Annotated in this window: 52 protein-coding genes, 1 tRNA gene, 6 pseudogenes and 1 riboswitch (1 of these 60 cut by a window edge); of the genes and pseudogenes, 30 read left to right on the forward strand and 29 right to left on the reverse strand. The window is 70.6% G+C overall.

Annotated elements, in window-relative coordinates:
- On the forward strand, nt 1–609 hold the 3' portion of the coding sequence (locus QA802_RS19255; RefSeq protein ID WP_334524227.1) for a Uma2 family endonuclease. The gene continues 63 nt to the left of window position 1, outside the view; 609 of the gene's 672 nt are visible here — the last part of the coding sequence; the start codon falls outside the window, past its left edge; it ends in the stop codon at nt 607–609.
- Between the two features lie 81 nt (nt 610–690).
- Here QA802_RS19255 and groL read toward each other — a convergent pair whose 3' ends face one another.
- The 4 genes from groL to thrC all read right to left on the reverse strand — a co-directional run bounded on the left by groL (nt 691) and on the right by thrC (nt 5,014).
- Nucleotides 691–2,313 carry a chaperonin GroEL gene (gene groL, locus QA802_RS19260; RefSeq protein ID WP_107443349.1) on the reverse strand — a complete coding sequence of 541 codons (1,623 nt, stop codon included), beginning with the start codon at nt 2,311–2,313 and terminating at the stop codon, nt 691–693.
- A gap of 469 nt (nt 2,314–2,782) precedes the next feature.
- Nucleotides 2,783–2,989 (reverse strand): cold-shock protein, encoded by a 207-nt coding sequence (locus tag QA802_RS19265; RefSeq protein ID WP_007493268.1) that lies wholly within the window; start codon nt 2,987–2,989, stop codon nt 2,783–2,785.
- A 451-nt stretch (nt 2,990–3,440) separates the two neighbouring features.
- On the reverse strand, nt 3,441–3,716 hold the full coding sequence (locus QA802_RS19270) for a MoaD/ThiS family protein (RefSeq protein WP_334524230.1): 276 nt from the start codon (nt 3,714–3,716) through the stop codon (nt 3,441–3,443).
- Entirely contained in the window at nt 3,713–5,014 is a 1,302-nt protein-coding gene (thrC, locus tag QA802_RS19275; protein ID WP_334524233.1) for a threonine synthase, read from the reverse strand. The genes QA802_RS19270 and thrC overlap by 4 nt, the downstream gene beginning before the upstream one ends.
- An 18-nt stretch (nt 5,015–5,032) precedes the next feature.
- Nucleotides 5,033–5,195, reverse strand: a riboswitch (SAM riboswitch).
- A 203-nt stretch (nt 5,196–5,398) separates the two neighbouring features.
- Between thrC and QA802_RS19280 the strand changes: the two genes are divergently transcribed.
- Both QA802_RS19280 and QA802_RS19285 read left to right on the forward strand, forming a co-directional pair.
- A complete protein-coding gene (locus tag QA802_RS19280; RefSeq protein ID WP_334524236.1) occupies nt 5,399–6,343 on the forward strand; it encodes a glucosyl-3-phosphoglycerate synthase in 945 nt (314 codons plus the stop codon).
- A gap of 261 nt (nt 6,344–6,604) precedes the next feature.
- Nucleotides 6,605–8,020: an alpha,alpha-trehalose-phosphate synthase (UDP-forming) gene (locus QA802_RS19285; protein WP_334524239.1), complete on the forward strand. Its 1,416-nt coding sequence runs from the start codon at nt 6,605–6,607 to the stop codon at nt 8,018–8,020.
- Nucleotides 8,021–8,364: 344 nt separating this feature from the next.
- On the opposite strand, the gene otsB is transcribed toward QA802_RS19285, so the two are convergent.
- The 3 genes from otsB to QA802_RS19300 are packed head-to-tail and all read right to left on the reverse strand — an operon-like array spanning nt 8,365 to nt 10,913.
- Nucleotides 8,365–9,231 (reverse strand): trehalose-phosphatase, encoded by an 867-nt coding sequence (gene otsB / locus QA802_RS19290; protein WP_334524242.1) that lies wholly within the window; start codon nt 9,229–9,231, stop codon nt 8,365–8,367.
- Nucleotides 9,232–9,276: 45 nt separating this feature from the next.
- Entirely contained in the window at nt 9,277–9,561 is a 285-nt protein-coding gene (locus QA802_RS19295; RefSeq protein WP_334524245.1) for a DUF3263 domain-containing protein, read from the reverse strand.
- A gap of 50 nt (nt 9,562–9,611) precedes the next feature.
- Nucleotides 9,612–10,913, reverse strand: a complete 1,302-nt coding sequence (locus QA802_RS19300; RefSeq protein WP_443042144.1) for an extracellular solute-binding protein — start codon at nt 10,911–10,913, stop codon at nt 9,612–9,614.
- A 164-nt stretch (nt 10,914–11,077) separates the two neighbouring features.
- On the opposite strand from QA802_RS19300, the gene QA802_RS19305 reads away from it, so the two are divergent.
- Nucleotides 11,078–12,037, forward strand: a complete 960-nt coding sequence (locus QA802_RS19305; RefSeq protein WP_334524248.1) for an ROK family protein — start codon at nt 11,078–11,080, stop codon at nt 12,035–12,037.
- The gene (gene nagA, locus QA802_RS19310) at nt 12,037–13,275 is read left to right on the forward strand and encodes an N-acetylglucosamine-6-phosphate deacetylase (RefSeq protein WP_334524251.1); all 1,239 of its coding nucleotides are present in this window, start codon (nt 12,037–12,039) and stop codon (nt 13,273–13,275) included. The genes QA802_RS19305 and nagA overlap by 1 nt, the downstream gene beginning before the upstream one ends.
- A 153-nt stretch (nt 13,276–13,428) precedes the next feature.
- On the opposite strand, the gene QA802_RS19315 is transcribed toward nagA, so the two are convergent.
- Nucleotides 13,429–14,409, reverse strand: a complete 981-nt coding sequence (locus tag QA802_RS19315; RefSeq protein ID WP_334524254.1) for a CBM35 domain-containing protein — start codon at nt 14,407–14,409, stop codon at nt 13,429–13,431.
- Nucleotides 14,410–14,556: 147 nt separating this feature from the next.
- Complete coding sequence (gene cdgB / locus QA802_RS19320; protein WP_334524257.1) at nt 14,557–16,224, reverse strand: diguanylate cyclase CdgB; 1,668 nt, start codon at nt 16,222–16,224, stop codon at nt 14,557–14,559.
- A gap of 381 nt (nt 16,225–16,605) precedes the next feature.
- Between cdgB and QA802_RS19325 the strand changes: the two genes are divergently transcribed.
- Both QA802_RS19325 and QA802_RS19330 read left to right on the forward strand, forming a co-directional pair.
- Entirely contained in the window at nt 16,606–17,157 is a 552-nt protein-coding gene (locus QA802_RS19325; RefSeq protein ID WP_334534749.1) for a flavin reductase family protein, read from the forward strand.
- 119 nt (nt 17,158–17,276) lie between these two features.
- Complete coding sequence (locus QA802_RS19330; protein ID WP_334524260.1) at nt 17,277–17,861, forward strand: GNAT family N-acetyltransferase; 585 nt, start codon at nt 17,277–17,279, stop codon at nt 17,859–17,861.
- Between the two features lie 19 nt (nt 17,862–17,880).
- Here the strand turns inward: QA802_RS19330 and arfB are convergent, their stop codons facing one another.
- Nucleotides 17,881–18,318, reverse strand: coding sequence for an alternative ribosome rescue aminoacyl-tRNA hydrolase ArfB (gene arfB / locus QA802_RS19335; protein ID WP_319170464.1), 438 nt, complete (start codon nt 18,316–18,318; stop codon nt 17,881–17,883).
- A 176-nt stretch (nt 18,319–18,494) separates the two neighbouring features.
- Between arfB and QA802_RS19340 the strand changes: the two genes are divergently transcribed.
- Both QA802_RS19340 and QA802_RS19345 read left to right on the forward strand, forming a co-directional pair.
- A complete protein-coding gene (locus QA802_RS19340; RefSeq protein WP_334524265.1) occupies nt 18,495–19,070 on the forward strand; it encodes a TerD family protein in 576 nt (191 codons plus the stop codon).
- Between the two features lie 353 nt (nt 19,071–19,423).
- Complete coding sequence (locus QA802_RS19345; RefSeq protein ID WP_334524268.1) at nt 19,424–20,383, forward strand: bifunctional GNAT family N-acetyltransferase/NUDIX hydrolase; 960 nt, start codon at nt 19,424–19,426, stop codon at nt 20,381–20,383.
- A gap of 8 nt (nt 20,384–20,391) precedes the next feature.
- On the opposite strand, the gene QA802_RS19350 is transcribed toward QA802_RS19345, so the two are convergent.
- Nucleotides 20,392–21,816, reverse strand: a complete 1,425-nt coding sequence (locus QA802_RS19350; protein ID WP_334524271.1) for a M1 family metallopeptidase — start codon at nt 21,814–21,816, stop codon at nt 20,392–20,394.
- Between the two features lie 58 nt (nt 21,817–21,874).
- Between QA802_RS19350 and QA802_RS19355 the strand changes: the two genes are divergently transcribed.
- Nucleotides 21,875–22,375: a hypothetical protein gene (locus QA802_RS19355; protein ID WP_334534751.1), complete on the forward strand. Its 501-nt coding sequence runs from the start codon at nt 21,875–21,877 to the stop codon at nt 22,373–22,375.
- 6 nt (nt 22,376–22,381) lie between these two features.
- Here the strand turns inward: QA802_RS19355 and QA802_RS19360 are convergent, their stop codons facing one another.
- The gene (locus tag QA802_RS19360) at nt 22,382–23,092 is read right to left on the reverse strand and encodes a pentapeptide repeat-containing protein (RefSeq protein WP_334534753.1); all 711 of its coding nucleotides are present in this window, start codon (nt 23,090–23,092) and stop codon (nt 22,382–22,384) included.
- A gap of 155 nt (nt 23,093–23,247) precedes the next feature.
- Between QA802_RS19360 and QA802_RS19365 the strand changes: the two genes are divergently transcribed.
- Nucleotides 23,248–24,219 carry a zinc-binding dehydrogenase gene (locus tag QA802_RS19365; protein WP_334524274.1) on the forward strand — a complete coding sequence of 324 codons (972 nt, stop codon included), beginning with the start codon at nt 23,248–23,250 and terminating at the stop codon, nt 24,217–24,219.
- Between the two features lie 31 nt (nt 24,220–24,250).
- Here the strand turns inward: QA802_RS19365 and QA802_RS19370 are convergent.
- Nucleotides 24,251–24,829: pseudogene (locus QA802_RS19370) on the reverse strand (rhomboid-like protein); the annotation flags it as partial.
- Nucleotides 24,830–24,905: 76 nt separating this feature from the next.
- Between QA802_RS19370 and QA802_RS19375 the strand changes: the two are divergent.
- Nucleotides 24,906–25,556 (forward strand): annotated as a pseudogene (locus QA802_RS19375) (aminoglycoside phosphotransferase family protein); the annotation flags it as partial.
- A gap of 58 nt (nt 25,557–25,614) precedes the next feature.
- Here the strand turns inward: QA802_RS19375 and tnpB are convergent.
- Complete coding sequence (gene tnpB / locus QA802_RS19380) at nt 25,615–27,072, reverse strand: IS607 family element RNA-guided endonuclease TnpB (RefSeq protein ID WP_334524277.1); 1,458 nt, start codon at nt 27,070–27,072, stop codon at nt 25,615–25,617.
- Nucleotides 27,069–27,644 (reverse strand): IS607 family transposase, encoded by a 576-nt coding sequence (locus tag QA802_RS19385; RefSeq protein WP_334523457.1) that lies wholly within the window; start codon nt 27,642–27,644, stop codon nt 27,069–27,071. The genes tnpB and QA802_RS19385 overlap by 4 nt, the downstream gene beginning before the upstream one ends.
- 59 nt (nt 27,645–27,703) lie before the next feature.
- On the opposite strand from QA802_RS19385, the pseudogene QA802_RS19390 reads away from it, so the two are divergent.
- Together QA802_RS19390 and QA802_RS19395 are read left to right on the forward strand one after the other, a co-directional pair.
- A pseudogene (locus tag QA802_RS19390) lies at nt 27,704–27,970 on the forward strand (hypothetical protein); the annotation flags it as partial.
- A 179-nt stretch (nt 27,971–28,149) separates the two neighbouring features.
- Complete coding sequence (locus QA802_RS19395) at nt 28,150–29,367, forward strand: IS110 family RNA-guided transposase (protein ID WP_334523172.1); 1,218 nt, start codon at nt 28,150–28,152, stop codon at nt 29,365–29,367.
- 182 nt (nt 29,368–29,549) lie between these two features.
- Here the strand turns inward: QA802_RS19395 and QA802_RS19400 are convergent.
- Nucleotides 29,550–29,625, reverse strand: a tRNA-Thr gene (locus QA802_RS19400).
- Nucleotides 29,626–29,980: 355 nt separating this feature from the next.
- Here QA802_RS19400 and QA802_RS19405 point away from each other — a divergent pair.
- The 4 genes and pseudogenes from QA802_RS19405 to QA802_RS19420 form a co-directional block, all read left to right on the forward strand.
- A pseudogene (locus tag QA802_RS19405) lies at nt 29,981–30,481 on the forward strand (RNA-guided endonuclease TnpB family protein); the annotation flags it as partial.
- Nucleotides 30,482–30,802: 321 nt separating this feature from the next.
- A complete protein-coding gene (locus QA802_RS19410) occupies nt 30,803–31,888 on the forward strand; it encodes an ABC transporter ATP-binding protein (RefSeq protein ID WP_334524280.1) in 1,086 nt (361 codons plus the stop codon).
- 234 nt (nt 31,889–32,122) lie between these two features.
- Entirely contained in the window at nt 32,123–32,593 is a 471-nt protein-coding gene (locus QA802_RS19415; protein WP_334524282.1) for a hypothetical protein, read from the forward strand.
- Nucleotides 32,594–32,691: 98 nt separating this feature from the next.
- Nucleotides 32,692–33,447, forward strand: coding sequence for a nucleotidyltransferase family protein (locus tag QA802_RS19420; protein ID WP_334524284.1), 756 nt, complete (start codon nt 32,692–32,694; stop codon nt 33,445–33,447).
- A 150-nt stretch (nt 33,448–33,597) separates the two neighbouring features.
- On the opposite strand, the gene QA802_RS19425 is transcribed toward QA802_RS19420, so the two are convergent.
- The 6 genes from QA802_RS19425 to QA802_RS19450 all read right to left on the reverse strand — a co-directional run bounded on the left by QA802_RS19425 (nt 33,598) and on the right by QA802_RS19450 (nt 40,402).
- Nucleotides 33,598–35,301 (reverse strand): DoxX family membrane protein, encoded by a 1,704-nt coding sequence (locus QA802_RS19425; protein ID WP_334524287.1) that lies wholly within the window; start codon nt 35,299–35,301, stop codon nt 33,598–33,600.
- Nucleotides 35,302–35,517: 216 nt separating this feature from the next.
- Entirely contained in the window at nt 35,518–36,459 is a 942-nt protein-coding gene (gene rlmB, locus QA802_RS19430) for a 23S rRNA (guanosine(2251)-2'-O)-methyltransferase RlmB (RefSeq protein ID WP_334524290.1), read from the reverse strand.
- Between the two features lie 203 nt (nt 36,460–36,662).
- Nucleotides 36,663–38,063: a cysteine--tRNA ligase gene (gene cysS / locus QA802_RS19435; protein WP_334524293.1), complete on the reverse strand. Its 1,401-nt coding sequence runs from the start codon at nt 38,061–38,063 to the stop codon at nt 36,663–36,665.
- 172 nt (nt 38,064–38,235) lie between these two features.
- Nucleotides 38,236–38,778 (reverse strand): 2-C-methyl-D-erythritol 2,4-cyclodiphosphate synthase, encoded by a 543-nt coding sequence (gene ispF / locus QA802_RS19440; protein WP_334524295.1) that lies wholly within the window; start codon nt 38,776–38,778, stop codon nt 38,236–38,238.
- Nucleotides 38,768–39,520: a 2-C-methyl-D-erythritol 4-phosphate cytidylyltransferase gene (gene ispD, locus QA802_RS19445; protein ID WP_319170479.1), complete on the reverse strand. Its 753-nt coding sequence runs from the start codon at nt 39,518–39,520 to the stop codon at nt 38,768–38,770. Before ispD ends, ispF begins: the two co-directional genes overlap by 11 nt.
- Before the next feature lie 399 nt (nt 39,521–39,919).
- Entirely contained in the window at nt 39,920–40,402 is a 483-nt protein-coding gene (locus tag QA802_RS19450) for a CarD family transcriptional regulator (RefSeq protein WP_003953493.1), read from the reverse strand.
- A 629-nt stretch (nt 40,403–41,031) separates the two neighbouring features.
- Between QA802_RS19450 and QA802_RS19455 the strand changes: the two genes are divergently transcribed.
- Complete coding sequence (locus QA802_RS19455) at nt 41,032–41,688, forward strand: copper chaperone PCu(A)C domain-containing protein (protein ID WP_334524300.1); 657 nt, start codon at nt 41,032–41,034, stop codon at nt 41,686–41,688.
- A 146-nt stretch (nt 41,689–41,834) separates the two neighbouring features.
- On the opposite strand, the gene phoP is transcribed toward QA802_RS19455, so the two are convergent.
- Together phoP and QA802_RS19465 are read right to left on the reverse strand one after the other, a co-directional pair.
- Complete coding sequence (phoP, locus tag QA802_RS19460) at nt 41,835–42,506, reverse strand: two-component system response regulator PhoP (protein ID WP_503461619.1); 672 nt, start codon at nt 42,504–42,506, stop codon at nt 41,835–41,837.
- A 77-nt stretch (nt 42,507–42,583) separates the two neighbouring features.
- Nucleotides 42,584–43,918 carry a sensor histidine kinase gene (locus QA802_RS19465; protein ID WP_334524303.1) on the reverse strand — a complete coding sequence of 445 codons (1,335 nt, stop codon included), beginning with the start codon at nt 43,916–43,918 and terminating at the stop codon, nt 42,584–42,586.
- 319 nt (nt 43,919–44,237) lie between these two features.
- Between QA802_RS19465 and phoU the strand changes: the two genes are divergently transcribed.
- The 3 genes from phoU to QA802_RS19480 all read left to right on the forward strand — a co-directional run bounded on the left by phoU (nt 44,238) and on the right by QA802_RS19480 (nt 45,767).
- Nucleotides 44,238–44,978: a phosphate signaling complex protein PhoU gene (gene phoU, locus QA802_RS19470; RefSeq protein WP_319170483.1), complete on the forward strand. Its 741-nt coding sequence runs from the start codon at nt 44,238–44,240 to the stop codon at nt 44,976–44,978.
- A gap of 182 nt (nt 44,979–45,160) precedes the next feature.
- Nucleotides 45,161–45,319, forward strand: a complete 159-nt coding sequence (locus tag QA802_RS19475; protein ID WP_334524306.1) for a hypothetical protein — start codon at nt 45,161–45,163, stop codon at nt 45,317–45,319.
- A 199-nt stretch (nt 45,320–45,518) separates the two neighbouring features.
- On the forward strand, nt 45,519–45,767 hold the full coding sequence (locus QA802_RS19480) for an SCO4226 family nickel-binding protein (RefSeq protein ID WP_334524309.1): 249 nt from the start codon (nt 45,519–45,521) through the stop codon (nt 45,765–45,767).
- Nucleotides 45,768–45,786: 19 nt separating this feature from the next.
- Here QA802_RS19480 and QA802_RS19485 read toward each other — a convergent pair whose 3' ends face one another.
- The gene (locus tag QA802_RS19485; protein WP_334524312.1) at nt 45,787–46,497 is read right to left on the reverse strand and encodes a DUF4232 domain-containing protein; all 711 of its coding nucleotides are present in this window, start codon (nt 46,495–46,497) and stop codon (nt 45,787–45,789) included.
- A 322-nt stretch (nt 46,498–46,819) separates the two neighbouring features.
- Here QA802_RS19485 and QA802_RS19490 point away from each other — a divergent pair.
- The 6 genes and pseudogenes from QA802_RS19490 to QA802_RS19515 all read left to right on the forward strand — a co-directional run.
- Nucleotides 46,820–47,032 (forward strand): annotated as a pseudogene (locus QA802_RS19490) (FAD-dependent monooxygenase); the annotation flags it as partial.
- Between the two features lie 62 nt (nt 47,033–47,094).
- Entirely contained in the window at nt 47,095–47,217 is a 123-nt protein-coding gene (locus QA802_RS19495; protein ID WP_334524315.1) for a hypothetical protein, read from the forward strand.
- Between the two features lie 233 nt (nt 47,218–47,450).
- Nucleotides 47,451–48,056, forward strand: a complete 606-nt coding sequence (locus QA802_RS19500) for a dihydrofolate reductase family protein (protein ID WP_334524318.1) — start codon at nt 47,451–47,453, stop codon at nt 48,054–48,056.
- Nucleotides 48,057–48,188: 132 nt separating this feature from the next.
- Nucleotides 48,189–48,383, forward strand: a pseudogene (locus QA802_RS19505) (transposase family protein); the annotation flags it as partial.
- 37 nt (nt 48,384–48,420) lie between these two features.
- Nucleotides 48,421–48,708, forward strand: a complete 288-nt coding sequence (locus QA802_RS19510; protein WP_334524321.1) for a ribosomal protein L7/L12 — start codon at nt 48,421–48,423, stop codon at nt 48,706–48,708.
- A 157-nt stretch (nt 48,709–48,865) separates the two neighbouring features.
- A complete protein-coding gene (locus tag QA802_RS19515) occupies nt 48,866–49,435 on the forward strand; it encodes a RodZ family helix-turn-helix domain-containing protein (RefSeq protein WP_334524324.1) in 570 nt (189 codons plus the stop codon).
- A gap of 238 nt (nt 49,436–49,673) precedes the next feature.
- On the opposite strand, the gene QA802_RS19520 is transcribed toward QA802_RS19515, so the two are convergent.
- Complete coding sequence (locus QA802_RS19520; protein ID WP_334524327.1) at nt 49,674–50,435, reverse strand: phosphoglyceromutase; 762 nt, start codon at nt 50,433–50,435, stop codon at nt 49,674–49,676.
- 183 nt (nt 50,436–50,618) lie between these two features.
- Here QA802_RS19520 and QA802_RS19525 point away from each other — a divergent pair, with 183 nt between their 5' ends.
- Complete coding sequence (locus QA802_RS19525; RefSeq protein ID WP_334524329.1) at nt 50,619–51,986, forward strand: MDR family MFS transporter; 1,368 nt, start codon at nt 50,619–50,621, stop codon at nt 51,984–51,986.
- Between the two features lie 28 nt (nt 51,987–52,014).
- Here QA802_RS19525 and QA802_RS19530 read toward each other — a convergent pair whose 3' ends face one another.
- Nucleotides 52,015–52,440 (reverse strand): DUF2000 family protein, encoded by a 426-nt coding sequence (locus QA802_RS19530; RefSeq protein ID WP_334524332.1) that lies wholly within the window; start codon nt 52,438–52,440, stop codon nt 52,015–52,017.
- Nucleotides 52,441–52,489: 49 nt separating this feature from the next.
- On the opposite strand from QA802_RS19530, the gene QA802_RS19535 reads away from it, so the two are divergent.
- Complete coding sequence (locus QA802_RS19535; RefSeq protein ID WP_334524335.1) at nt 52,490–53,329, forward strand: AraC family transcriptional regulator; 840 nt, start codon at nt 52,490–52,492, stop codon at nt 53,327–53,329.
- Nucleotides 53,330–53,417: 88 nt separating this feature from the next.
- Here the strand turns inward: QA802_RS19535 and QA802_RS19540 are convergent, their stop codons facing one another.
- Together QA802_RS19540 and mshA are read right to left on the reverse strand one after the other, a co-directional pair.
- Nucleotides 53,418–53,942, reverse strand: coding sequence for a type III secretion system chaperone family protein (locus QA802_RS19540; protein ID WP_334524338.1), 525 nt, complete (start codon nt 53,940–53,942; stop codon nt 53,418–53,420).
- A complete protein-coding gene (gene mshA / locus QA802_RS19545) occupies nt 53,935–55,269 on the reverse strand; it encodes a D-inositol-3-phosphate glycosyltransferase (RefSeq protein WP_319170495.1) in 1,335 nt (444 codons plus the stop codon). Before mshA ends, QA802_RS19540 begins: the two co-directional genes overlap by 8 nt.
- Nucleotides 55,270–55,450: the final 181 nt, after the last annotated feature.

The raw sequence follows: 55,450 nt of genomic DNA on the forward strand, positions 1-55,450 counted from the left end.
GTGGCTCCCGAGCATGTGCGGCTCGAATACGTCGATGGACGGGTCCGCACCAAGGACCCGCTCAGCGTCGAGGACTTCGAGGAACTGGCAAGCCGGGCACCGGAGACGGTCCGGCTGGAGTACATCAACGGAAAACTCGAGGTCAAGGCCATGCCGGACGGCAACCACGTAGAAAACTTCATGTGGCTGCTACGTCAGTGCATGCAGCAACGCCCCGAGCTGAACCTCGTGCCCGAGCGGGGCGTCAAGGCCGAGGCATACCGTAAGGGTCGCGCGATCACGGACGGCTTCCTCGCGCCCAAGGGCCATTTCAAGGGACACGGCAACTGGTCCAGGGCAGACGGCGCCCTCATGGCCGTGGAGATCACCTCCCACGACAGGGACACCGACCAGCGCGACCGTATCGACAAGCCTGTCGGCTACGCCGGGGCCGACATCCCCGTCTGCCTCCTCATCGACCGCGACGACAACACGATCGTCGTGTTCAGCGAGCCCAAGGACGGCCGCTACCAGCAGTCCGACCCCTACCCCTGGGGTGCCGTCGTGCCGCTTCCCGCTCCGGTGAGCGTCACCCTCGACACCGAAGAACTGAAGGAGTACGCCGACTGAAAAGCCCGAGGGCGGCACCCCAGCCGTAGCCGGGGTACCGCCCTCGGGCCGAAGGACAGTCGATCAACCGGAACCGGTCGATCAGAAGTCCATGTCACCGCCCGGCATGCCGCCGCCGGCGGGCGCAGCGGCCTTCTCCGGCTTGTCGGCGATGACGGCCTCGGTGGTGAGGAACAGCGCGGCGATGGAGGCCGCGTTCTGCAGGGCGGAGCGCGTCACCTTCGCCGGGTCGATGATGCCCTCGGCGATCATGTCGACGTACTCGCCGGTCGCGGCGTTCAGGCCGTGGCCGACCTGGAGGTTGCGAACCTTCTCCACGACGACGCCACCCTCGAGACCACCGTTGACGGCGATCTGCTTGAGCGGGGCCTCGAGCGCGATGCGCACGGCGTTGGCGCCGGTCGCCTCGTCACCCTCGAGCTCCAGCTTCTCGAAGACGGCGGACGCCTGGATGAGCGCCACGCCACCACCGGCGACGATGCCCTCCTCGACGGCGGCCTTCGCGTTGCGGACGGCGTCCTCGATGCGGTGCTTGCGCTCCTTGAGCTCCACCTCGGTGGCGGCGCCGGCCTTGATGACCGCGACACCGCCGGCGAGCTTCGCCAGGCGCTCCTGCAGCTTCTCGCGGTCGTAGTCCGAGTCGCTGTTCTCGATCTCGGCGCGGATCTGGTTGACCCGGCCCGCGACCTGGTCCGAGTCGCCGGCACCGTCGACGATGGTCGTCTCGTCCTTGGTGATGACGACCTTGCGGGCCTTGCCGAGCAGGTCGAGGGTCGTGTTCTCGAGCTTGAGACCGACCTCCTCGGAGATGACCTCGCCGCCGGTGAGGATGGCGATGTCGTTCAGCATCGCCTTGCGGCGGTCGCCGAAGCCCGGGGCCTTGACCGCGACGGACTTGAAGGTGCCGCGGATCTTGTTGACCACCAGGGTCGACAGGGCCTCGCCCTCGACGTCCTCGGCGATGATCAGCAGCGGCTTGCCGCCCTGCATGACCTTCTCGAGGAGCGGCAGCAGGTCCTTGACGTTGGCGATCTTGGAGTTCGCGATCAGGATGTACGGGTCGTCGAGGACGGCCTCCATACGCTCCATGTCGGTGGCGAAGTACGCCGAGATGTAGCCCTTGTCGAAGCGCATGCCCTCGGTGAGCTCGAGCTCCAGACCGAAGGTCTGCGACTCCTCGACGGTGATGACGCCTTCCTTGCCGACCTTGTCCATCGCCTCGGCGATGAGCTCGCCGATCTGGGTGTCGGCGGCGGAGATGGAGGCCGTGGAGGCGATCTGCTCCTTGGTCTCGACATCCTTCGCCTGCTCGAGCAGGGCGCCGGAGACGGCCTCGACGGCCTTCTCGATGCCGCGCTTGAGGGCCATCGGGTTGGCGCCGGCGGCTACGTTGCGCAGGCCTTCCTTGACGAGGGCCTGGGCGAGGACGGTCGCGGTGGTCGTACCGTCACCGGCGACGTCGTCCGTCTTCTTGGCGACTTCCTTGACCAGCTCGGCGCCGATCTTCTCGTACGGGTCCTCGAGCTCGATCTCCTTGGCGATGGAGACACCATCGTTGGTGATCGTGGGGGCGCCCCACTTCTTCTCGAGGACGACGTTGCGGCCCTTGGGGCCGAGCGTCACCTTGACGGCGTCCGCGAGCTGGTTCATGCCGCGCTCGAGGCCGCGCCGCGCCTCCTCGTCGAACGCGATGATCTTGGCCATGTGAAGTGGTCCCTCCAGGACTGGGGGTGATTCCTTCGGACCGCGCCCGCGCCCGCGACGGACGGCTCGCCGGCCGGGTGGTTCCTTGCCCCACCTGGCCTGCGGGCCTCACCGACCCGGTCCTTCGTTGTCACTCTCACCTTCAGAGTGCTAACGCCAATGATTAGCACTCGCCCATGCCGAGTGCAAGCGCCTCGGGACGATCCGCAGGTGAACAGGGTGCGTCCGGGCCCGCCGCGCGCCCGGCGATGGCGGGGGCGGGGGCGACGGCGGGGGGGGGAGGGGCGGGGCGGGCGGGGAGCGGGGACGTCGCCCCCGGGATCCCGTCCAGCCGCCGGGCATGCCGAAGGGCCCGTGCCCCGGGAGGCGCGAGCCCTTCGAACATGAAACAGCAGGTGAAACAGCAGGTAGAACTACAGATGAAACTGCGGGTGAAACAGAAGAACGACGCTGTCAGTCGGCGCGTGCTTCAGCCGGTCGCGAGACGGACCATGTCCGCCTGCGGCCCCTTCTGGCCCTGCGAGATCTCGAAATCGACCCGCTGACCCTCTTCCAGGGTGCGGTAGCCGTCCATCTGAATCGCGCTGTAGTGGACGAAAACATCCGCACCACCGTCGACCGCGATGAAGCCGTACCCCTTCTCCGCGTTGAACCACTTGACGGTGCCCTGAGCCATGCCTAACTCCCCTATTACTGGCCCTTGCACAGACCCACACTTCATGGATCCGGGTCAGACCTCACCCCCCAGTTGGTTGGGGGCGTGCGCCGGAACGCGTCGACCGCGGCTGAATGTATCTGCCCAACTGCCGTCTGCAACAGGTCAGTCGGACGAGAATTCTGGACGTACGGGATCCGGAATGTGGCGCAAATTCGCCAGAATTCAGGGCAAGTCGGGCCCTGTAAATGCCACAAAAGCCACAAAAGCAGCGCGCACTTTGGCTGCTTCTTGTCGGGCGCGGGCGGAAATAAAAGGCCCCGGGACCCGTGATCAGGACCGGGTTCCCCAACTGTACCGCGCTCAACCACACTGAATTGCCCCCTCCGCTTCTATCGCGGAGAGGGCAATTGCGTGAACTCTCGGTAATCGCTGTTACCTACGGTTACTACCGGCGGGTACTGACCGTCGGTCAGCCACCGGCGACGGCCGGAATGATCGATACGCCGGCGCCGTCCGGAGTCGCCGTCTCGAGGCCCTGCTCGAAGCGGACGTCGTCGTCGTTCACGTACACGTTGACGAACCGGCGCAGCTTGCCCTGGTCGTCGAGGACGCGCGCGGCGATGCCGGTGTGGTTCTTCTCCAGGTCGGAGATGACCTCGCCGAGGGTCACGCCCTCGGCCGGGACCTCGGCCTGACCGCCGGTGTAGGTGCGCAGGATGGTCGGGATGCGAACAGTGACGCTCATGATGCGAGGCCAGCCTCTCGGAAAGAGTCCAGGTTGGGGCGGATGGTCGCGGTGAGTCCGGTGCCGGCCACCGCGTCCAGGGTCTTCAGGCCGTCGCCCGTGTTCAGGACGACGGTGGTCTTCGTCGGGTCCAGCAGACCGTTCCCGATCAGCTTCCTCGTCACGCCCACGGTCACACCGCCGGCCGTCTCCGCGAAGATGCCCTCGGTCCGCGCCAGCACCTTGATCGCGTCGACGATCTGCTCGTCGTTCACGTCCTCCACCGCGCCGCCGGTGCGCCGGGCGATGTCGAGGACGTACGGGCCGTCCGCCGGGTTGCCGATGGCCAGCGACTTGGCGATGGTGTTCGGCTTCTGGGGGCGGACCACGTCGTGCCCGGCCTTGTAGGCCACGGACACCGGGGAGCAGCCCTCCGCCTGAGCGCCGAAGATCTTGTACGGCCGGTCCTCGACCAGCCCGAGCTTGATCAGCTCCTGCAGACCCTTGTCGATCTTCGTGAGCTGGGAGCCGGACGCGATGGGCACCACCAGCTGCTCGGGCAGCCGCCAGCCGAGCTGCTCGCAGATCTCGTACGCCAGCGTCTTCGAGCCCTCGGCGTAGTACGGCCGCAGGTTGACGTTGACGAAGCCCCAGCCCTCGCCCGCCGGGTCGCCGATGAGCTCGGAGCAGAAGCGGTTGACGTCGTCGTAGTTGCCCTCGATGCCGACGAGCTCGCCGCCGTAGATCGCGGCCATGACGACCTTGCCCTGCTCCAGGTCGTGCGGGATGAACACGCAGGAGCGGAAGCCGGCGCGGGCGGCGGCGGCGCCCACGGCGCCGGCCAGGTTGCCGGTGGAGGAGCAGGAGAGCGTGGTGAAGCCGAACGCGCGGGCGGCCTCGATGGCCTGGGCGACGACCCGGTCCTTGAAGGAGTGCGTCGGGTTGCCTGAGTCGTCCTTGATGAAGAGCTTCCCGGCGTCGACGCCCAGCTCGCGGGCCAGGTTGTCGGCCTGCACGAGCTTGGTCCAGCCGGGGTTGATGTTCGGCTTGTCGGCCACGTCCGCCGGGACGGGCAGCAGCGGCGCGTAGCGCCAGATGTTCGCGGGCCCCGCCTCGATGCGCTTACGCAGCTCCTCCGTGTCGTAGGAGGAGAAGTCGTACGCGATCTCGAGCGGGCCGAAACACTCCTCGCACGCGAAGACCGGACCGAGGGGGACGCGGTGGCCGCACTCGCGGCAGCTCAACGCGGTGGCCGGACCGAGGTCGACAGCGGAGGACGTCGTAGAGTCGGTGGTGCTTGCAACAGTCTGCGCAGCCATGTGAGGCGAGGCCCTTTCTCCTCATCTTCCTCACGACGCACTTCGCCGTGAGACGGATTTGGCACCTTCCCGAGCCGGGAGCCTCGCTGAACGATCAACACTGATCGCTGATCTACGAGAACCGACTGGAGGGTTGCCGGGGCTTCATCGGGCCGTGTCCCTCTGCCCCTCTGGATGAGCGGTATTCGGTTGTTGATCTGTGCGCGCCGATCACCCTGACATGCGATGGTCACCGGCGTTGTCCAAGACTGTAACCGAAGGCCAGGACAGTTGAGATAGTCGTCCGAACCGCGAGACGGATCACGCAGGACCGTACGCGCCGAGAGAATGCCGCGAGACGCGAGACGCCGAGAGACGCCGAGAGAACACAGAGGAGCCGCCGACGTGCTGGAAGAAGTCGAGCGCTGGCTGAGCACCCGCACCTGGTCCCTGACGGACCGCCCGCTGCACCGCGTTCTCGCCGCGAAGCAGCGCACGGGCCAGTCGGTGAGCGTCGTGCTGCCCGCGCTCAACGAGGAGGCGACGGTCGGCGACATCGTCGCCGTGATCCGTCACGACCTCATGCGGCAGGTCCCGCTCGTCGACGAGATCGTCGTCGTCGACTCCGGATCGACGGACCGCACCTCCGAGGTGGCCGCGGCGGCGGGCGCGCGTGTCGTACACCGCGACGAGATACTCCCCCGCATACCGGCCGTGCCCGGCAAGGGCGAGGTGCTGTGGCGTTCGCTGCTGGTCACGCGCGGGGACGTGGTCTGCTTCATCGACGCCGACCTGCGGGAGTTCTCCTCCGACTTCGTCTCGGGGATCGTCGGCCCGCTGCTCACCGACCCGGACGTGGACCTGGTCAAGGCCATGTACGACCGCCCGCTGGGCGGCGCGGCCGGTCAGGGCGGGCGGGTCACCGAGCTGATGGCCCGCCCCCTGCTCAACATGCACTGGCCGCAGCTCGCCGGGTTCGTGCAGCCGCTCGGCGGCGAGTACGCGGCCCGCCGGAGCCTGCTGGAACAGCTGCCCTTCCCCGTCGGGTACGGCGTGGAGCTGGGCATGCTGGTCGACGCCCTGCACCTGGTGGGCCTCGACGCCCTCGCCCAGGTCGACGTCGGCGTGCGCAAGCACCGCCACCAGGACGGCCAGGCCCTCGGCCGGATGGCGGCGGCGATCTACCGCACCGCCCAGCTGCGGCTCGCGCGCGGCCACCTCGGCCGCCCCGCCCTCACCCAGTTCGAACGCGGCCCCGACGGCTTCGAGCCGCACACCCACTCCGTGGACACGGAGGAACGCCCGCCCATGACGGACATCGCGGAGTACGCCCACCGCAGGGCGGCCTGAGCACGTTCGCCGCGCGGCGACAACTTCTGCCGCGCGGCGTCAACGTGTGCGCCACGCCGCACGGGCCCGTGACGCCGGAGCACCTCGTATACCGTCGCCTCGTACGTTTGAGCACATCAACGACGGGCTAGGTTGAGGCTTGTGACTCCGCTCCCTGCCCGAAGGAAGGGGCTTCCAATCCGAGGATTGCGGTCCAGCCCGAACCAATCCCTTATGGGACAAAGGGAGAAATAGCACGGGCAAGGGAAGCAAGTGAGGCATATGGCTACCACGCACGACACTGTCGCTCGGAGTGCTGCTCAGGTCCTGGTCGCGTCCAACCGCGGTCCGGTCTCCTACGAGATGCGCGAGGACGGCTCGCTGCACGCCAAACGCGGCGGCGGCGGACTGGTCTCCGGCCTGTCGGCCATCGGCCCCGACGCGGGCGCGCTCTGGGTGTGCTCGGCGCTCTCCGACGGCGACCGCGAGGCGGTCCGGCGCGGGGTCGGCAAGGAGGGCGTGCGCATGCTGCCCGTCCCGGCCGACGTGCACGCCGACGCGTACAACGGCATCGCCAACTCGGTGCTCTGGTTCGTCCACCACATGCTGTACCAGACCCCGCTGGAGCCGGTCTTCGACGCGGAGTTCCGCCGCCAGTGGGCCGCGTACGAGACGTACAACCGGGCCTTCGCCGAGGCGCTCGCCGAGGAGGCGGCCGACGGCGCGGCGGTCCTGGTCCAGGACTACCACCTGTGCCTGGTGCCGGGGATGCTGCGCGAGCTGCGTCCGGACCTGCGCATCGGCCACTTCTCGCACACGCCGTGGGCGCCCCCGGACTACTTCGCGCTGCTGCCGCTGGACATCCGTGAGCAGCTGCTGCGGGGCATGCTCGGCGCGGACCGGCTGGGCTTCCTCACCCGGCGCTGGGCGGACGCCTTCACCGCGTGCTGCGAGCAGTCCGCCGGCGGTCCGGGCGGCACCGAGATCGGGGTGCACGGGCTCGGCGCGGACGCCGACTTCCTGCGCGAGCGCTCGCACCGCCCGGACGTCGAGGAGCGCATCGTGGCGCTGCGCGAGGAGATCGGCGCGGGGCGCAAGGCGATCGTCCGCGTCGACCGCACCGAGCTGTCCAAGAACATCGTGCGCGGCCTCCTGGCCTACCGGCAGCTGCTCGACGACCACCCGGAGTGGCGCGAACGGGTCGTCCACGTGGCCTTCGCCTACCCCTCCCGCCAGGACCTCGCCGTCTACCGGGACTACATGGCCGAGGTGCGGCACCTGACCGACGAGATCAACGCCGGTTACGGCACGCCCGGCTGGACGCCGGTGGTGCTGAACCTCAAGGACGACTTCGCCCGTTCGCTGGCCGCCTACCGCCTCGCGGACGTCGCGCTGGTCAACCCGATCCGCGACGGCATGAACCTGGTCGCCAAGGAGGTTCCGGTCGTCTCCGACGAGGGCTGCGCGCTGGTGCTGTCCCGGGAGGCGGGCGCGTACTGGGAGCTGCGCGAGGACGCGATCACGGTGAACCCGTACGACGTCCTGGAGACCGCCCGCGCCCTGCACGAGGCGCTGTCCATGGCGCCGGAGGAGCGGGCCGAGCGCACGAAGCGGCTGTCCGCCGCGGCGACCGCGCTGCCCCCGGCCCGCTGGTTCCTCGACCAGCTGACCGCCCTGCGCGCGGTCCAGCCGGGCTGAGCAACCGGGCCGAGCTGACCGGCAACCCGACTGACCGGCGGCCGGCTGACGGCCGAGCCGAGCGGCGGCCGGACCCAGCGGCTGCCGGGTCGTACGGCAGCCCGGCCACCGGGCCGAGCGGCGGCCCAGCTGAGCGCCCGAGCGACAGCCGGGCCGGGCAGCCCGAGCGACGGCCGGACCCAGCGGCTGCCGGGTCGTACGGCAGCCCGGCCACCGGGCCGAGCGGCGGCCCAGCTGAGCGCCCGAGCGACAGCCGAGCCGAGCAGCCGAGTGGCGGCCGGGCCGGGCGGCCGAGCGGCGGCCGGGCCGGGCAGCCGAGCGGCGGCCGGGCTGTCGGGCGTGGCTCAGGTGAGCCGGGTCGCCAGTTGGCGCAGCAGGCGTACGACGCCGGCGGGACCGTCGACGACGAGGTCCGCGCGCTCGGCCAGTTCGCCGACCTCCGCGCTGCCGCTGCACACCAGCAGGCCGGGGACGCCGTCGGCGCGCAGTTTCTCGACGGCGGCGAAGGCGGGGAGGTCGCCGAGGTCGTCGCCGGCGTAGAGCACGGACCGGGCGCCCGTCTCACGGACGTGGTCCAGCAGGGCCACGCCCTTGTCCATGCCCGGCGGCCGCAGCTCCAGGACCATGCGGCCGGGTTCGACGATCAGGCCGTGCCGTGTCGCGAGGTCGGTGAGGGGGCCGCGCAGGTCGTCGAAGGCGGCCTGGGGGTCGTCGGCGCGGCGGGTGTGCACGGCGACGGCCCGGCCGCCCTTCTCCTCGATCCAGATGCCGGGCCGGTCCCCGGCGGCCGCGAGGACCTGCGGGAGCCCTGCCCGAACGGCGGCCACACCGGGGTGCGGTTCGGGGGCGCTGAGGGCGCCGGTGCCGGCGTCCCAGCGCTCGGCGCCGTAGTGGCCGAGCACGGTGAGCCGGCCCAGCCCCTCGACCCCGGCGAATCCGCCGTGGCGTACGGCGACCTCGGCGGGCCGCCCGGTGACGACGGCCACGCCGGCGACCTTCGAGGCGAGCGCGGCGAGCGCGGGGACGGCGTCGGGGTGCGCCCGGGCGTCCTCGGGGTTCTCGACGATCGGGGCGAGGGTGCCGTCGAAGTCGAGGGCGACGAGGGCGGCCGACGGGCGGCCGACGATCGCGTCGAGCGCCGCGCGGCCCGCCGGGGTGACCGGAACGGGAAGGGGGCCGGGTGCCGTGGAGTGCGTCTCAGGGGTGCCCATACAGGGACGATATCCAGCGAGCGCCACCGCTGACGTCCCGCCCGGTCAGCGTTCGGTCCGTCTCGCTTCTCGTACCCTGCGCAGTCTGTTCACCGTGACCGGGTCGTGGGCGAGCGCGCGGGCGTCGTCGAGGAGGGCGTTGAGGAGCTGGTAGTAGCGCACCGGCGACAGGTCCAGCTTCTCGCGTATCGCCCGCTCCTTCGCGCCGGGGCCGGGGAACCCGCGCCGTTCGAGGGCGAGGATGCCGAGCTCCCGCGCCCCCAGCCCGTCGCTTCCGTCTCCGCCGCGAGGCCCGCCGCCATGCCCGCTTCCGTGCCTGTCCGCCTCCATGGCTGTCCACCTCCCTGCCCGCACGGTAGCGCCCGCCGCTGACATCCGGCTCATTCGCCGGCGGCGCTCTCCAGCGTCGTCGCGGTCGTCTGCAGGCCGCCGAGCACGTCGGCGGGGCTGCCGTTCGCGGTCACGGCCTGGCCGATCCGCTTCTTGATCTGCGCGCTGACCTTGGCCCACGAGGTCCGCCCGACGGGGTAGCTCTCGGACAGCGGGAGCTGCGCGAGGAACGGCTTGAGGTCGGCGTCCTCCTTGGTCGCGTCCATGACCAGGGACGCTGAGGTGGTGACCGGCAGCAGGTCGTACTCGTGGGAGAAGTCCAGCACGTTCTCCTTGCTGTAGACGAAGTCGAGGAAGTCGCCGACCTCGTCGCCGTGCCCGCCCCTCTTGAAGGCGGTCATCCAGTCGGCGACGCCCAGGGAGGTCTTGCTGGGGCCGTCCAGGCCGGGCATCGGCACCATGCCGAACTCGACGCCCTTGGCGGCGGCCGTCTTCATCAGCGAGGGATGTCCGTTGAGCATGCCCACGTCGCCGGCGGCGAAGGCCGCGAACGCGGCGGCCCGGTTCAGCTTGCCCGGCGCGACCGGCCCGGTCAGGCCCTTGCCGACCAGGTCGGTCTTCAGCCAGTCGAGGGTCTCGACGTTCTCGGCGGAGTCGAAGCTGTAGCTGCTGACCGTCTGGTTGTAGCCGCCCCGGCCGCTGAGCAGCCACTGCAGGGTCTCGGCCTGCGCCTCCTCGGGGCCCAGCGGCAGCGCGTAGGGGTACTTCACGCCGTCCTTCTTGAGCGCCCGCGCGTCCTTCGCGAGCTCGGCCCAGGTGGTGGGCGCGCTGATGCCGGCCTCGGCGAAGAGGGTCTTGTTGTAGAACAGCAGCCGGGTGGAGGAGGCGAACGGCATGCCGTACTGCACGCCGCGCACCTGGCCCGCCCGCGCCAGCTGGGGCACGAAGTCGGCCTCGACGGGGATGGAGAGCACGTCGCTCGCCTTGTACAGCAGGTCGTCGGCCGCGTAGTCGGCGTAGGCGCCGATCTGGGCCATGTCGGGGGCGTCGCCCGCGTCGACCATGGCCTTGACCTTCGCGTCGACGTCGTTCCAGGAGTACACGCTGACGTCGACGGTGACGCCCGGGTGGTCCTTCTCGTACGCGGCGACGAGCCCGTCCCAGTACTTCTTCGAGCTGTTGGCGCCGCTGTCGCCGTAGTCGGCGGCGACGAGTCTGAGGGTGACGTCGCCGGAACCCGAGGTCAGTCCGCAGCCGGTGAGGACCGCGGCCAGGCCGAGGGCGGACACCCCCGCCGCCACCGCCGTCGCCGTCGCCGTGATCGTTGCTGACTTCCGTGCCCGCCGCTGCACCGCACTGCTCCCAACTGATTGCTCATACCAATGGACCGATATCCGGATCAAGGTCTACACCACCCGCTCTGGCCTAGACCTCTCCGGGGCTCCGGTCCGGCACGCTACCCCCACAAACCAGAGTGGACTAGACCTCTCGCGGGTACGCGGTCCACACTGTCCCCGTGAGACATGTCATCGCCCTCGACGTGGGCGGCACCGTGATGAAGGCCGCCCTGATCGGCGCTGGGGGTCCCCCCTCTGGGGGAGGCGCACTGCTGCACCGGGCGCGCCGCGCCACCGGCCGCGAGCGCGGCCCCGACGCCGTGGTCGCCGGCATCCTCGGGTTCGCCGCCGACCTGCGCGCGCACGGCGCCCGGCAGTTCGGCGAGCCCGCCGCCGCGGCCGGCGTCGCCGTGCCCGGCATCGTCGACGAGGCCGCCGGCGTCGCCGTCTACGCGGCCAACCTGGGCTGGCGGGACGTCCCGCTGCGCGCCCTGCTCGCCGAACGCCTCGGCGTCCCGGTCGCCCTCGGCCACGACGTGCGCACCGGCGGTCTCGCCGAGGGCCGGATCGGCGCCGGCCGGGGCGCGGACCGCTTCCTGTTCGTGGCGCTGGGCACCGGCATCGCGGGCGCGATCGGCGTCGACGGCCGGGTGGAGGCGGGCGCGCACGGCTTCGCGGGCGAGATCGGTCACATCGTCGTCCGGCCCGGCGGCGCGCCCTGTCCGTGCGGGCAGCACGGCTGCCTGGAACGGTTCGCGTCCGCGGCGGCGGTCGGCGAGGCGTGGGCGGCGGCCGTCGGGGACCCGGAGGCGGACGCCGCGGACTGCGCCAAGGCCTTCGCGTCCGGCGACCCGGAAGCCGTCCGCGTCTGGCTGCGCGCCGTGGACGCCCTCGCCGACGGCCTGGTCACCGCCCTCACCCTGCTGGACCCGCACACGCTCGTCATCGGTGGCGGCCTCGCCGAGGCGGGGGAAGCCTTGTTCACACCGCTGCGGGACGCCGTCCGACAGCGGGTGACCTTCCAGAAGCTGCCGGAGATCGTTCCGGCGGCCCTGGGCGACAGCGCCGGATGCCTCGGCGCGGGCCTGCTGGCCCGGGAGCTCCTCGACACGACCGACGGCATGGAGGTAACACCCTGATGGCCATCCCCCCAGGGGCGCGGGGAACTGCGCGATCGACCACATCGCACCGCCCGCAGGTGCTGACCGGCGCCAAGGCGGTCCTGCCGACGGGGACGGTCCCCGACGGCCGCATCACCGTCACCGGCACGAAGCTCACGGCCGTGGTCCCGCACGGGACCCCGCGACACGCCCCCGACGTGTCCGGCGTGTCCGAGGCATCCGGCGCGGTCGACGTGCTCGACGTGTCCGGTCACTGGCTGGTCCCCGGCTTCGTCGACCTGCACAACCACGGCGGCGGCGGAGCCTCCTTCGCCGGCTCGGCACAGGACGTGCTGACAGCCGTCCGCACCCACCGCGCGCACGGCACCACCACGCTCGTCGCCTCCGCCGTCACCGACGACATGGACGTCCTCGTCCGCCAGGCCGGCCTGCTGAGCGAACTGGCCGAACAGGGCGACCTGGCCGGCATCCACTTCGAGGGCCCGTTCATCTCACCCTGCCGCAAGGGCGCGCACTCCGAGGCGCTGCTGCGCGACCCCGACCCGGCCGAGGTGCGCAAGCTGGTCGACGCGGCGCGCGGCCACGCCGCGATGGTCACCCTGGCGACCGAACTTCCGGGCGGCCTGGACTCCGTACGGCTGCTGGTCGAGCACGGCGTGATCGCGGCCGTCGGCCACACCGACGCCACCTACGAGCAGACCGTTCAGGCCGTCGAGGCCGGAGCCACCGTCGCCACCCACCTCTTCAACGCGATGCCGCCCCTCGGGCACCGTGCCCCCGGCCCGATCGCCGCCCTCCTTCAGGACGAGCGGGTGACGGTCGAGCTGATCAACGACGGCACACATCTGCACCCGGCCGCACTCGCGCTGGCGTTCCGTCAGGCGGGGCCGGACCGGGTCGCGTTCATCACGGACGCGATGGACGCCGCCGGCATCGGTGACGGCCGGTATCTGCTCGGCCCGCTGGAGGTCGACGTCATCGAGGGCGTGGCCCGTCTCGTGGAGGGCGGCTCCATCGCCGGCTCCACCCTCACCCAGGACCGCGCCTTCCAGCGGGCGGTGACGATCGACCGCCTCCCCGTCGAGGACGTCGTCGCCGCCCTGTCCGCCAACCCGGCCCGCCTGCTGGGCCTGGACGACCGGATCGGCTCCCTGGAGCCCGGCAAGGACGCCGACCTCGTCCTGCTGGACGACGCCTTCGAGGTCAAGGGCGTGATGCGCAAGGGGACCTGGGTGGTGGCTCCCGACCTGGCGTGAAACTCAGCCACATTCCACGTACGCCCGCACGACGACGGTGGCCGACCCGTTCCTCGGGTCGGCCACCGTCTCTTGGGCCTTCGCTCATCGGGCCTACACCCGCCACTGGCCGGGCCTGGCCGGGGCGGGCCAGGGCGACCGCCCGTCCTGCCGCTAGCTCCGCCAGCCCGCCTCGAGCGACAGCTGGTCGAAGTTGACGTCGCAGGAATTGCCCTGCTCACAGGAGATCTTGATGGTGTTGGTGCCCTTGTTGAGGGTGATGTTCGCCCAGGTGTTGGTCCACCCCTTCGCGTAGTCACCCTCCGCGGCGTGGGCGAAGTTCCCCAGGTTGAGCGGACGGGTCTGCACCGTGCCGTTGACGGTGAGGGTGGCCTTGGCGTCCTTGCCGGGCACGCCGTAGTTCACGTCCAGCGTGTACTTGCCGTCCTTCGGGATGCTGCTGACGTTCCAGGTGATCGCGGCGCCGACGGTGTTGAAGCCGGTGACGTAGATCCCGCCGTCCGCCTTCGCGCCCTTCACGTCGGACGCCGTGGTCGTGCCCGTCAGGCTGACCGCCTTCGCGTCGACCGCCGGCAGCTCGGCCTCGTTCGCGTCGCCGGTGCTCGACGTGCTGGGCGACGGGCTCGCCGGCGCGGAGGCCGGAGCGGAGGCCCCGCCGCCCGCCTTGTCGTCGTCCGTGCCCTTGTCGCCGTTGGCCATGGCCACCGCGATGCCGATCACGACCGCCGCGACCACGGCGACCGCGCCGATCAGCAGACCCTTGGTGTTGGGACCGCCACCGCGGCCACCGCCGCCCTGCACGGGCTGCCTGCCGGTCGAGGGGCCGCCGCCGGCGAAGTTCTCGGGCGCGGCGTAGTGCGCGTTCGGCTGACCGTACGGGCCCTGCTGCGGAACCGCGGACGGCTGACCGTACTGGCCGGACGGCTGTCCGTACTGCGCGGTCTGCTGCTGCCGCTGCGGCTGCTGCTGTCCGTACTGGCGCTCGCCGACCGCACGCACTCTGTTGACCGAGTTCGGGTAGCCGTAGCCACCGCCGGAGGGCGGCTGCGCGCCGTTGGCCTGGCCGTCGGCGTAGAGGTAGCCGAACGGGTCGTCGTCCTCGGGCGTGCTCGCGCCGTTATTGCCGGGCGTCATCCCTTCGTACTCCTCAACAGTGCGGGGCCGATGCGACACGCGTACGCGTATCCATACGTGTGAGAACTGCGAGCCTACCCGGTCCCCACCGCCCGAACGGGTGACTCGGATCGCATCAGAGCGGCGGCAGGACCGCCGACCTGGCGTTCATCCCGCACGTCTGTGCTGTTTGGGACGAGATCGTTTCTCTACGTACATACGCTCGTCCGCGGACTTCAGCACTTCGTCCGCGGTCATCCCGCAATGCGCCCAGCCGATGCCGAAGCTGGCGCCCACCCGCACGGCCCGACCCTCGGCGCGGATCGGCTGGATGATCTCGTTGCGCAGGCGTACGGCGAGGTCGGCGGCGTCGGCGCGGCCGAGGCCGTCGGCGAGGATCACGAACTCGTCGCCGCCGAGCCGGGCGACCGTGTCGCCGTCGCGGACCTGGCGGGAGAGCCGGCGGGCGACCTCGATGAGGACCGCGTCGCCCGCGTTGTGCCCGAACCGGTCGTTGATCGACTTGAAGCCGTCGAGGTCGCAGAAGAGGACCGCGAGACCCTTGGCACCGTCGTCGCGTCCGTCCTCGGGGGCGGCGGTGTGCACATGGTGGTCGTAACCGTCGAAGGTCCCGGCGCCGCCGGGCCGGTAGTCGAAGCCGTGGCCGTTGGCGTCGAAGGCGGCGTGGCCGTAGGCCGTGTCCATGGCGTCGACGGCGGCGGGCTGGGTCGACAGGGGCCGCTGACAGAGCCGGGCGGACAGCCGTGAGCGCAGCTCGGCCGAGTTCGGCAGGCCGGTGAGGGAGTCGTGGGAGGCGCGATGGGCGAGCTGCAGCTCGCGGCGCTTGCGCTCCTCTATGTCCTCGACGTGGGTGAGGAGGAAGCGGGGGCCGTCGGCGGCGTCGGCGACGACGGAGTTGCGCAGGCTCACCCAGAGGTAGGTGCCGTCCCGGCGGCCCAGGCGCAGCTCCGCGCGGCCGCCCTCCGCGGAGGTGCGGAGCAGGGTGCCTATGTCCTCGGGGTGGACGAGGTCGGAGAAGGAGTAGCGGCGCATCGCGGAGGCGGGCCGGCCCAGCAGGCGGCACAGCGCGTCGTTGGTGCGGAGTATGCGCCCGTGCTGGTCGCCGCCCATCTCGGCTATCGCCATGCCGGAGGGGGCGTACTCGAAGGCCTGCCGGAAGGATTCCTCACTGGCGCGCAGGGCCTGCTGCTCGCGTTCGAGCCGGACCAGCGCCCGCTGCATGTTCGCACGTAGACGCGCGTTGCTGATGGCGATGGCGGCCTGGAAGGCGTACATCTGGAGCGCTTCGCGCCCCCACGCGCCGGGACGCCGTCCGTTGCGCGGCCGGTCCACGGACAGGACGCCGATCAGCTCGCCGCAGGCGTCTCCGCTGCCGGCGGCGGCGGGCGTGTACATGGGGGCGAAGAGCCGGTCCGAGGGGTGCCACTCGTCCTCGAAGCGGGGCGCGGGCCCGTCGGTGTACCACTGCGGGACGTCGTCGTCGTCGAGGACCCAGCCCTCGGTGTGCGGTATGAAGATCAGGTCGCCCCAGGTCTCGCCCATGCCGAGGCGGCGCTCCCAGGACTCGCGCGAGCCGACCCGGCCCGTGATGAGGGCCTCGGCGGCCGGGTTGCCGGAGAAGGCGGCGACCACGAGGTCACCGTCCGCGCGCACGAGGTTGACGCACGCCAGCTCGTACCCGAGTGCCGTGACCACGCCGTCGGCGACGGTCTGCAGTGTGTCGGCCAGGCTGCGGGCCGTGTTCATGTCGGCCATGACCTGGTGCAGCTGTCGCAGGGACGCAAGACGGACGTATGGCTCCGACTCGGTCTCCATGTGTTTCGCCCTCCCCCCGAGACTTCGCAGCGAATCAAGGGTTGTCTTCGGCGCAACGTCGTTTCTGGTGCTTCGTTGTCGGTGTGTGTCTGGTTGTGACGCCTCCGCCACTGAATCACAGCGCGCTGCTCACTCGGTACACAGGGTCAACAATTAGTCCCCCTTGTGACTCAAGTCACAGATGAACGTGAACATTTGAGTGGAGTTTCCGCGGTTTTCCTGTGCGTTTCCTGAATACGGACAGCAGCCGCAGGCGCACGGAACGCGGTCATGGGTCCACGGTCCTACGACCCTACTCGGGCGGAGGTCCGATGCGGCGCGCATCGCACGGACACTAGCGTTCCGAGCGTGCCCACCGACGTGATCGACACCGTGCCGAAGATGCCGAAGACCCCCTCCGGGCATGCTGAGGGGGTGAGCAACGACGAGTTCCGCGCCGCCATGTCCCGGCTCGCCGACGGCGTGGTCCTGGTGACCGCCCGGGAGCCGTCCCTGGACCCGGACGACCCCCGGGCGCCGGACGGCGAGGACGTCGGCATGACCGCCACCGCCTTCGTGTCCGTCTCCCTCGACCCGCCCCTGGTCATGGTCAGCCTGCGCAACGGCTCCCGGATGGACGACCTCCTCGACGAACAGCCCCGCTGGGCGGTGTCGGTGCTCTCCGAGAGCCAGCGGCACATCGCCGGCCGCTTCGCCATGAAGGGCCGCATCAGCGACCGCCTGCTCTTCGAGGACATCCCGTACACGCGCGGCGAGGCCACCGGCGCCCCCCTGGTCGGCGGCGCGCTGGCCACCCTGGAATGCCGCACCGAGCAACGCGTCCCGGCGGGCGACCACACCCTGGTGATCGGCCGCGTCCTGACCGCCGCGACCCCGAGCGCGGACGGCGGCCCACTCGTCTACTTCCGAGGCCGCTACCGCCAGCTGGACTGACGCCGACGAACGAGCACCGGAGCCACCCCGAAACACCGTGGCCGCCCCGCGACCGACCCCGCCGACGCCCCGCGGAAACGCCGTGGCCGCCCTGTGTCCGGTGTGCCTAGGGTGCTCGCATGACCCACGCGACAGCCCGGACAGACGGAACGGCCAGGACCGAGGACACGGCCAGGACAGAGGACACGGGCAGGGCCGACAAAACCGGCAGGGCCGACGCAACGGCATCCGGACCGCGCCTTGCTGAGATCACACCGGACAACTTCGAGGCCGCGACCGGCATCCGCGTCCGCCCCGACCAGGAGTTCGCGGTCTCCCCGGTCATGAAGTCCCTCGCCGAGGCCTACGTCCATCCACCGGGCACCGCCTGGCCCCGCCTGATCATCGACGGCGACCGCCCCGTCGGCTTCCTGATGGCCTTCCTCGACATCGACTGGACCGGCGGGACCGGCGACGCCCCACTGCTCCGCTCCGGCCTGTGGCGGCTGAACATCGCCGCCGGCGAACAGGGCCGCGGCTACGGCCGGTTCGCCGTCGAGTCGGTCGCCGCGGAACTGCGCCGCCGCGGCGCCCAGGAGATGTACGTGACCTGGCACGAGGGCGAGAACGGGCCGGAGGACTTCTATCTGCGGCTGGGCTTTTGCAAGAACGGCGAGAAGAGCGACGGCGAGACGGTCGGCGTCCTGCCCCTGGGGCGGGCCTGAAGCGCCGCCCGGTTCCGCGTCAGGACCAGTCGCGGCCGGTCCTGCCCCGCTTCGTGTCGGACCGCTGCTTCTTCTCCCGCAGCCGGCGCTCGTTGATACCGCGCGGGATCCGCGTCGGCCGGCGCGGCTTGGGCGGCGGGGCGGTGGCCTCGGCGAGCAGAGCGGCGAGACGTACGGCGGCGGTCTCACGGTTGCGCCACTGTGAACGGTGCTCGGAGGCGCGAACGGTGACGACGCCGTCGACGAGCCGCCCCGCCAGCCGCTCGAGCGCCCGTGCCTTCCACACCTCGGGGAACGCCTCGGTGCGGCCGATGTCGAAGCGGAGCTCCACCTGTGAGTCACTGGTGTTGACGTGCTGCCCGCCCGGCCCCGAAGACCGCGAGAAACGCCACATGAGCTCGGCCTCGGGAAGGGAGACCGAGCCGCGGACGACATAGGGACCAGACATGCCCACCATGTTCCCGCTCCGGACCGGCCCGAGTCACGCGAATATCCCCAGGTAAAGAAAGCAAAGAAACGCGGAGTGGCGGGGAACCTTGAGCACCCTTCGCTGCGTTCATAGGGATAGCTGTAGCTTCGTGCCCGTACGAAGCCCGTACGACGCCGTACGCAACGAGGGAAGGACTCCCAACCATGGCTGTAAGCCTGTCCAAGGGTGGCAACGTCTCGCTCACCAAGGAGGCTCCGGGCCTGACCGCCGTCACCGTGGGCCTCGGCTGGGACGTCCGCACCACCACCGGCACGGACTTCGACCTCGACGCCTCCGCGATCGCGGTCAACCTCCAGGGCAAGGTCTACTCCGACGGCCACTTCGTCTTCTTCAACAACAAGCAGACGCCGGACCAGACCATCGTCCACACCGGCGACAACCGCACCGGCGAGGGCGCGGGCGACGACGAGGCGATCAACGTCAACCTGGCCGGCCTCCCCGCCGACATCGACAAGATCGTCTTCCCGGTCTCGATCTACGACGCGGAGAACCGCTCGCAGAACTTCGGCCAGGTCCGCAACGCCTACATCCGCATCATCAACCAGGCCGGCGGCGCCGAGATCGCCCGCTACGACCTCTCGGAAGACGCCGCCACCGAGACGGCCATGGTCTTCGGCGAGCTCTACCGCAACGGCGCGGAGTGGAAGTTCCGCGCGGTCGGCCAGGGCTACGCGTCGGGCCTCGTGGGCATCGCCCAGGACTTCGGCGTCAGCGTCTGACCCACCCGAACGTCACAAAGCGTTCGAACAACCGGGGCGCCCAGGCAGCCTCACCGGACCGCCCGCCCTCCTGTCAGGAGGGCGGGCGGTCTGCGTCCGACCGGCGACTCCACCGGTCGCCGGACCCCACGGGCACGTTCGGAGCGGTGACCGTAGCCGCCCCCGGAGCCTGACCGGCCGGAGCCGACCCGGCGAGAGCCGACCGGCCGGAGCCGACCCCGTCGAGAGCCGACCAGCCGGAGCCGACCCGTCGAGAGCCGGACCGGCAGGCCCCGACCCGCCAGAGTTCGACCAGCCGACAGGCCCCCGACCCGCCCGGGTTCGACCAGCCGGCAGGCCCTACCCTGCCGCCCATGATCCTGACTGCCCTCCCCCTCGCCGCCGACCACGACATCCCCGGCCCCCTCCTCACCGAACTGACCGCCCTCTACGCCTCCAACCGCGAATTCCACGCCCTCAGCGGCGACTTCCCGGACCCGCACGACATCCGGCCGGAGCAGTTGGCGGCGGCGCTCGCGGAACAGGCGGCGACCGAAGGGGTCGAGGTACTGCTGGCCCGCAGCGAAGGAAAGCTGATCGGCGTCGTCATCACCCTGGCCCGGCACCCCGACCCCGCCGACCCGGACCCCTGGATCGGACTGCTGATGGTCGACGCGGCCGAGCACGGGCAGGGCCACGGCCGCCGCATCGCCGAGCAGATCGAGGAGCGGTTCCGGGCGGACGGCCGCACCGGCCTCCGGCTCGCCGTGCTCGACGTCAACCCCGACGGCCTCGCCTTCTGGACCGCCCTCGGCTACGAGACCATCGGCCACCGCCCGGACCTGCAACACGGACGCCCCTGCGCAGTACTGCGCAAACCGCTGCCCCGATCGCGCCGCGCCGCCCGCGTCGCCGTCGTCGACCCCGACGGCTCCGTCCTCCTCTTCCGGTACGACAACCCCGACGTCGGCACCCACTGGGCACTGCCCGGCGGCGGACTCGAGGAAGGCGAGTCACCCCGCGAGGCCGCCCTGCGCGAACTGCGCGAGGAGACCGGCTGGAACGACCTGCAACCCGGACCCCTCCTGTGCACCTGGGAACACGACTTCACCCGCTTCGACATCGTCATCCGCCAGCGCGAGCACATCTACGTCACCCAGGGCCCGCACCGCGAACCCGCCGGCCCCGACCTCGCCGCCGCCCACGCCACCGACGGCATCCTCAGCTGGCGCTGGTGGACCCGACCGGAACTGCACACACCCGCCGAGCCGGTATGGCCGTCCGACCTCGCCCGACTGCTCGACGAACACGAAGCGTCGCACCCCCGCGCCTGACGAGCAGCTCACGGGAGCTCCGGCTTGCCCTCCCCGTACAGCCAGTCCGACCAGATCCCGTCGAAGTCCGCGTCCGGCGCCGCCTCCTCGACATACGCCGTGAAAGCCTCTGTGTCCGCGTTCCCGTGCCGGTGGGCCGCCGCCCACCCCTGCACGATGTCGTAGAAGGCGTCATCGCCCACGGTCTGCCGGATCCGGTGCACCACCATCGCGCCGCGCAGATAGACCGGCTTGTCGGAGACATGGGCGGCGCTCGTCGGCTTCGCGGGCGGAAAGTCCCACAGATCCGCGTACTCCTCGACGCCGTGCTCGTAAAGCCCGGTGAACGTCTGCTCCGCCGTGGCACCCCCCTCGTCCTCCGCCCACAACCACTCCGCATAGGTCGCGAACCCCTCGTTGAGCCACATGTCCCGCCAGCTCTTCGGCGTCACCGAGTCGCCGAACCACTGGTGCGCCGTCTCATGCACCAGGGTCGGCAGGTCGGGAGCACCCGGATACACCGGACGATTCTGGGTCTCCAGGGCGTACCCGGCGTCCCCAGGCCGGTCGACGATCGCCCCCGCCGACGAGAACGGATACGGGCCGAAGTTGTCCTGCGCCCACTCCATGACCTCGGGCAGCCGGGCCAGCACCGCACGGCTCGCCACCACCTGCGTCGGATCGACCGCGACATACACCGGCAGACCGTCCCTGGTCGTGGAACCGGTCACCGTGAACTCGCCGACGGCGACCGTCGCCAGATAGCTCGCCATCGGCTCGGCGGTCCGCCAGAAAAACGTCGTACGACCGCCCCCCGCCGCCTTCCGGCTCCGCAACTCCCCGTTGGAGACGGCCGTCAGCCCCTCCGGGACGGTCACGGCGACATCGTAGGACGCCTTGTCCGACGGGTGATGATTGCCCGGGAACCAGGCCATCGAGCCGACCGGCTCACCCAGGGCGAGAGCCCCGTCCCCGGTACGCAGCCAGCCCTCCTTCGAGCCGTCCGGATCGGTGACCGTACGCGGACTGCCCGAATAGCGGACCGCCACCTCGAAGGTCTCACCCTCGGCCAGCGAATCCGACGGCCGCACGGTCAGCTCCTGGCCGTCCCGCCGGAACTCGGCCGCCGAACCCTCGACGGTCACCCCCGCCACCTCCATGCCCACGAAATCCAGCCGGAAAGCGGAAAGATCCGCAGTCGCACGGGCCGTGACAACAGCAGAACCCGTCAGACGCCCACCATCCGGGTCATAGGACAGCGTGAGACCGTAATGCGAGACGTCATAACCACCGTTGCCCGCCTCCGGGAAATACGGATCACCCACACCCGAAGCACCACCGGAAGCACCACCCGAGCCGCCCCCCGACCCCGCACCGCCGTCGCAAGCCGCCAAGGCGAGGACACAGGCCGATAACGCGGCCACCACCGGGACACAACGCGCGGAACTGGACATGCCAGCGATCCTAAACGGACCACCGGCACGAACACCGGGTCATGACACCATCGCCTACGTGCTCGACATCGGCTACGCCCTCTCCAACCGCTTCCCGGACCCGCCGCAGACGGACTACCGACGCGCGGACGTCCACGCCCTGCGCCACGACCTGTTCTGCGGGGACGTCTACCTCGCCGACACCAAAGCGGACCGCGAACTGTCCACAGCCTGGGGATGGGTACCGGTACTGGACTTCGCATGGGCACTGTGCGACATCGTCGAACAGATCGACCAGGACCCCGCGGGCTCCCGCGCCTCCCGCCCGCAGTACGCCGAGCTGGACTTCACCGAATCCACCGACCGCATGCTCTTCGAACGCCGCTTCGGCTGGGTGGACGTCGAGGCCGACTGGATGCCGGCCGAGGAACCCCCCCTCACCTTCTCGCACGCCGAACTCCGCCGCGAAGCCCGCGACTTCCTCCACGACCTGCTCGCCGACCTGACCGACCTGCACGACGACCTCGGCGAGAACCCGGCGATCTGGACACTCCAGGCACGCTTCCCGCGCCTGAAATGACCCGGCTCAGCCCTCCACCCTGATCCCCAGCTCCACCGCCAGCACCGGAGCCAGATCCAACAACTGAGCCGCACTGATCACCGCACCCGACAACCGCCCCACACCCCCCGCGATACCCAGCTCCACCGCACCCCGCAGATCCACATCGGACAACGTCACCCCCGTGAAATCGACGGACTTCACCGCACAGTCGACGAACTCGACACGCTCCAGACGCGCACCCCCGAAGTCCGGCTCGACCAGAACACACCCCTCGAAAACGACATCCCGCAACCGCGCCTGCCGCAGATTCAGATAATCGATCTTGCCGCCGCGCACCACCACCCGCTCCCACACCGCGCCGTACATCTGCGCACCCCCCAGACGCGCGTCCACCACCTCGACATCACGCAGCGTCGCCTCCGCCAGATCCGTGCCGACACCCCGCAGACCGGTGAGCACGCAGTCAAGGACCCGAGCCTTGCGCAGCCGCGTCCCGTCCACCCCACAGCCCGTCACCGCACAGTCCATGAACCGTGCGCCCCCGCCGTCCTGCCCCGCCAGATCCAGCTCACGGAACTCCACACCGTCATAGTCCCCGTCCGGCTCCAGCTCCCCCTCCGCGAACAACTCGAGCCCCGACAACCGCACCTCCGGCCGCCGCGCCCCCTTCACCCCCGAACGCGCACCCCCGCCCCGACCCGCACCCGTACCCGTACCTGCGCCTGTCCTCGCCATCCCCCCATGCTGCACCCCACCACTGACAGCCACCCCCATCCCCATCCCCCTCATCCCCTCACCCACCCTCACCCCTTGACCTCAACCGAACTTGAGGTTGAAGGCTGGAGCCGCCCCACGCAGCCCGCCCCCTCACCCCACCGAAAGGACCCCGCATGCACGCCATCCGCCTCCACGCCTTCGGCCCCGCCGACAACCTCCACTACGAGGAAGTGGACGACCCCGTACCCGGCCCCGGCCAGGTCCGCATCGCCGTCCAGGCCGCCGGCGTCCACCTCCTCGACACCGCCCTGCGCGAGGGCTACCCCGGGCCCGCCCCACTCCCCGCCACCCTGCCCACCATCCCCGGCCGCGAAGTCGCCGGCATCGTCGACGCCCTCGGCGAGGAAACCCCCGACACCTGGCTCGGCAGACGCGTCGTCGCCCACCTCGGCTTCGCCCCCGGCGGCTACGCCGAACTCGCCGTCACCGACACCGAACGCCTGCACGAAATCCCCGCCGGCCTGAACGCCGCACAAGCCGTCGCCATGATCGGCACCGGCCGCACCGCTCTGGGAATCGCCCAGTTCGCCGACCTCGGCCCCCACTCCGTCGCCCTGGTCACCGCAGCCGCCGGCGGCATCGGCACCCTCCTCGTCCAACACGCCCGCAACACCGGCGCAACCGTCATCGGCCTCGCCGGCGGACCACACAAAACAGCACTCGTCGAAGCCGCCGGCGCCGACCTCGCCATCGACTACACCGACACCACCTGGCCCGCCAAGATCCGCACCCGCCTCGGCGCCCACCCCGTCACCGTCGTCTTCGACGGAGTGGCCGGAGACGCCGCCCGCGAAGCCGTGGCACTCCTCGCCCCCGACGGACAACACCTCGTCTTCGGCTGGTCCGCCGAAGGCATCCGCGACGGCAAAGGCCACTTCGTCGACGGCGTCTCCCACTCGGTCCTCGGACCCGCCATGCTCGAAAAAGCCGGCGGCCTCCGCGCCCTCGAACAACGCGCCCTCACCGAAGCCGCCACAGGCCGCCTCACCCCCGCCGTCCAGACCTTCCCCCTCGCCCAGGCCGCCACAGCCCACCACGCCCTCGAAACCCGCAGAACCACCGGAAAAGTCGTCCTGACCCCATAACCGACAACACCCCACCCCCCACCACCCCCTCCCGCCCCCTGACCAACGGAAAACACCCCAACCCGATCAACACAGACACAAAATGCCCGAAATCCGTGAACGTCGACCCCTCCACCAGCGGAACACCATAGAAAACGAGAACACCCACGAGATACCCATACCGCCAAGGCGAACGAATCCCATAGAAAAGCACCGCCACCACACCCGACAACGCATAACTCACCCCCACATCCAGCGTCTCCACCGACGACCGCGGAGCAAGCCCGTCCCGGATCGCCACCGCCAACGCACCCTCACTCACCAACGTCGCCAGCACATGCGCCGCCACACACACCGCCAACCACCGCGCCGTCCCCAACCAGCGCTCCACCCGGGCATGAAACACCGTGTACAGCACCGCGTACGGCACCCAGTACCCACCGTCGATCCACATCGCACTCGCCACCAGCACCCGCACCGGATGCCGCGACAACTCATGAATGTTCGTCGACCGCTGCCGCAGAAACTCCTGCTCGAACTCCGGAGACATACGGTGCAGCGCCACCGTGGTCACGAACAGAACCGCCAGCCACACATACGTACCGGGCGCACCGCGGACATACGCCCACACCGCCTGCCCGCCCGACCCCGGAAAACCGTTGCTGCGCCCCCTGAGCCGTCTCACCCGGCCCAGTATCGTCCCCCACGTGATCGACATTCCGGCCGCACTCGCCGCAGAACAGGTCAAGTACAACGGCCCGGCCGGCCACGCCTTCATCACCGCCCTCCCGGACCTCGCCCAGAGCTTCCTCGACCACTGGGAACTACAGGTCGACGGCCCCTCCATGCACGGCGTCAGCGCCCTCGTCCTGCCCGTCACCACCGCCGACGACACCAGAGCCGTCCTCAAACTCCAGCTCCTCGACGACGAGAGCGCCGGCGAACCCGTCGCCCTGCGCCTCTGGAACGGCGACCACGCCGTGCGCCTCCTCCGGCACGACGACCCCACGGGCACCATGCTCCTCGAGCGTCTCGACCCGACCCGCATGCTGTCCCACCTGGACGACGTCCACGAAGCCGTCCACGTCATCGCCGCCCTGCTCACCCACCTGACAGCCCTCCCCGCACCGAAGGACATGCGCCGCCTGGACGACATCGCCCACGCCATGCTGGACCGGACCCCCCGCGCCCTGGCACACGTCCTCCCGACCGACCGCCGCCTGATCGCCGACTGCGCGGCCGCCCTGCGCGAGGTCATCACCGCACCCGGCGACCGGCTCCTGCACTGGGACCTGCACTACGAGAACGTCCTCGCCGCCGACCGCGCCCCCTGGCTCGCCATCGACCCCAAACCGTTGCTCAGAGCCTCAGCGGCTCTCAGCATTCCGGGCATTCCGGCCCGGAAGGTCCGTCTCATCACCAGAGCGTGAGGGCTTCGGCTTGAGTACGGTCTCTCGCTTCCGTCTGCCGCTGGTGCGGCAGGGTTGCGCCACCTGCCCGCCCCGCGCTCGCCTTGCGGCGGGGGCGGGTGGCGCGGGTCTTGTGGTCGGCTCCACGAGGCTTCGACACCGCCGGGGCGGTGTCCTGGTCTCCGGCCACTCCGGTACCAGTCACGCAGGCTGCCGCGAGAGCGGCGAGGTTGAGTGCGGCGTTGTCGTCCCGGTCGAGAACCAGGCCGCAGGCGTCGCATTCGTACGTCCGGACGTGCAGCGGCAGCTTGGCTTTCACCGCGCCGCACCCGGAACAGGTCTTCGAGGACGGGTACCAGCGGTCCGCGACCACCATGCGGGTGGCGTGGCGCTGGAGGGTCTTGTAGTCGAGCTGGCGGCGAATCTCCCCGAACCCGGCGTCGGCGATACGGCGGGCCAGGCGCCGGTTGCGGAGCATCCCGGCGACGTTGAGGTCCTCGACGACGACAGTGCCGTACTCGGCCGCGACACTCGTGGTGAGCTTGTGCAGGGCGTCTTCGCGGAGGTTCGCGACGCGGTGGTGGACCTTGTTCCGCTGGGCGTTGGCCTTCTCCCACCGCTTCGAGGGCTTCTGGCCGGTCCTGCGGTCGGGGCCCTGGCGGCGGGAGACGACACGGGACGCGCGGCGCAACTGTTTGCGCGCCTGGTCGTAGTGTCCGGGGTTCGCGACGGTGCGGATCTCGCCCGTGCTGTCGGCCGTCACCGCGAGGGTCTTCACCCCGAGATCGATGCCGACCGTCACGTCCGGGCGCGTGACGCGCTCGAGGTCGTGCTTCACCTCTGCCTGGAAGGACACGAACCAGCGTCCGCGTTCATGCCGGACCGTCGCGGACAGGATCCGGGCCGTCCCGCCCTGGACACGGTTGAGGAGCTTGTGCGTCGGCTCGTGGACGCGGACCGTGCCCAGCCGGGGCAGCGTCACGTGCCGGCCGTCGGTGTCGACACGGATCGTGCCGGTGGTGAACCGGCAGGACGGACGAGCCTTCCGCTTCGACTTGAACCGGGGCGCGCCCACCCGCTTGCCGCGACGCTTGCCGTTCTTCGACTTCGCGTAGTTGTCGAACGCGGCCGACGCGCCTGCCAGGCCGGTGCTGTACGCCTCCTTGGAGTTCTCCTGCCACCAGGACGCGAAACGCGGGTCGGTGTACTTGGCGGTGTTGAACGCCTTCCGCAGGGCGGGCAGCGACCACGGCCGCCACTCGGTCAGGTCCTCCTCGGGGACGCCGTAGGTCTCCTCGGCCTTCCGCTGCCACCACGAGGCGGTCACCCAGCCGACAGCCCAGTTGTACGCGGCCCGCGCGGCACCGCAGTGCGAGCGCGACGCGGCCTCCTGGGCGGCGTTCGGGTCCAGGGCGAAGCGGAACGCCTGGACCACGAACCCGGGCTGCGGCTGGAACTTCTTCACTCGGCGGCCTCGCCGGTCGCTACGGCCACCGCGCGGGCGGCCCGGTTCTTCGCAGCCCGCCGCCCGTACAAGCGCGCACACATCGACGTCAGTACCTCGGTGATGTCCCGCACCAGGTCATCGGCGGTCTCGGCGGGGTCGAGGACGACCAGCCGCCGCCCGGACGCCGATAGCACGGCCTCCAGGTGCTCGACGCCGAACCGGGCCAGCCGGTCGCGGTGCTCCACCACGATCACCGCCGCTTGCGGGTCGGACAGCAGCCGGTGCAGCTTGCGGCGCCGCCCGTTCAGCCCCGAGCCGACCTCGGTCACGACCTGCGCAACCGGCAGGCCGAGCCCGGTAGCTCCTTGGACCACGCGGGCGACCTGCCGGTCAAGGTCCGGCTTCTGGTCCGCCGATGAGACCCGGCAGTACGCCACGACCCGGCCGGATGCCTCCGAGGCGGGCTCGTCGACCAGCCACGTCCCGGATGGCGTCTGGCGCACAGGGACCGGCATACGGCCCTCTTTCGCCCACGCCCACGCGGTCTGGTAGTGCACGCCGTTGCGTGCCGCCCACTCGGAAAGCTTCACACGATCAAGATAGCAGATGAGAAACACTGAGGTTTACTGATGAACCACGCAGCAGTTGTCAGCCCCTCGCCGGCGACCCCGGTTTCGAACTCCTGCCGGCCATCGCCAACCACTACGACCCGGCGGACGTGCACTGGCGCTTCGACGCACTGACCGCCACCCTCGGCCTCGACCGCGAACGAGCCCGCGCCTGGACCCTCGCCCGCGTCCTCCAGCACTGCCTCTGGGAGATCGAGGACGGCCGCCCGTTATGTTCTTCGCGGTCCTGCAAGAGGGCCGCTGGCCTCCGGGCCCGGCATGACTGTGTCCCCCTGTCGAAGGCATGACCTGGGGGGTGGTGTCACCGGGCTCGGGAGGTGCCGTCGGAGACGCTGATGAGAGGTCCGGCCACCGCCCGGTCCGGCGCAACGCCGGACAGTCGCGGGCGGCAGGTCTGCATAACGTGGATGCGCGCGTACGACACCACCGCCGAGGCCGGCACGTACAACTCCCCTGGAAGGGCGCGATGTTCGACACCGAAGACGTTGGCGTGTTCCTCGGCCTGGACGTCGGCAAGAGCTCACATCACGGCCACGGGCTGACTCCGGCCGGCAAGAAGGTCTTCGACAAGCAGCTGCCCAACAGCGAGCCGAAACTGCGGGCGGTGTTCGACAAACTGGCCGCGAAGTTCGGCACCGTCCTGGTGATCGTGGACCAGCCCGCATCCATCGGAGCCCTCCCGCTCACGGTCGCCCGGGACACGGGCTGCCAGGTCGCCTACCTGCCCGGACTCGCGATGCGGCGGATCGCCGACCTGTATCCGGGCGAGGCCAAGACCGACGCGAAGGACGCCACGGTCATCGCGGATGCGGCCCGCACCATGCCGCACACCCTGCGCTCGCTGGAACTCACCGACGAGATCACCGCCGAACTGACCGTGCTCGTCGGCTTCGACCAGGACCTCGCGGCCGAGGCCACCCGCACGTCCAACCGGATACGCGGCCTGCTCACCCAGTTCCACCCGTCGCTGGAGCGCGTTCTGGGCCCCCGCCTCGACCACCAGGCCGTCACCTGGCTGCTGGAGCGCTACGGCTCCCCCGCCGCACTGCGAAAGGCCGGCCGCCGCAGGCTCGTCGAGCTCATCCGGCCCAAAGCCCCGCGCATGGCCCAGCGGCTGATCGACGATGTCTTCGAGGCGTTGGACGAGCAGACCGTCGTGGTCCCGGGGACCGGCACCCTCGACATCGTCGTGCCCTCCCTGGCCCGCTCGCTCGCCGCTGTCCACGAACAGCGCCGGGCCCTGGAAGCCCAGATCAACGCCCTGCTGGAGGCCCACCCTCTTTCCCCGGTCCTGACGTCGATGCCCGGCGTCGGCGTCAGGACCGCCGCCGTCCTGCTGGTCACCGTCGGCGACGGCACCAGCTTCCCCACCGCCGCCCACCTGGCCTCCTACGCCGGACTCGCCCCGACCACAAAGTCCTCGGGGACCTCGATCCACGGCGAACACGCACCCCGAGGCGGCAACCGCCAGCTCAAACGCGCCATGTTCCTCTCCGCCTTCGCCTGCATGAACGCCGATCCCGCCTCCCGCGCCTACTACGACAAGCAACGAACCCGCGGCAAAACCCACACCCAAGCCCTCCTCCGCCTCGCCCGCCAACGCATCAGCGTCCTGTTCGCCATGCTCCGAGACGGCACCTTCTACGAAGCCCGCACACCCGCGGACGTCGAGCTCGCCGCATGACCCCAGCAAGACCGAATCACCCCAAACCCGACAAGGGTGCTTTGACGAAGAACATAGAGGCACCCCCCGGAGCCGAGCAGGCTGGAAACCGCCCGCCTCCTGCGCGGCTGACAGCAACGCCGGACAGGCGAGAGACGCAAAAAAGCCCAGGCCAGAGACATCCTGACCTGGGCTTTCCCTTGAGCCCCCTGTCGGATTCGAACCGACGACCTGCTCATTACAAGTGAGCCGCTCTGGGCCGGACTGAGCTAAGGAGGCACTGCGCGTGACGACACCGCACGCGAAGGCGGCTCCACTGTACACAGCCCCCGTTTCTGAAGGCCACGAACTTCTCCCCTCCAACCCGCTGAGAACTGTGCGTAACCATCCGTGCACCCGTTCGTTGATCGGTCTGACGTGCTGTTCCGAAGATCGGATCGCCAAGGAGGGATCCATGGGGAGGACCGCGAAGAGGCGGAGATGACGCGGATGGCGGAGAAGCCGACGCCGGAAGCGGTGAAGGGGGACGAGGCCGAGCGCATCAAGCGCGAGATGCTCGGCGTCGGCGACCGCCGCAAGCACCACACGCGCAAGGCGACGCGTCTGCAGCCCCACACCGGGGCCCCCGACACCCGTCACCGCGTCTACCGGTTCCGCTTCTACCCGGCCGAGGAGCAGGCCGAAGAACCGGGCGAAGGTCCGGCAGAGGATCGCGCGCCTGTATGCGCTGATCTCGGATGTGCGCAGGGACATGCTGGATCAGCTGACCACCCGCCTCGTGCGCGAGAACCAAGTGCTCGTGGTGGAGGACCTGTCCGTCGCGTCCCTGTCGCGGCTGCGGGGCGGCAAGGGTCGGCGGCGGAAGTCGAGGCTGAACGAGGCGATCCTCGACGCGAGTTGGGGTGAGTTGTTGCGGCAGCTGCGGTACAAGTGCGAGTGGTACGGGCGGGAGCTGGTGGTGGTGGACCGCTTCTTCCCGTCGACCCGTCGCTGCTCGGCCTGTCATGCCGTGGGCGAGCGGCTGGACGTCTCGGTGCGGCGGTGGACGTGTTCCGGGTGCGGGGCGGTCCACGACCGGGATGTGAACGCGGCGGTGAACCTTCGGGACGAGGGGCTGCGGTTGCTGGCCGCGTAGGCGCGGCCGGAGCCCCCGATGCGGTACGGACCGACGGGCCGTCGGCCGGAAAGCCTGTGGAGCCCGTGTAAGACCGGTCAGGCGCAGCTCACAGGGCTGTGTGTGGCCGGCGGCGGGCGGTGAAGCAGGAATCAAGGTCAAAAGTGCGGTGCTCTGCCTCGGTCGAGAATTTCCGCGAAGTTCACATGCCTTCGGGTACTGACAGATCCGGCGAACGCGGGGTAGCGTCCTGACCCAGTTCGCTCATGTGGACTACACCAACCACCTTCCTACAACGGATCGTCCGGCACGTTCCTGCCGGTAGAAGGGGGCCTCAGAGCCATGGCCACTGTTACGTTCGACAAGGCGACCCGGATTTACCCGGGCTCCACGAAGCCCGCCGTCGACGCGCTCGAGATCGACATCGCGGACGGCGAGTTCCTCGTCCTGGTCGGCCCGTCCGGCTGCGGTAAGTCCACCTCGCTCCGCATGCTCGCGGGGCTCGAGGACGTCAACGGCGGTGCGATCCGCATCGGTGACCGTGACGTGACTCACCTGCCGCCGAAGGACCGGGACATCGCGATGGTGTTCCAGAACTACGCGCTGTACCCGCACATGTCGGTCGCCGACAACATGGGCTTCGCGCTGAAGATCGCCGGCGTGAACAAGGCGGAGATCCGGCAGAAGGTCGAGGAGGCGGCGAAGATCCTCGACCTGACCGACTACCTGGACCGCAAGCCGAAGGCGCTTTCCGGTGGTCAGCGTCAGCGTGTGGCGATGGGCCGTGCCATCGTGCGTGAGCCGCAGGTGTTCCTCATGGACGAGCCGCTGTCGAACCTGGACGCCAAGCTCCGTGTGTCGACGCGTACGCAGATCGCGTCGCTGCAGCGTCGTCTCGGCATCACCACCGTGTACGTCACCCACGACCAGGTCGAGGCGCTGACGATGGGTGACCGGGTGGCGGTGCTGAAGGACGGTCTGCTGCAGCAGGTCGACACCCCGCGCAACATGTACGACAGGCCCGCGAACCTGTTCGTGGCCGGCTTCATCGGTTCGCCGGCGATGAACCTCGTCGAGGTGCCGATCACCGACGGTGGTGTGAAGTTCGGCAACTCGGTGGTGCCGGTGCAGCGTGACGCGCTCGCTGCCGCCACCGACAAGACGGTCACGGTGGGTGTCCGTCCCGAGCACTTCGACGTGGCCACCGGTGTGGAGAAGGGTCTCGCGGTCACGGTGAACGTGGTCGAGGAGCTCGGCTCGGACGCCTTCGTCTACGGCAGCGCCAAGGTCGGCGACGAGACGAAGGACCTCGTGGTGCGTGTCGGTGGCCGTGACGTCCCGGAGAAGGGCAGCACGCTGCACGTCGTGCCGCGTGCGGGCGAGACCCACGTGTTCTCGACGTCGACGGGTGCCCGCCTGTCGGACTGACCGGAGCGACGACGGTGGATGTGCGCCTGATTAAACTCGGGTGATTCACCCTGGTTGGTGAAAAAGGCCTCGCAGCCTGCTGCGGGGCCTTTTTTCGGTGTGTGCGGAATCCCCGGCACAGCGGACATTTCGGCGTGCGATCGTCAACGCCTTACCCGAAAAGGAGCACAGCTCCATCCCCCGTTCGGGTGACGCATTGTCGCTGGCTCATTACTGCACGCTACCCTCTCACGCGTGAAGCACTCCGCGAACCACTCCACCACCCAGCGCTCGCGCAGCGGCCGGGGCGGCCCAGCCCGCCGGATCGGCCGCTCGCTCGCGCTCGTCCTGCCCGTCGTCATGGTGCTCTCCGGGACCCTTGCGGTCACCCGGGTCAACTGGTCGGGGAGCCCCTCGGATTCGGTGCTCACCGCCTCCGACGTCTCCGCCGCGCACCAGTCCTCGCGGAAGGCCGCCCAGGCCCCGCAGGACGTGTTGCGCGACCAGTTGCTGTCCGAGCTCCAGGAGAAGGATCCGGGCGTCGCCCTGACCCATCTCCAGGCTGCTGTGAACGGCAAGCCGTCGTTGGCGCGGCACTGTTCGTCCATCGCTCGCGCGCTGGGCCGCGCGGCGGTCCGTATGTACGGTCCGTCGCGGGCGCAGTCGTACTCCCGCCCGGTATGTGACACGGCGTTCGCGTCGGGCGTCCTGGCGGCGCGCGGCTGAGGGCCACGGGCCCGGTGCCCGTTTTGGACCGTGCGGCTCCCCTCCCGCCGGGGGAGCCGCACGCCTGCCTGCGCACGGGCGGCACGTACAGTGCGGTCATGACCGATCCGCACGCCGCGTCCCGTCCCACGCAAGCCGTCATCCTGGCCGGTGGCCAGGGGTCACGGCTGCGTCCTTACACCGATGACCGGCCCAAGCCGATGGTCGAGATCCCCGGCACGGGGACGCCGATCATCGGCCATCAGCTTGTCTGGCTCGCCGAGGAGGGTGTGACGGACGTCGTCGTCTCCTGCGGACATCTCGCCGAGGTGCTGCAGGACTGGCTGAAGACGGCCGATCTGCCCGTCGATGTCACCACGGTCGTGGAGACCGAGCCGCTGGGCCGTGGCGGTGGCCTGAAGTACGCGGCCGCTCGGCTGCCCCGTCCCGACCGGCCCTGGTACGCCACGAACGGTGACATCTGGACCCGTTTCTCGCTGCGTGAGATGGCCGACTTCCACACCGAGCGGGACGCGATAGCGACTCTGGCGTTGGCGCGCCCGCGCATTCCGTGGGGTGCGGTGCAGACGGACGGCTTCGGTCACATCACGGACTTCATCGAGGCGCCGCCGACGACGTACGAGATCAATGCGGGTGTGTATGTGTTCTCGCCGGCGTTCGCGGGGCTGTTGCCGGAGCGTGGCGACCACGAGCGCACGACGTTCCCGCATCTGGCGCGTGAGCGGCGGCTGGCGGGTTTCCCGATCCCGCAGGGGGCGTACTGGCGGGCCATCGACACCGCGAAGGATCTGACGGAGGCGGCGAAGGAGCTCGCGGCGCAGGGCCGCCGAGGGCCGACTGAGGGTCAAGGCTGAGGGCGACTGAGCTTCGCTGAGGGTCAAGGCTGAGGGCGACTGAGCTTCGCTGAGCGTCGCTGAAAGGCCGCTGAGCTTCGCTGAACCAAGGGAGAAGGGTGCCGTGCGCTGTAAGCGCGCGGCACCCTTCGTGCTCGCCTTCGGGTCGGTCTAGCCGAGGAGGCCGCCGACCAGGCCGGGCTGGCCGGAGGAGGTGGAGCCGCCGCCGCTGTTCGAGCCGCCGTCCGAGCCGCCGGAGCTGCTGGTGGCGCCGCCCGAGCTGGGGCCGGAGCTGGTGCTGGGGGCCTGCTCCTGCGGGGCGGAGCGCTCGGGCGGGGCCTGGCCGGCGGTGCCCTGGGTCTGGCTGGGCGCTCCGCCGCCGGTGCCGGTGTCGCGGGACTCGGGGGGTTCGCTGTCGGCGCCTGCCGTCGGGGCGGCCGAGGTGGCGCCCTGGGTGGGTGAGGTGGAGGCGGCGGGCTTGCGGGAGGCCTTGTGCGTGCCGGACTTCTCGGGCAGCGGCGAGCCGGGCAGTTCGTTGCGAGGGGGCTCGCCGGGGCCGGGGACGATCACCCGGTCGGCGTCGCGGACGGCGCCGCCGAGCAGGGAGCCGGTCAGCAGGGTCAGGCCGACGACGATCGCGGTGACGAGGGTGCCGCGGCGCAGGACGTAGCGGCGCAGTTCCCACAGGTCGGAACGGGGGCCCAGGCGGCGCCAGGCGCCGGCGGCGAGGCGGCCGTCGATGGAGTAGACGGGGGCGCCCGCGATGATCAGCGGCGACCAGGCGGCGAGGTAGATGATGTGGGGGGTGTCGTAGGCCGGTGTGGCCTTCCAGCTGACGGTGACGATGAGCGCGGCGGAGAGTCCGGCTCCGACGACGGCGGCGACGCGCTGCCAGCAGCCGAGGACGGTGAGGACGCCGACGACGACCTGGAGGAAGGCGATGACGAGGCCGGAGCCGACGGGGTGGTGGAGGGCGAACTGGTGCAGGGGTTCGGCGACTTCCCAGGGGTGCAGGGTGTTCAGCCACTTGACCATCGAGCCGCGTTTGCCGCCGTCGAAGTAGACGGGGTCGCAGAGCTTGCCCATGCCGGCGTAGATGGAGATGAAGCCGAGGAAGATGCGCAGCGGGAGCAGGACCACGCCGAGGTTCATCCGGCGGCCCGGGAAGTAGGCGTGGCGGGCCGGGTCGTCGCCGTGGCGTCGGGTGCGGGGGGTGCGGGGGCGGTCGGGGTCGGGGCCGGGGCTGGTGGGGCCGAAGTCCTCGAACCGGGCGTCGTCGTAGGCGGGTTCGTCGTAGGCGCTGCCTACGGTGCGCATGTTCGGCAGGATGCGGTTCTCGCCGGCTGCGGGCCGGCGTTGGGCGCCGACGACGGGGGTCTCGAGGGTCTGTGCGGCGAGGTCGCTGTCGTGTCCCCGGTCGTATCCGCGGTCGTATCCGCCGTCGTATCCGCGGTCGCCGGTGCCGACGCGGGGGATGACCTGGGTGGCTCCGGCGTCGGCCGCGGGTGGTTCGCCGTGGCCGATGCTGCCTGCCCGCACGGCCTGGAGCAGTCGGTGGGCGCCGGTGTCGTCGGGTGCGGACTTGCCGCTCCAGACGACGGCTCGCCGGCGACCCGCGGAGGTGGCGGCCGCTCTGCCCACCGCCCCGACGGCGGCCATGCGCGCGGTGTCATCGATGGCGCTCACGTGCCGGGCGATCCGCGGGTTTTGGTTACGCCGCGTCGACGCGTTGAGCTGCACGCGGAAGCTCGCGTGGCTGACGATGATCTGCGCCGGGTCGCTCGGCACCTTCACCATGCTCAGCGCGGGAGCGTCGTCGAATCCCGACGAGCGGTCCCCCGTGGGTGTGCGGGGTGTTCTGGTGTCCACACTCATCTAACCGAGTGACGTGTGGTTAGGACACTGCTTTGACTCGCTGGATCTGTCCGGACTCCGTCAAGGTTGCACTTCGCGCCGGGATTGACCCGTTCAGGTGAACTCGCGGACGGGTGTTCCCTCACCCCGGGCATGTCGCCGGGCATGTCACGTGACATGACGCCGGCACGCCGCCGAGCCCACCCGAGCCGCGTCAGGCTCCCGCGGCGCGCCGCGTCAGGCCCTGCGGCGAGCCGCCTCGTACAGCACGATGCCCGCCGCCACACCGGCGTTGAGCGATTCCGCGCCGCCCGGCATCGGGATCCGGACGCGGAAGTCGCAGGTCTCGCCGACCAGTCGGGACAGCCCCTTGCCCTCGCTGCCGACGACGATGACGACCGGGCCGTCGAGCGCCTTCAGGGTGCCGACCTCGTGCTCGCCGTCGGCGGCCAGGCCGACCACCGCGATGCCGGCCTTCTTGTAGGCCTCCAGGGCCCGGGTGAGGTTGGTGGCGCGGGCGACCGGGGTGCGGGCGGCCGTGCCGGCGGAGGTCTTCCAGGCGCCGGCCGTCATGCCGGCCGCGCGACGCTCGGGGACGACGACGCCGTGCCCGCCGAAGGCGGAGACCGAGCGGACGACGGCGCCCAGGTTGCGCGGGTCGGTGACGCCGTCGAGGGCGACGATCAGCGGGTCCTCGCCGTTGTCGTAGGCGGCGGACGCCAGGTCCTCGGGGTGCGCGTACTCGTAGGGCGGGACCTGGAGGACCAGGCCCTGGTGGTTGAGGCCGTTGGTCATGCGGTCCAGCTCGGGGCGCGGGGCCTCCATGAGGTGGATGCCGCCGCGTTCGCCGGCGAGCTGGAGCGCTTCGCGCACGCGCTCGTCGTTGTCGATGAACTGCTGGACGTACAGCATCGTGGCGGGCACGCCCTCGCGCAGCGCCTCGACGACCGGGTTGCGGCCGACGACCATCTCGGACGTGCCCTTGCCGCCGCGGCCGCGCGGCGCGGGCCGGCGCGCGGTCTGCTTCGCCTTGGCGTTGGCGATGCGGTTCGCCTTGTGCTTCTTGCGCATCTCGGCGGGCGGGGTCGGGCCCTTGCCCTCGAGGCCCTTGCGTCGCTGGCCGCCACTGCCGACCTGCGCGCCCTTCTTGCCGGACATGCGGCGGTTGTTGGCTGCCATGTGTCTCTCGTCTCCGTGAGCGTCGTACGTATGTCGTATGCGGTCTTATGCAGTGTGCCGCCCGGACGGCCGGGCGGCACAGTCGATCAAGGACGGGACTCCGTGCGGAGTCCCGCCGCGGCACCAGGATGCGTCCGACCTACACGGATTCACCTGATCTGCCAGAACCTGTCCGGATCCGCCCGAACCTGTCCCGATCCGTCCTAGCGCGGGCCCAGTGTCCAGCGCGGGCCCTGTGGGCTGTCCTCGATGGTCAGGCCGGACTGGGCGAGTTGGTCGCGGATGGCGTCCGCGGTCCCCCAGTCCTTGCGTGCGCGGGCGGACTCGCGCTGGTCGAGGACGAGTCGTACGAGGCTGTCGACCACGCCGTGCAGGTCCTCGCCCCGGCTCTCCCCGCCGGCCCACCGGGCGTCCAGCGGGTCCAGGCCGAGGACGCCGAGCATGGCGCGGACCTCGGCGAGGCGGGCCACCGCGGCTTCCTTGTCGTCGGCGGCGAGGGCCGAGTTCCCCTGCCGGACCGTGGTGTGCACGATGGCCAGTGCCTGCGGGACGCCGAGGTCGTCGTCCATCGCGTCGGCGAAGGCGGGCGGCACCTCGGCGGCCGGCTCGACGACTCCCCCGGCCTTCTCGACGACGCGCTGCACGAAGCCCTCGATCCGCGCGAACGCCGACTCGGCCTCGCGCAGGGCTTCCTCGCTGTACTCGATCATCGAGCGGTAGTGGGGGGTGCCGAGGTAGTAGCGCAGCACGATGGGCCGCCACTGCTTGACCATCTCGGAGACGAGGACGCTGTTGCCCAGCGACTTCGACATTTTCTCGCCGCTCATGGTGACCCAGGCGTTGTGCACCCAGTAGCGCGCGAACTCGTCGCCGAAGGCCTTGGCCTGGGCGATCTCGTTCTCGTGGTGCGGGAAGATCAGATCGAGGCCGCCGCCGTGGATGTCGAAGACGGGGCCGAGGTATTTGTGCGCCATCGCCGAGCATTCGAGGTGCCAGCCGGGACGGCCGCGGCCCCAGGGCGTCTCCCAGCTCGGCTCTCCCGGCTTGACGGACTTCCACAGGGCGAAGTCGCGCTGGTCGCGCTTGCCGGTCTCGCCGTCCGCCGAGGGCTGGAGCAGGTTGTCCAGTTCCTGGTTGGACAGCTGGAGGTACTCCGGGAAGGAACGCACGTCGAAGTAGACGTTGCCGTCGGACTCGTAGGCGTGGCCGCGCTCGATCAGGCCGCGCATCATCTCGATCATCTCGGGGACGTGGCCGGTGGCGCGGGGTTCGTAGGTCGGCGGCAGGCAACCCAGCGCCTGGTAGCCGTCGTTGAAGGCGCGCTCGTTCTCGTACCCGATCGACCACCAGGGGCGGCCCTGGTCGTGCGACTTGGCGATGATCTTGTCGTCGATGTCGGTGACGTTGCGGATGAACGTGACGTCGTAGCCGCGGTGGGTGAACCAGCGGCGCATGATGTCGAAGTTCAGGTTCGAGCGGACGTGCCCGATGTGCGGGGCGGCCTGCACGGTGGCGCCACAGAGGTAGATCGAGACGCAACCCGGTGTGAGCGGGGCGAAGTCACGGATCTGCCGGGCGCTGGTGTCGTACAGGCGAATAGTCACCACTCCAGGGTAGTGGGCCCGGGGCGATGTCCGACACCTTCACCGGGCAGGCCCCTGGCGGACCGTCTGGCGGACCGGGGAGGGCGGGACGGCCTGTCCCCTCGCGCCCTCGCGCCCTCGCGCCGCCGCCGTCGTCCTCGCGCCTCACGTCTCGCGCCTCACGACGGCGTGGTCATGCCTGCCGCACCACCAGGGCCGTGGCCACCGCCATCAGGCCCTCGCCGCGGCCGGGGAAGCCCAGTCCGTCCGTCGTCGCTCCGGACACGGACACCGGGGCGCCCGCAGCGTCCGACAGCAGCTTCTGGGCCTCGTCGCGGCGTTTGCCGATCTTGGGGCGGGGTCCGACGACCTGCACGGCGACGTTGCCGATGAGGAAACCGGCCTCGCGGACGATCCGGGCCGCCTCGGTGAGGAGGGTGACGCCCGACGCGCCGGACCACTCGGGGCGTCCGGTGCCGAAGTGCTGTCCCAGGTCGCCGAGTCCGGCGGCGGAGAAGAGCGCGTTGCAGGCGGCGTGCGCGACGACGTCCGCGTCGGAGTGGCCGGCCAGTCCGGGGCCCTCGCCCTCCCACTTGAGGCCGGCGCACCACAGTTCGCGGCCGTCTTCGAAGGCGTGGATGTCGGTGCCGATGCCCACCTGCGGGAGCGGCACGCTGCCGACGGGCGTCTCGTAGGCCGTTTCAGGAGCCGTTTCAGGAGCCGTTTCAGAAGCCATCGTTGAGCCTCCTGCGGGCCAGGACCGCTTCGGCGAGGACCAGGTCGAGGGGGCGGGTGACCTTGAAGGCCTCCTCGTGACCGGGGACGACGACGACCGTCAGACCGAGTTGTTCGACCATGCTCGCGTCGTCGGTGACGTTGTCCGTGACGGTTTCGTGGGCGCGGACGAGGGTGGCGCGGTCGAAGCCCTGCGGGGTCTGCACGGCCCGCAGCCGGGCGCGGTCGGGAGTGGCGACGACCGGTTCGGGGTCGCCCGCGGTCTCGGCCGGACGGACCTCCTTGACGGTGTCGGCGAGCGGCAGCGCCGGGACGACCGCCGGGGCGCCGTGGCGTACCGCCTCGATGACGGCGTCCACCGTGTCGACGGGGACCAGGGGGCGGGCGGCGTCGTGGACCAGCACGATGTCGTGGCCGGGCGGCAGCGCGTCCAGGCCCAGTTTCACGGACTCCTGGCGGGACTCGCCGCCGGGGACGACCAGGAAGTCGGTGCGGTCGGGCAGCGCGTGCGCGTCGAGCAGCGACTTGACCTCGGCGGCGCCGTCCGGCGGGGCCACGACGACGACGAGGGAGACCGCGCGGGACGCGGCGAGTGCGCGCACCGCGTGGATCAGCATGGGCGTGCCGCTGAGCGTGCGGAGCGCTTTGGGGGCGCCCGGACCGAGGCGGACACCTCGCCCGGCGGCCGGAATCACCGCCGCGGTGCGGGCCGGCGCGGGGGAGGGACGCGAATCGTCAGACATCGGTTCCTGTCAGGTTTGTGTGCTGGCCTGGCGTGGGTATGGCCTGGGAAGTGCCGGGCGCGACGCCTTGACCGGACCCTTCCGTGACGTGCCGGTCAGGCGGCAGCCCGGGCCCGGCACATCAAGTATCGGGGGATCAGCACCCTCGTGGGGGCGGTACGGATCGGTCGACTCGTCGGCGGGTGCGCACCGGGAGGCACACAGGACGGCACGCACACCGGACGACACAGGGCGAGCGCGCTGAGAGCGCGAGCACGGAAACAGCGAGCAGGGTGCGCGCGGCGGTGTCCGTTCGCGAGGGTGCGAACATGCCGCAGCGCCCGGCGACGGGGATACGTCATCGGGCACCGCGGCAGTTCAGTGTTCCTCAGTGTGCTGAAGACCGGTCCAGGCCCGGCGTCAGGACGCGAGAACCTCGTCGAGCAGGGCTTCCGCCTTGTCCTCGTTGGTGTTCTCCGCGAGAGCGAGCTCGCTCACCAGGATCTGGCGAGCCTTGGCGAGCATGCGCTTCTCACCTGCGGAGAGTCCGCGCTCGCGCTCACGACGCCACAGGTCACGCACGACTTCCGCGACCTTGATGACATCGCCGGAGGCGAGCTTCTCCAGATTTGCCTTGTAACGACGCGACCAGTTTGTGGGCTCCTCGGCGTACGGCGCGCGCAGCACCTCGAAGACCCGGTCCAGCCCGTCCTGACCGACCACATCACGCACGCCGACGAACTCCGCATTGTCCGCTGGCACACGTACCGTCAGGTCACCCTGAGCGACCTTCAGGACCAAGTAGGTCTTGTCCACGCCTTTGATCTGGCGAGTTTCGATAGCCTCGATCAGCGCGGCCCCGTGATGGGGATAGACCACGGTGTCGCCAACCTTGAACGTCATGTGACAGGTACCCCTTCCGTGGCTATCCAGGGTAACACGGAAACTGCGGTTCCTGAATGACGTTTTCGCAGGTCAGGGCATATCTCGGGGCTTGACAACTGCGACAGGAACGTGCTGCGGAGGGTCGCCGGAAGCGGGTATTCGCAGGTCGGAGCCGTTCTCCGAGGGGGGCGAAACGCGTACGTTACACGCATCCGGAGGCCCGCCCGATCGGCCGAACGTCCACATATGTCCGCTTGCGCATGTGCGACTTCCGCTACTCCGTTCGGCGCCACTGGCCCGTTACCGTTCGTTTCCGGAATTGATCATCGGCCGTTCGGCCGGGGCCGTGATCAATTCCCCGGACCGTCTCGCATTCCTTCACGGAAAATCCGCGAGGGCGTGTCGACGGCGCTTATCTGAATGACGGACGAGCAGGGGGACGACTGGTGAAGCCAAAGTGACTGACGGGTTGCTTCTGACTCCTGGGACACGCGTGACGGATGTACCCCCTCCGCCCGCGATCGCCGAAGAGGCGGGTCGGGTGCGGCGGCGCGGGAAGGGCTCGATAACCTGAGGCCCCTGACTGACCCTTAGGGCGGCTTTGTTCAACAGAGAGCCGTCCGTGCGTTCAAGGAGTTGCCGCAGCCGTGAGCAGCAGCCTTCGACGCGGCGTCCTCGCCGCTTCCGCCATCGCGTTCTCGATCGCCTCGCTCGCCGCCTGCGGCGCCGGAAACGACTCCCAGACCCTGGAGATCAAGCCGGACAACGCCGCCGCCCAGGTCGGCGACATCAAGCTGCAGAACGTCGTCGTGATCACCCAGCCCGACCTGGAGGCCACCGGGCCCGCCGTGATCTCGGCGACCGTCTTCAACGCCGACGACGATCCGCAGACGCTCGACTCCATCACCCTCGACGGCACCGGCACGTCCGCCGAGCTCAAGCCCGCCAAGGGCAAGGGCGAGCTGACGATCCCGGCCCACGGCTCGCTCGTCATCGGCGGCGCGAACAACGCCTCCGCCGTCCTGCCGAGCGGCCGTGAGTCCGTCAAGAACGGCGACGCGCAGGACGTCACCTTCACGTTCAGCAAGACCGGCGCGGTCAAGGTGGCCGCCTTCGTCGTGCCGGCCGAGGGCTACTTCTCCGGCTGGGGTCCGAGCAAGATGCCGAGCGCGTCGGCGTCCGCCTCCAAGGACACGTCAAAGTCGCCCTCGGAGTCGGCGAGCGAGGGCGACACCGCCGGATCCGGCTCGCCTTCTCCGTCCGGCTCGGCGAGCCCCTCGAACAGCCCGGCAGCGGGCAGCTGACGCCCGGCCGTACCAGTTCACGGCCTGTCCGCGCTCCGCACGGACATGAGGAGGGCGGCACCCGACACGGGTGCCGCCCTCCTTCGTTCTCACCCGGCCGAGCACGACTACGACATACGGCCTACGGGCTTACGGGCCACTACGGCTTACGGCTCGAATTTGTAGCCGAGGCCCCGCACCGTCACCAGGTAGCGCGGCGCGCCCGGGTCCGGCTCGATCTTTGCGCGCAGACGCTTGACGTGGACGTCGAGGGTCTTGGTGTCGCCCACATAGTCGGCGCCCCAGACCCGGTCGATGAGCTGCATACGGGTCAGGACGCGCCCGGCGTTGCGCAGCAGCATCTCCAGCAGGTCGAACTCCTTGAGCGGGAGGTCGACCTTGGAACCGGAGACCGTCACCACGTGCCGGTCGACGTCCATCCGGACCGGGCCGGCCTCCAGCGCCGCCGGGGCCGACTCCTCGGGCTCGCCCCGCCGGCGCAGGACGGCCCGGATACGGGCGACCAGCTCGCGCGAGGAGAAGGGCTTGGTGACGTAGTCGTCGGCTCCTATCTCCAGGCCGACGACCTTGTCGATCTCGCTGTCCTTGGCGGTCACCATGATCACGGGGACGTTGGAGCGGCCGCGCAGCTGGCGGCAGACCTCCGTGCCGGGCAGCCCCGGCAGCATCAGGTCGAGGAGGACGAGGTCGGCGCCGTTGCGCTCGAACTCGTCGAGTCCGTCGGGCCCGGTGGTCGCGACGGCGACCTCGAAGCCCTCCTTGCGGAGCATGTACGACAGGGCGTCGGAGAAGGACTCCTCGTCCTCGACGACAAGCACTCGGGTCACGGATGGGCCTCCGGGGCGGAAAGCGTCTGGTACGCGGTCGAATCGGTGGATGTCGAATCGGGGGATGTCTAATCGGGGGATGCGGCGCGGGACGGGGTCCGGGGTGAGGGGTGGGAGGAGGGGGTGACCTCGTCGAGGGCATCGACGTCGTCGCCGTCGTCGTCGACCTCGTCCGGGTCCGGATACTGGTCCGCGCGGTCACGGGCCGCGCCCGCCTCCGGCAGTCGCAGGGTGAACGTGGAGCCCTGGTTCTCGGCGCTCCACACCGTGACCTCCCCGCCGTGCGAGGCGGCCACGTGCTTGACGATCGCCAGCCCGAGGCCCGTGCCGCCCGTGGCACGGGAGCGGGCCGGGTCGACGCGGTAGAAGCGCTCGAAGATGCGCTCCTTGTCCTTGTCGGAGATGCCGATGCCCTGGTCGGTCACGGCGATCTCGATCTGGTCGCCGCCGGGTGCGTTGACCCGGCGTGCGGCTATGCCGACGCGGGTGCGGGCGGGCGAGTAGTTGACGGCGTTCTCGACGAGGTTGCCGAGGGCGGCGGCCAGCTGGCCGCGGTTGCCCCAGACGCGCAGTCCGGCGGCGTCGTCCTCGTGCGGTGCGCCGGACGGGTCGAGCCCGTCGGGTGCGCCCACGTTCGAGGCCATGGTGATCTGCTTGGCGCCGGCCTGGTGCCGGCAGCGGTCGACGGCCTCGGCGACCAGTTCGGCCACGCCGACCGGTTCGGCGTCCTCGAGCGGGTCGTCGTTCTGCACCCTCGACAGGTCGATCAGCTCCTGGACCAGGCTGGTCAGCCGGGTGGCCTCGATCTGCATGCGGCCGGCGAACCGTTCCACCGCCTCCGGGTCCTCCGAGGCGTCCATGACGGCCTCGGAGAGGAGGGAGAGCGCGCCGACCGGGGTCTTCAGCTCATGGCTGACGTTCGCCACGAAGTCCCGCCGGACCGCCTCGATGCGACGGGCCTCGGTGAGGTCCTCGACCAGGAGCAGCACCAGCCGGGAGCCCAGCGGGGCCACCCGGGCCGACACGGCGAGGGCCTCGCCGCGCCCGGTCCCGCGCCGGGGCAGATCCAGTTCGACCTGGCGTATCTCGCCGTCGCGCCGGGTGTCCCGGGCCATCTTGAGCATGGGCTCCACGCTGAGCCGGCCGCCGCGTACCAGCCCGAGGGCGTAGGCGGCGGAGCTGGCCTTGACGACGGCGTCGGCCTCGTCGAGCACGACGGCGGAGGAGCGCAGGACGGACAGGACGGTGTCCACACCGGGCGGAAGCATGGGGCCCGTGTGCAGCGAGGTGCGCGTGGGGCGCTTCTGCTCCCGCTCGCTCCAGCGGAACGCCAGCATGGCGATGACACCGGTGAGCACACCGGCGATCGCTGCCGCTGCGGCGACCGCCGCGTTCACGTTCATGCCCTCAGGTTAGGCACGCCGTCCGTCCTGGCCACAGCTGCGGAGGTGCGACCTCGAACACTCGTCGCCCAGAGTTCACCTTGGAGCCGGTGGTGGTTCATTTGGGGTGACGGAAATCGACGCGTACGGGGCGGACCGTGGCACCGTGGAGCCCGGAACCCGAGAAGGACGGACCCGGACCCCGAGCCGGACCCGGACTTCAGCAGGCGCGGACCCCGGCGACCCCGAACCCGGACCGAACCCCGAGCCCGAACCCCGAGCCCGAACGAACCCCGAGCCCGGACCGAACCCCGAGAACGACGTACGAGAGGGAACCCTGATGCGGGACGCGTACCACGAGGAACTGGACTCGATCGGCGACAGCCTGGTGGAGATGGCCCGGCTGGTCGGGTCGGCGATCGGACGCGCCACGACCGCCATTCTCGACTCCGATCTGAAACTGGCCGAGAGCGTGATCGAGGCCGACCAGAGGGTCGACGAGCTGCAGCACGACCTGGAGGCGCGGGCCATAGCGCTGCTGGCCCGGCAGCAGCCGGTGGCGACGGACCTGCGGATCGTCGTCACGTCCCTGCGGATGTCGGCCGACCTGGAGCGGTCCGGCGACCTCGCCCAGCATGTGGCGAAGCTGGCCCGGCTGCGCTTCCCGGGCCGCGCGGTCCCGCACGACCTGCACGCCACGATCCTCGAGATGGGCCAGCTCGCGCAGCGCCTGATGGCGAAGGCGGCGGAGGTCATCATCACGAAGGACGTCGACCTGGCGCTCCAGCTGGAGCAGGACGACGACGAGATGGACCTGCTGCACCGCACGCTCTTCCAGCACCTGCTGGACGACAAGTGGAAGCACGGCATCGAGACGGCGGTCGACGTGACCCTGCTCGGCCGCTACTACGAGCGGTTCGCCGACCACGCGGTGGCCGTCGCGAAGCGTGTGGTGTTCCTGGTGACGGGCGAGCACGCGGACGAGCTCCAGCAGGACCTGCAGCCGGAGATCCAGCCGACGACGGGTGCGGCGGGCGCGACGGGCCCGTCAGGTGCGGCGGGTGCCGGGACCGAGGCATAGGCCGGGGCGCGCAGACCGGGGCACGCAGACCGGGGGCGGGCGGGCCGCGGAGCGTGGGCCGGGGCGTGGGCCGGGGCGTGGCGGATCCGGCCCAGGGCGTGCGAAAGCCACTGTGCGCCGTTGATGCGCCCAGGGGAACGGGCATGGAATGGGCACAGGCCCTACGCCTCCGGGAGGAACCCATGGCCGAGTCCCCCAGCGCTCCGACCTCCGACCCCACCCAGCGACATCCGACCGAGCAGCCCGCCGAGATCAGGAACCTGATGCTGATCGGCGCGTGCGGCTGCGGCTCCGGGTGCCAGTGCGGCTGCCAGGCGGGCAGCCCCTGCCAGTGCGGCTGAGGAAGACCGAGCGACGTATGCCGGACGAGGGCTCCGGCGCCGATCCTCCGGCGCCGGAGCCCTCGTCCGTCTGCTGCTCGTCCGTGCCCCGGGCCGGCCCTCCGGGTCGCCGGGTCGCCCCGGTGCGCGGGCGGGCGCAGCATGGATACGCGGGGGTGAAGACCCAGACCGGCGCGAGATCGGAAGGGGGCGGGCAGTCATGACCCGCTTCATGGACGTCCACCACGGCATGCACGGCATCACGGCCGACCAGCTCCTCGAGGCCCACCGCGCGGACCTCGCCATCGAGGGTGAGGAGAGTGTGCACTTCGAACGCGCCTGGGCCGACCCGGAGTCCGGAACCGTGTACTGCCTGTCCGAGGCCCCCTCGGCGGAGGCCGTGCTCCGCGTCCACGAGCGCACCGGTCACATGGCGGACGAGATCCATCCGGTGCCGCTCGAGGTGTGAGCCGGGGCCGGCGTGGTCGTCAGGGCTTGACCGCTGAGACGGCGGTGACGGTCACCGTGTCGTCGCACTCGGCGAACTGACCGTCGTCGAGGGCCACTTGGTGCGATCCGGAGCCGGGCAGGCCGACCACGACGGTCGGGTACACGGACGGGACCGCGCCGGACTTGCAGTAGCCGTCGGCCTCGCCGTGCACCTGCACGAAGGTCAGCTTCGTCCAGGCCTTGCCGCCCGGAGCCACCGTGACCGGCGAGGCAGACCCGGTGGGCGTGACGGCGAGCGGGGAATTGTGCTCGGGGGACCCGTTGCCGGCCCCCGCGACGGACGGATGCCCCTTGAGCACGCACGCCTTCCCGGAGACGTTGACGAACTCGACGATCGCGGCCCCGGTCCCCGTCCCGACCGGCCGCTCGGCGGCCTGCCACGCGGAGACCTTCAGGCTCTTCGCGGCGCAGGCCGCGACGCCGGCGGGCGCGGACGCGGACGCGGAGGCCGAGGGAGCGGAGGAGGGCGGCGGGGTGGCGGGGGCGTCGGGCGCTGAGGCGGTCGGGGTCGCGGAGGCGGTGGGGCCAGACGTGGTGGACGTCGCGGCGGCGGTGGGGGAGGTCGCGGACGGGGAGGTCGCGGGCGCGGAACCCGCGGGCGTCGACTGCGCGGGCTTGGGCTTCGGCGACTCGGTCGGCTGGCACGCCGTCACGACGAGGGAGGCCGAGAGGACGACTGCGGCAGCCACGGCCTTCCGGACCACCCCTCCCCCTGCCCGGTTCCCGGTCGCCCGCCCAAGGCCGCTCACGCCGCTGCCGTCATTCATGTCGTTCATGCCGTCCCCCGAGGTTTCCGGTCGGCGGGGGCGCTCGCCCTCGCCGTACTGCTCAGCGGCACAGACGGGTGGGACGGTTCACGGGGTTCGGCCGGTCGTCGATCTGTGACGCGGCGGTGACGAGATCCCCGCTCGCCGCTCCCGCTCGCCGTCCCCGGGCCGCCGGGCGACGATGGGATACGGGACGGGGCGAGGGGGTTTCAGTTCGGGTTCGGGAACTGCGCTGGGAGGACCGGTGGCGGGCACCGCGACGACCGAGACAGCCGCAACGACGGACGTGCTGATCGTGGGCGCCGGCCCGGTCGGGCTGAGCGCGGCCGCGGAGCTGCGTCGGCACGGCGTGCGCTGCCCGGTCGTCGACCGTCTGCCGGAACGGCTGCCGTACGCGAAGGCGGTCGGCATCCAGCCGCGCACCCTGGAGATCTGGGACCGGATGGGGCTGGCCCGCACCACGCCCCACCCGCTCACCACCCGAGCCGGACGGTCGGTCTCGAGCGGGTGAGGCACAGCATGGACATCGAACTGACGTACAGAAAAGGGCTGCTGCGCACCATCGGCGACGTGGAGGTCTCCTACGGTCGGAGGGAGTGGCTGGACAGCACGCCGCGCGCCCTGGGCGGCCCTAAGCCGTGAACCCGCGGCCCCGGACGCCCCGGCCAACCACTCGGCGACCCGATCGGTGTCCTGTGAGCTGCTGACATGCAGCTCCCGTCCTTGTCAGTGCCCTTGGGCCCGCGAGCGATGCCGCTCCGCCGGCCTGATCGGCTGCAGCGTCACCCGTTTTCTCGTTGCTCCACAGCGTGGCCGATGAGTCTGTGGCTCCTGGCCGGTCCAAGCTCGTGACACCCCAGGAAAGGACACCCGCCATGTCGGAGCTTCTCATCGACTTCATCACCTCCCTCGACGGCTACGCATCGGGAGAGGGATGGCCCGGGTTCTGGGGCCTCGAGGGCCCGGAGTACCTCGCATGGCTCGGCGAGCAGCCCAAGGCCACCTACCTGATGGGAGCGAACACCTACCGCCTGATGTCGGGCTTCGCCGCCGGCGAGGTCCCGGCGGGCCAGGACGAGTTCAGGCCCGAGGAAGAGGCGTCGGTCGACGAGCTCACGCAAGCGTCCAAGGTGGTGTTCTCCTCCTCACTCGAGGAGCCGCTGACATGGGCCAACTCCACGCTCGTCCGCGACGACGCCGTCGAGGCGGTCCGCGCCATGAAGTCGAGTGGCTCGGGACTCCTCAGCACGATCGGCAGCCTCAGCCTGTGCCGGTCCCTGCTGCGAGCCGGACTCGTCGACCGCTTCCGGGTCGTGATGTTCCCGGTGATCACCGGGGCCACGGGCGAGGAACGCATCTACGACGGCTATCCGGACGTCGCCCTCGAGATGATCGAGCACCGCACCTTCGACGGCCGCACCCAGATGGTCGAGTACAAGCCCCGCGTGCTCGAGCACCCGCCGCTCGCCGTCGCTGCGTGACGTCGCCCCGTCCGCCGGTCCAAACGGCCGCCGGACCGGCGCCGGCGGGCGCGGAGCAGACCTGAAGCAGGGGCGAACGGCCGACGTCAGGACGCCCGGTCCATCGTCGCTGTGCCCGCTGTGCGGCGGGAGTTGACGCCGCAGCAGAAAAGGTACGGAGCCAGTGATCAGGTTGGTGTCGAAGTCGGCAAGCTGATCACCGCGTTGCGGCGTGAAGGCGCGGACCCTGTCCGCAAGGGACGGCTATGGAGCCTGCCGTTGGAGGACCGGGTCCTGCTGGTCGCCGCGTACTGGCGCACCAACCTCACCCTGCGCCAACTCGCCCCGCCTCGTACGCTCCGAACCGGAGAAGGGCGGGGAAAGCATGGCAGACGAGTACTTCTTGCTGGTGTGCGACGACGTGCCTCATGACGTAGTGCTCAGCGACCCTGGCGTCCGTGTGATGGACGTCGTCCAGGTCGTGCGTCGGCTCACGGGGCTGAGCCTGTGGCGCAGCAAGGTTCTTGCGACGCAGGTTCCCGCCGTCATCCTCGCCTGCGTGCCTGAGGAGGAAGCGGCGGCAGCCGTCTCGGCCCTCCGCGATGCGGGGGCCCAGGCAGAAACGAGAAGGTGTCCCTGGCAGTCTGCCAGGGACACCTTGACGCCTGACTAGAGATCTTCAATGGCTGCTGGCTACGGCGGTTGGATAGCACGGCGCATTGCCTCTGTAGAGCTTCTGCGGAGCGATCGAGAAAGCGGAGGCCGCCGGACAGCGCCTCTGTGTAGTGTGATCGGCTATCGCCCAAACACGACCTGTTGGAGGAAGCGCGGTGTCTGACGCCGGCGACACCCGCACCGGTGATGGTGAGGGCGGAAGGACCGACCGCAACCACCGCACACCGATCATCGCGGCAGTTATCACTGGGGCGGCCACTGTCGTAGCGGCGGTGATCGCGGCAGTGCTCGCGGGTGGTGGCACCTCGAAGGAATCCCCCGCTGTTGCGGTACCTACGACCTCGCAGCAGACGTCCGCGGCCTCACCCACATCACCTCCGACCACCTCACAGCCTGTGCAGACCCTTCCTGCGACGTCATCGGTCCCGGAGCCGTCCCCAACAGCCGCCCGCATCGTCGCCAGCCCCGACTCGGCCGCCGAAGGCACTGTCATCACAATCACGGGCTCTGGTTTTGCCGCCGGAGAACAGGTGCGAATCATCTTTAACGGGACGTACGGCAAAACGATTGATCTCCGCGACGTCACGGCCGGATCCAATGGCGGCTTCGCTGCACAGATCAAGGTTCCGGACGACAGTGTCAACTCAGATCAGCCACAGTCGTTCGAGGCACGTGGCCTGAACAGCCAAAGTCGCGCCGACACTCCCTTCCACATCACGGGCTAGAGATCCTCAGCGGCGGTCTGGGCTGCGGCTCTCGTGATCCGGTCAGAGCACTCCAGCCCGGGACTGACACTGAAGGGGCACGTCCACTTCCTGCCGAGCAGTCACCGCGCCCGGAAGCCTTTCGACAGGGCTCTGCCGCCGGACGATCCCCCGCGCTGAGGACCCACAGTGGGCCCAGGCCGTGAAAAATGCCCCCGCCCCGCGCCATTCGCGCAGGTCGAGGGCATGATCACACAACCTACTTCTTCTTGCCCTGGTTTTTCACTGCTTCGATCGCTGCTGCGGCTGCCTCGGGGTCGAGGTAGGTGCCGCCGGGGTTGAGGGGCTTGAAGGCGGCGTCGAGTTCGTAGGAGAGGGGAATGCCCGTCGGGATGTTCAGGCCCGCGATGTCGGCGTCCGAGACGCCGTCGAGGTGCTTGACCAGGGCGCGCAGGGAGTTGCCGTGGGCGGCGACCAGGACCGTGCGGCCGGCGAGGAGGTCGGGGACGATGCCGTCGTACCAGTAGGGGAGCATCCGGACGACGACGTCCTTCAGGCACTCCGTGCGGGGGCGGAGCTCCGGCGGGATCGACGCGTAGCGGGGGTCGGCGCTCTGGGAGAACTCCGTGCCGTCCTCGAGGGCCGGGGGCGGGGTGTCGTAGGAGCGGCGCCAGAGCATGAACTGCTCCTCGCCGAACTCCGCGAGGGTCTGGGCCTTGTCCTTGCCCTGGAGGGCGCCGTAGTGGCGCTCGTTCAGGCGCCAGGAGCGGTGGACCGGGATCCAGTGGCGGTCGGCGGATTCGAGGGCCAGCTGCGCCGTGCGGATCGCGCGCTTCTGGAGGGACGTGTGGACCACGTCGGGCAGGAGGTCGGCGTCCTTCAGGAGTTCGCCACCGCGGACCGCCTCCTTCTCGCCCTTCTCGTTGAGGTTGACGTCCACCCAGCCGGTGAACAGGTTCTTCGCGTTCCACTCGCTCTCGCCGTGGCGGAGGAGGATCAGCTTGTACGGTGCGTCGGCCATGCGTCCGAGCGTAATCGACGGCTCCGGTCGGTCGTACATCCGCTCATACAGCGGACATACCGGGGGCACGCCGCCGCCGCGGACGACGACGATTGACGGTTTCCGTTAATCGAGTGGCCTCGCCCCCGCTTCCCTCGTAAGTTCTGACTGCCGCCTGCGCCGCTTACATCCGGGGGATCCGTCATGCCTGTCGCCGTCCTGAGACGTGCCGTCCGAGAGACGCTCTCCGGACTGCCGCGCGAGTTCTGGTGGCTGTGGACCAGCACTCTCGTCAACCGGCTCGGCGGGTTCGTCGCGACCTTCATGGCGCTGTATCTGACCCTCGACCGCGGCTACTCCGCCTCCTACGCCGGGCTCGTGGTGTCGCTGCACGGGCTCGGCGGGGTCGTCTCGTCGCTCGGCGGCGGGGTCATGGCGGACCGGCTCGGACGGCGGCCCACGCTGCTCGTCGCCCAGACCTGCACCGCAGCCTCCGTGGCGCTGCTCGGGTTCGTGGAGCATCCGGTCGCCACCGCCGGGGTCGCCTTCCTCGTCGGGATGGCCTCCAACGCCTCCCGCCCGGCCGTGCAGGCGATGATGGCCGACATCGTGCGGCCCGAGGACCGGGTCCGCGCGTTCTCGCTGAACTACTGGGCCATCAACCTCGGATTCGCCGTCTCCTCCATGGCCGCCGGGTTCATCGCCGAGGTCAGCTACCGGGCCGGCTTCCTCCTCGAGGCGGGGATGACGCTGGTCTGCGCGGTCGTCGTCTTCCTCAAGCTGCCCGAGTCGCGGCCCGTGCAGACGGCCAAGGACGTCCACGACGGCGACTCGGTCGGGATGGGGACGGTCCTGCGCGACGGACGGTTCATGAGCGTCGTCGGGTTGTCCTTCCTCGTGGCGCTCGTCTTCCAGCAGGGCGGCGTGGGCCTGCCCGTGGCGATGGGCGCGGCCGGGTTCACGCCGGCCGACTACGGCATGGCGATCGCCGTGAACGGCGTGCTCATCGTCGTGCTGCAGATCCCCGTGACGCGGTTCATCGAGCACCGCGATCCGCGACGGCTCCTGGTGATCTCCTCGGTCCTCGCCGGGTACGGCTTCGGACTCACCGCGTTCGCCGGGTCGGTGGGCGTCTTCGCGCTCACCGTCTGCGTGTGGACGCTGGCCGAGATCGTCAACGCGCCGACGCAGACGGGGATCGTCGTCCGGCTCTCCCCCACCCACGGCCGCGGGCGCTATCAGGGCATGTACACGCTGTCGTGGGCGGTGGCGTCCCTGGTCGCCCCGGTGATGTCCGGTGTCGTGATCGACCGGTTCGGCGCGGAGTGGCTGTGGGGGCTGTGCGCGGTCGTCGGGACGGTGGCGGGCGCCGGGTACGCCGTGCTGATGCGGCGGCTGCCGGACGAGGAGTCCCTCGCCGCCGACGAGCCCGTCCCCGCCGACCTGCCCGTCCTCGCCGACCTGCCCGTCCTCGCCGACGGCCCCGCGACGGGGACCTCCTCCCCCGTCACCGACAGCCCGGTCGGCGACCGGCCGGTCGGCGCCGCGAAGCCCGAGGTCGGCGCCGTCTGACGGGTGGGTCGCAGTGGCCTCGCGGCCGTCAGGAGTGCATCCGCGCCCCCTTCAACGCCTTGTCCACCGCGTTCCTCGGGCCGTACACGGCCAGCCCGACCAGGTCCAGTTCGCCGGTGGGGACGGCCCGCACGGCGGCGCGGTTGTCGCGGTCGTTGCCGGTGGTGAAGAGGTCGCTCGTGAACACCGCGCGCGGGAGGGACCGGGAGAGCACGCGCGCGTGAGCGGTCTTCAGGGTCTCCTCGGCGCCCTCGAAGACCAGCACCGGCTGCCGGAACATCGGCAGGCACGGGACGCCGTCCGCGTCCTCGTAAGGCTCCCCGATCACCTCGGGGAGCTCCGTGCCGAGTCCGCTCACCAGGAACGCGGTGACGTTCAGCCGCTGCCAGGTCTCCAGGTCCTCGCGCAGCAGGACGGCGATCTTCGTGTCGAATCGGATGGGTTCACTGTTCATGCGGTGAGACTGCCGATCGGCGGACGTCCCCGTCTTGTACGTTCCTTGCATGGCAGCCCGGCAGGAGGTCTCCGCCTGGCGTCCGGCCGTGCGGGGCGTCGTGGAGGTCTTCCACGCCCACTTCACCGGGTACGCCTACCCGATGCACGTCCACGAGGCCTGGACGTTGCTCATCGTCGACGACGGCGCCGTCCGCTACGACCTGGACCGGCACGAGCACGGGACGCCGCACGACACCGTCTCGCTGCTGCCGCCGCACGTGCCGCACAACGGGTCGCCGGTCACCTCGGACGGCTTCCGCAAGCGGGTCCTGTACCTGGACGCCGGCGTGCTCGGCGAGAACCTCATCGGGGCCGCCGTCGACGCGCCCGACCTGCGTGATCCCGTGCTGCGGCGGCGGGTGGGGCAGTTGCACTCCGCGCTCGCGCGGCCCGGGGACGAGCTGGAGGCCGACAGCAGGCTGGCGCTGATCGGCGAGCGGCTGCGGGTCCATCTGCGGGACCGGCGGCGTCCCGGTCCGCCGCGCCGCGATCCCGGCCTGGCCCGCCGCCTGCGCGAACTGCTCGACGCGCGGGTCGTCGAGGGCCTGGCACTGGAGGAGGCGGCCGGGCTGGTGCGGGCCCATCCGTCGCATCTGGTGCGGGCGTTCAGCGGGGCGTACGGCATCGCCCCGCACCAGTACCTCACCGCCCGCCGCGTGAACCTGGCCCGTCGGCTCTTGCTGGACGGGCGGCCGCCGGGCGAGGTCGCTGCGGCGGCCGGGTTCTACGACCAGGCCCATCTCACCCGGCACTTCCGCAGGTTGGTGGGGGTCACACCCGGGCGGTACGGAGGCGGGGGCAGGGGAGGAGACAAAGGCGGGAGCGGGCGGAAGTCCTCCGTCCGGTGACGGCGGCCCGCTCCCCGCGTTGCCTCGCCCCACGTGGCTCATCCCGCCCGGCCCGGCCCACCCGGCTCTACCGACCGCGCCGTCCGGGTCAGCCGGTCGCCGCGTCCTCCGGGTCGGTCGGGCGCTGGGTCAGGTGGGCGAAGGCGTCCAGGTTGCGTGTCGACTCGCCCCGGGAGACCCGCCACTCGTACTCCCGGCGGATGGCGCTCGCGAACCCGAGCTCCAGCAGCGTGTTGAACGCGCCGTCGGCCGCCTCGAGGACCTGGCCCATGAGGCGGTCGATCTCGTCGGCGGTGACGGTGGCGAGGGGCAGCCGGGCGGTGACGTAGACGTCGCCGAGCGGGTCGACGGCGTAACTCACCCCGTACAGCTTGAGGTTGCGTTCCAGGAGCCAGCGGTGGACGCCGGCCTCGTTCTCGTCGGGATGGCGGACGACGAACGCGTTCAGGGAGAGGGAGTGGCGGCCCACGATGAGGGAGACGGTCGTCTTGAGCTTGCGGGCGCCGGGGAGTTGGACCACGTAGGAGCCGGGCGACGGGCTCTCCCACTCCAGCTCCGCGTCCTTCAGGAAGTCCTCGATGACCTGCGCGGCCGTCTTCTCCACGTCACCCATGCTCGGAGCGTACGCCACGGCGGTGGGCCTGGGCCGCGGCCGCGTAGACGTCCGCGGTGGCGGCGGCGGCGGTGTCCCAGCCGAAGGACTGGGCGTGCGCGGCGGCGGCCGCGCCCATGCGGGCGGGGAGTTCGGGGCCGTCGGCGAAACGCTCGAGCACGCGCGCGTAGCGGGCCGGATCGTGGCCCTGCACCAGGAAGCCCGTCTCGCCGTCGCGGACGGCCACCGGGAGGCCGCCGACCGCGGCCGCGAGGACGGGGGTCCCGGCCGCCTGCGCCTCTATGGCGACCAGGCCGAAGGACTCGCTGTAGGAGGGGACGACCAGCAGCGACGCCGCCCGGAACCAGTCCGCGAGCTTTTCCTGGCCGACCGGCGGCCGGAACCGTACGACGTCGGCGACGCCGAGCCGTGCGGCCAGCTTCTGCAGCCCCTCCGGTTTGGCGAGGCCGCTGCCGCTGGGGCCGCCGACGATCGGCACGACGATGCGGGAGCGGAGCTCGGGGCGCTCGTCGAGCAGGACGGCGACGGCGCGCAGCAGGACGTCCGGAGCCTTCAGCGGCTGGATGCGCCCCGCGAAGAGGGGGATCAGGGCGTCCTGGGGCAGGCCCAGGCGGGCGCGGGCGGCGGCGCGGCCGTCCGCGGGGCGGAAGCGGTCGAGGTTGACGCCGGGGTGCACGACGGCGACCTTGCCGGGGTCGGCGTGGTAGTGGTGGGCGAGTTCCTCGGCCTCCTCCGTCGTGTTGGCGATGAGGCGGTCCGCGGCGACGACGATCTGGGTCTCGCCGATGACGCGGGCGGCGGGCTCGGGCGTGTCGCCGTCGGCCAGGTTGGCGTTCTTGACCTTGGCCATGGTGTGCATGGCGTGCACGAGCGGTGCGCCCCAGCGCTGGGCGGCCAGCCAGCCCACGTGGCCGGAGAGCCAGTAGTGCGAGTGCACGAGGTCGTAGTAGCCGGGGCGGTGGCCCGCCCAGGCCTGCATCACCCCGTGCGTGAAGGCGCACAGCTGGGCCGGCAGGTCCTCCTTGGCGAGGCCTTCGTAGGGGCCCGCGTCGACGTGCCGGACGAGGACCCCGGGGGCCAGCTCGACGACGGGCGGCAGGCCGCCGGTCGTCGCGCGCGTGAAGATCTCGACCTCGATGTTGATCGCGGCGAGGCGCTGCGCGAGCTCGACGATGTAGACGTTCATGCCTCCGGCGTCGCCGGTGCCGGGCTGGTGGAGCGGGGAGGTGTGGACGGAGAGCATCGCGACGCGGCGGGGACGGCGGTGGAGTCTGAGCCGCGGCGGCGCGGTCTGAGAGCGACGCCCGAGCTTGTTGACGTAGCTCACGTGGCGGTCCTCCTCGCTGCGGGCATGCCTGAGGGAGGGTGTGGGGCGCCCTCCACGGAGCTGCAACCCGGACGGGCACATTCCCATTCCGGCGCGTCCCGCGACGGCGGCGTTTTTTGCCCAGCCATTACCGTCCCTCGCTCAACCGTTCGACCGCGTTCCGCGTGGGCTCCCGCGTGGG

Origin of the sequence: Streptomyces sp. B21-105 (assembly GCF_036898465.1) — a bacterium.
Taxonomy (GTDB): domain Bacteria; phylum Actinomycetota; class Actinomycetes; order Streptomycetales; family Streptomycetaceae; genus Streptomyces.

What these genes read in the sequence shown, in the direction of transcription:
- QA802_RS19315 (WP_334524254.1), bottom strand. Translation starts at nt 14,409, where the DNA reads ATGACGCCCGGCAATAACGGCGCGAGCACGCCCGAGGACGACGACCCG.
- QA802_RS19480 (WP_334524309.1), top strand. Translation starts at nt 45,519, where the DNA reads ATGACCCGCTTCATGGACGTCCACCACGGCATGCACGGCATCACGGCC.
- QA802_RS19510 (WP_334524321.1), top strand. Translation starts at nt 48,421, where the DNA reads ATGGCAGACGAGTACTTCTTGCTGGTGTGCGACGACGTGCCTCATGAC.
- QA802_RS19330 (WP_334524260.1), top strand. Translation starts at nt 17,277, where the DNA reads ATGACCCACGCGACAGCCCGGACAGACGGAACGGCCAGGACCGAGGAC.
- QA802_RS19360 (WP_334534753.1), bottom strand. Translation starts at nt 23,092, where the DNA reads ATGGCGAGGACAGGCGCAGGTACGGGTACGGGTGCGGGTCGGGGCGGG.
- QA802_RS19295 (WP_334524245.1), bottom strand. Translation starts at nt 9,561, where the DNA reads ATGGAGGCGGACAGGCACGGAAGCGGGCATGGCGGCGGGCCTCGCGGC.
- QA802_RS19425 (WP_334524287.1), bottom strand. Translation starts at nt 35,301, where the DNA reads ATGAGTGTGGACACCAGAACACCCCGCACACCCACGGGGGACCGCTCG.
- QA802_RS19540 (WP_334524338.1), bottom strand. Translation starts at nt 53,942, where the DNA reads ATGGGTGACGTGGAGAAGACGGCCGCGCAGGTCATCGAGGACTTCCTG.
- QA802_RS19365 (WP_334524274.1), top strand. Translation starts at nt 23,248, where the DNA reads ATGCACGCCATCCGCCTCCACGCCTTCGGCCCCGCCGACAACCTCCAC.
- QA802_RS19395 (WP_334523172.1), top strand. Translation starts at nt 28,150, where the DNA reads ATGTTCGACACCGAAGACGTTGGCGTGTTCCTCGGCCTGGACGTCGGC.
- QA802_RS19475 (WP_334524306.1), top strand. Translation starts at nt 45,161, where the DNA reads ATGGCCGAGTCCCCCAGCGCTCCGACCTCCGACCCCACCCAGCGACAT.
- cdgB (WP_334524257.1), bottom strand. Translation starts at nt 16,224, where the DNA reads ATGGAGACCGAGTCGGAGCCATACGTCCGTCTTGCGTCCCTGCGACAG.
- QA802_RS19420 (WP_334524284.1), top strand. Translation starts at nt 32,692, where the DNA reads ATGACCGATCCGCACGCCGCGTCCCGTCCCACGCAAGCCGTCATCCTG.
- QA802_RS19495 (WP_334524315.1), top strand. Translation starts at nt 47,095, where the DNA reads ATGGACATCGAACTGACGTACAGAAAAGGGCTGCTGCGCACCATCGGC.
- QA802_RS19465 (WP_334524303.1), bottom strand. Translation starts at nt 43,918, where the DNA reads ATGAACGTGAACGCGGCGGTCGCCGCAGCGGCAGCGATCGCCGGTGTG.
- arfB (WP_319170464.1), bottom strand. Translation starts at nt 18,318, where the DNA reads ATGGTGGGCATGTCTGGTCCCTATGTCGTCCGCGGCTCGGTCTCCCTT.
- QA802_RS19350 (WP_334524271.1), bottom strand. Translation starts at nt 21,816, where the DNA reads ATGTCCAGTTCCGCGCGTTGTGTCCCGGTGGTGGCCGCGTTATCGGCC.
- QA802_RS19520 (WP_334524327.1), bottom strand. Translation starts at nt 50,435, where the DNA reads ATGGCCGACGCACCGTACAAGCTGATCCTCCTCCGCCACGGCGAGAGC.
- phoU (WP_319170483.1), top strand. Translation starts at nt 44,238, where the DNA reads ATGCGGGACGCGTACCACGAGGAACTGGACTCGATCGGCGACAGCCTG.
- QA802_RS19525 (WP_334524329.1), top strand. Translation starts at nt 50,619, where the DNA reads ATGCCTGTCGCCGTCCTGAGACGTGCCGTCCGAGAGACGCTCTCCGGA.
- QA802_RS19410 (WP_334524280.1), top strand. Translation starts at nt 30,803, where the DNA reads ATGGCCACTGTTACGTTCGACAAGGCGACCCGGATTTACCCGGGCTCC.
- QA802_RS19450 (WP_003953493.1), bottom strand. Translation starts at nt 40,402, where the DNA reads ATGACGTTCAAGGTTGGCGACACCGTGGTCTATCCCCATCACGGGGCC.
- rlmB (WP_334524290.1), bottom strand. Translation starts at nt 36,459, where the DNA reads ATGGCAGCCAACAACCGCCGCATGTCCGGCAAGAAGGGCGCGCAGGTC.
- thrC (WP_334524233.1), bottom strand. Translation starts at nt 5,014, where the DNA reads ATGGCTGCGCAGACTGTTGCAAGCACCACCGACTCTACGACGTCCTCC.
- groL (WP_107443349.1), bottom strand. Translation starts at nt 2,313, where the DNA reads ATGGCCAAGATCATCGCGTTCGACGAGGAGGCGCGGCGCGGCCTCGAG.
- QA802_RS19535 (WP_334524335.1), top strand. Translation starts at nt 52,490, where the DNA reads ATGGCAGCCCGGCAGGAGGTCTCCGCCTGGCGTCCGGCCGTGCGGGGC.
- nagA (WP_334524251.1), top strand. Translation starts at nt 12,037, where the DNA reads ATGGCCATCCCCCCAGGGGCGCGGGGAACTGCGCGATCGACCACATCG.
- QA802_RS19270 (WP_334524230.1), bottom strand. Translation starts at nt 3,716, where the DNA reads ATGAGCGTCACTGTTCGCATCCCGACCATCCTGCGCACCTACACCGGC.
- QA802_RS19345 (WP_334524268.1), top strand. Translation starts at nt 19,424, where the DNA reads ATGATCCTGACTGCCCTCCCCCTCGCCGCCGACCACGACATCCCCGGC.
- QA802_RS19530 (WP_334524332.1), bottom strand. Translation starts at nt 52,440, where the DNA reads ATGAACAGTGAACCCATCCGATTCGACACGAAGATCGCCGTCCTGCTG.
- ispD (WP_319170479.1), bottom strand. Translation starts at nt 39,520, where the DNA reads ATGTCTGACGATTCGCGTCCCTCCCCCGCGCCGGCCCGCACCGCGGCG.
- otsB (WP_334524242.1), bottom strand. Translation starts at nt 9,231, where the DNA reads ATGGGCACCCCTGAGACGCACTCCACGGCACCCGGCCCCCTTCCCGTT.
- QA802_RS19500 (WP_334524318.1), top strand. Translation starts at nt 47,451, where the DNA reads ATGTCGGAGCTTCTCATCGACTTCATCACCTCCCTCGACGGCTACGCA.
- QA802_RS19340 (WP_334524265.1), top strand. Translation starts at nt 18,495, where the DNA reads ATGGCTGTAAGCCTGTCCAAGGGTGGCAACGTCTCGCTCACCAAGGAG.
- ispF (WP_334524295.1), bottom strand. Translation starts at nt 38,778, where the DNA reads ATGGCTTCTGAAACGGCTCCTGAAACGGCTCCTGAAACGGCCTACGAG.
- QA802_RS19325 (WP_334534749.1), top strand. Translation starts at nt 16,606, where the DNA reads ATGCCGAAGACCCCCTCCGGGCATGCTGAGGGGGTGAGCAACGACGAG.
- QA802_RS19265 (WP_007493268.1), bottom strand. Translation starts at nt 2,989, where the DNA reads ATGGCTCAGGGCACCGTCAAGTGGTTCAACGCGGAGAAGGGGTACGGC.
- QA802_RS19285 (WP_334524239.1), top strand. Translation starts at nt 6,605, where the DNA reads ATGGCTACCACGCACGACACTGTCGCTCGGAGTGCTGCTCAGGTCCTG.